This is a genomic window from Arthrobacter sp. TMN-50, assembly GCF_054511125.1.
This window is the reverse complement of record NZ_JBTNDG010000007.1, coordinates 55710-113380: the sequence shown is the minus strand read 5'-3', so window position 1 is coordinate 113380 and position 57671 is coordinate 55710. Positions and strand designations below refer to the sequence as shown.

The following is a 57671-nucleotide window of genomic DNA, read 5'->3' as shown; positions in this document are numbered from 1 at the left end:
CTGCTTTTCCGGCGGGAAGTCGTGTGCGGAGTCGAGTTGATCAGTCCGAAGGCCGCATGAGCCTTCCGGCGGAGTTGGGCGGGGTCGTCGTCGGGAAGGAGTTTGGCCATGACATCGACCCACACTTCCACATATTGGCGCTGCAGGAATCGCACGGTGTGCTCATCTTCGGGGGTCAGGCTGTTGAGGTCCCGATCCTGCACTCTGATCACATTGGCGTTACGTAATGCGAAGTCCACCTGGAACTCGATCAGTCCGCGGAGCGCCGACGCAGGGTCCGGAGCGTTCGCGACCACCGCGTTGCTGCCGTGGAGCAGGTCTTCGCTGACCCCGGCCAGAAGAGCACCAAGGACTGCCGGCTTATTGCTGAAGTGACGGTACACGGCTGGACCGCTGACGCCGGCGGCGGCGCCAAGGTCTTCTATGGAAACGCCGTTGTAGCCGCGATCGGCAAACAACTGGGCCGCGGCATCCAGCAGTGCGGCGCGGCGAGAGGCCTTCGCCATGCTGCGGCCGGTGATCCGGCTCGGAGCAGAAGCTTCCATTGATGCCCCCATCTTGTGCGGTTCGGTGAACCGGTCATCCCATTTTGGTGGACAAGTCGGTTATTAGCTACTAACCTAATCTCAGTTAGTACATACTAACTGAAAATGCTTCCATACAAACGGTCCGCTCGCCGACGAGCAACCGGTCAGGGAAAGACCCATGCAGACGCTGACATCCCAGGTAGACCCCACCAGCCCCGGCTTTCGGCAGAACGACACTGAACAGCGGCAACTGGTCGCCGAATTGCGCGAAAGGTTGGCTGAGGCTTCCCTCGGCGGCCCGCCGCGGTCGCGTGAGCGGCATGTCGCTCGCGGAAAGCTCCTGCCTCGCGAGCGCATCGACCAACTGCTCGACGACGGCAGCCCCTTCCTGGAAGTAACACCGCTTGCCGCCAACGGGTTGTACGACGACGAATGCCCCGGGGCGGGGGTGATCGCCGGCGTCGGACTGATTCACGGACGCCACGTCCTGGTGATTTCCAACGACGCAACTGTTAAGGGCGGCACCTACTACCCCCTCACGGTGAAGAAGCATTTGCGGGCCCAGGAGATCGCGCTGGAAAACAACCTGCCGTGCGTCTATCTGGTGGACTCCGGTGGAGCGTTCCTACCCAAACAGGACGAGGTGTTTCCGGACAAGGAGCACTTCGGCCGGATTTTCTTCAACCAGGCCACCATGTCGTCCCGGAAAATCCCCCAGATCGCGGCGGTCATGGGGTCCTGCACAGCAGGCGGAGCCTATGTTCCGGCGATGAGCGACGAGACGGTGATTGTCCGTAACCAGGGGACCATCTTTCTCGGCGGCCCGCCACTGGTGAAAGCAGCGATCGGCGAGATCGTCACCGCCGAGGAGTTGGGCGGGGGAGACGTCCACTCGAAAATCTCCGGGGTCACCGATCACCTTGCGGAGAACGACACGCACGCGCTGGAAATCGTCCGGGACATCATCTCCACCTTGCCGCGGACCTCACCGGCCTGGGAGATCAAAGCCTCCACCGAGCCAGCGGTCGACCCCGACGAGGTTTATGGGGCGGTACCCACCGACGTCAACGCCTCCTACGATGCCCGCGAGGTCATCGCCCGAATCGTAGACGGCAGCGAGTTCCACGAATTCAAAAAGGAATATGGCGTAACCCTGGTTACCGGCTTCGCCACCCTGCACGGCCATCAGGTGGGCATCGTCGCCAACAACGGCGTGTTGTTCAGCGAGTCGGCGCTCAAAGGCGCCCACTTCATTGAACTTTGCGACCAGCGTGGGATTCCCCTGATTTTCCTGCAGAACCTGTCGGGCTTCATGGTGGGCCGCGACTACGAGGCGGGCGGAATCGCCAAAAACGGTGCCAAGATGGTCACCGCCGTCGCCACCTGCCGCGTCCCCAAACTGACCGTCGTCGTCGGCGGATCCTTCGGCGCCGGCAACTACTCGATGTGTGGGCGTGCCTATTCGCCGCGGTTCCTGTGGATGTGGCCCTCGAGCCGGATCTCAGTGATGGGGGGTAACCAGGCCTCGGCGGTGCTGGGGACCGTGAAACGGGACCAGCTTGAGGGTCGCGGTGAGGACTGGAGCGCCGAGGACGAAGAGGCCTTCAAGGCGCCGATCCGTGATCAGTACGAGGCGCAGGGCAGCCCCTACTACTCGACGGCCCGACTCTGGGATGACGGCATTATTGACCCCGCGGATACCCGCACGGTGCTCGGCCTCGCCTTGGATATTTGTGCCAATGCGCCGGTCCGGGACACCTCCTTCGGCCTTTTCCGGATGTGAGCGAAATGTTACCCATCGAACCCAATACTGATCCTGCCCTGTTTGATACCGTGCTGGTCGCCAACCGTGGCGAGATCGCGTGTCGGGTGATCCGTTCCCTCCGGGCACTGGGCATCCGGTCGGTCGCGGTCTATAGCGACGCCGACGCCGAGGCCCTCCACGTTCGCGAGGCCGACGTCGCGGTGCGGATCGGGCCGGCGTCACCAGCGCTGAGCTACCTGTCCATCGACGCTATCCTCGATGCCTGTCGGCGCACCGACGCCCAGGCGGTCCACCCCGGGTACGGATTCCTGAGCGAGAACCAGGCCTTTGCACAGGCGCTGAGCGACGCCGGGATTGCTTTCATCGGCCCCCCGGTGCACGCCTTGAATGTGATGGGCGACAAGATCCGGTCCAAAAACCATGTCATGGACCATGGGGTGCCGGTGGTGCCCGGCATCGCCCGGCCCGGGCTGACCGATGAGCAACTGCTGGAGGCTGCGGTCGACGTCGGGTTCCCGCTCCTGATCAAGCCCTCGGCTGGTGGTGGCGGCAAGGGAATGCACGTGGTCGACCGGCAGGAGGACCTGGCCGGGACACTGCCGACCGCTCGCCGCGTTGCGGCGTCGGCCTTCGGCGACGACACCCTGTTCCTGGAACGCCTGATCGTCACGCCGCGGCACATCGAAGTCCAGATCCTCGCCGACAACCACGGCAACGTCATCCATCTGGGGGAGCGGGAGTGCTCCCTACAGCGCCGGCATCAGAAGGTCATTGAGGAGGCCCCCTCGCCCCTGCTCGATGAGGCGACCAGGGCCCGCATCGGTGAAGCGGCCTGCAGTGCGGCCCGCAGCGTCGACTACAGCGGAGCGGGAACCGTGGAGTTCCTCGTCTCAGCCGACGCACCCGATGAGTTCTTCTTCATGGAGATGAATACCCGGCTCCAGGTGGAGCACCCCGTCACCGAACTGGTCACGGGCATTGACCTGGTGCAGTGGCAGGTCCGCATCGCCGCGGGTGAGATGCTCACCCTGTCCCAGCACGACGTCGTGCTCACCGGACACGCGGTCGAGGCACGGGTTTATGCCGAGGACCCCGAGGATGAGTTCTTGCCGTCCACGGGCACCGTGATCCAGCTCGTGGAACCCGTCGGGGAGGGAATCCGGGTGGACAGCTCGCTGCTCAGCGGACTGGAAATTTCGGCCAGCTATGATCCGATGCTTTCCAAGGTGATCGCGTGGGGGCCGCACCGCTCCGAGGCCCTCGCCCGGTTGGACCGGGCGCTCGCCGACACCGTGGTGCTGGGTATCAACACCAATATCGAGTACCTCAAGCTGCTGATCAACGACGACGACGTCCGCGCCGGCCGTCTCGACACCACCATGATCGAACGCAAGCTGCCGGCACTGGAGTTCCGCCGTATCTCCGACGAGGAAATCTCAATCCTTGCGGCCATTGGGGCGGGCAACTCCGTGTCCGAGCCTGCCAGTTTCCGTCCGGCCGGATCGCCCTGGGCCCGCCGGGACGGGTGGCGGATTGGAACCCACCGTCCCCGCACATTACGTGTCGCCGTCGCTCCTGGCGACGTCCGGGAGGTGCTCGTGCAGCCGACGGCTTCGGGCTACGTCGTCCGTCTCGGCGGCGGCCCAGCACGGTCCGTGACCCACAATCCGGCCCAGGGCACTGTGACGGTGGACGGCATCCGCCGTCGGGCAGCCATCGAACAGCACGGCGCTACCATCTGGTATGCCGACGCGGGGTGGTCGACGTCGGTCCGGGTGCTCGACAGGACCGAGCGGCTCGAAACCCAGCTTTCGCAGATCGCCCGGTCCGAAGGAACCGCAGACCCTGAGGTGCGCTCCACGATGCCGGGAACCGTCACCTCGGTGTCAGTTTCAGACGGCGACGCGGTGGTCGCAGGCCAGACGCTACTCAGCGTCGAGGCCATGAAGATGGAGCACCAGTTGACGGCCTCAGTCGCTGGCACCGTGGCCATCCACCTCCAAGCCGGTGATCTGGTCAAAGCCAACCAGGTCGTTGCACGAATTCACGCGACAGAAATCCCGCCGACGCCGCAGCCCACACCCAATGAAGGAAGAAACGCAAGTCATGAACTTTGAACTCAGTGAGGAATACCAGGACCTCGTCGACACCGTTCGCAATTTCGCCGACGAGGTGGTGGCGCCAGTATCGGCTAAGCATGACGAGGAGCACAGCTTCCCGTACGCCGTCGTGGATCAGATGGCCGACATGGGCCTGTTCGGGTTGCCCTTCCCCGAGGAATACGGCGGAATGGGTGGAGACTATTTTGCCCTCTGCCTCGCCCTGGAACAGCTGGCCCGGGTCGATCAGTCAGTGGCAATCACCCTTGAGGCCGGTGTGTCGCTCGGGGCGATGCCGGTCTACCGGTTCGGCACTGAGGAGCAGAAGCAGGAGTGGCTTCCGCTACTGGCCAGCGGCAAGGCACTCGGCGGCTTCGGCCTGACCGAGTCGGAGGCCGGATCGGATGCGTCAGGGACCAAAACTACGGCGAAACTTGTCAACGGTGAATGGGTCATCAACGGCACCAAGGAGTTCATCACCAACTCCGGCACCGACATCACCCGTCTGGTCACCGTCACCGCGGTCACCGACACCATCACGCGCGACGACGGGTCGGTGAAGAAGGAGATTTCGACCATCCTGGTCCCGTCCAACACACCGGGCTTCAAGGCTGAGAAGGCCTACAACAAGGTGGGGTGGAACGCCTCGGACACCCACCCGCTCACGCTGACCGATGTCCGCGTTCCCGAAGCCAATCTGCTGGGTGCCCGCGGCCGTGGCTACGCCAACTTCCTCCAGATCCTGGACGAAGGCCGCATCGCCATCGCTGCGCTGGCTACCGGTGCCGCTCAGGGCTGCGTCGAAGAGTCGATCAAGTACGCCAAGGAACGTCAGGCGTTCGGTACCAACATCGGGTCGTTCCAATCGATCCAGTTCAAAATTGCGCGGATGCAGGCCCGCGCGCATACCGCGCGGCTCGCGTACTACGACGCCGCGTCCCGCATGCTCGCTGGTACGCCGTTCAAGACGCAGGCTTCCATCGCTAAGCTGGTGGCGGGTGAAGCTGCCATGGATAACGCCCGTGACGCCACCCAGATTTTCGGCGGTTACGGCTTTATCAACGAGTTCACTGTCTCACGCCACTATCGGGATTCGAAGATTCTTGAGGTGGGCGAGGGAACCACCGAGGTTCAGCTGATGCTGATCGCCCGGGAGCTCGGCCTCTAGCAGCCCGTCAAACGCCAGTACTGAAGGAGTTACAGTGATCGACAAAGTTGTTGCGACGGCCGCCGAGGCGGTGTCCGATATCCCCGATGGTGCGTCCCTGGCCGTCGGTGGGTTTGGGCTGTGCGGAATTCCAGTGGCCCTGATCGACGCGCTGCACCAGCAGGGCACCACCGACCTTGAAACCATCAGCAACAACTGCGGTGTCGACAACTGGGGGCTGGGTGTTCTGCTGCTCGATGGTCGCATCCGCCGGACCATCAGCTCCTATGTGGGTGAGAACAAGGAATTTGCGCGTCAGTACCTGTCGGGTGAACTGGAGGTGGAGTTGACGCCGCAGGGCACCCTCGCCGAACGGCTGCGCGCCGGCGGTGCCGGTATCCCAGCGTTCTACACTCCGGCCGGGGTGGGCACGCAGGTGAGCGAGGGGGGATTGCCGCAGAAGTATGACGACGCCGGCAACGTCACCATCGCTTCGGCACCAAAGGAGGTACGCATGTTCGGCGGGCAGGACTATGTATTGGAAGAGTCGGTCAACCCCGACTACGCGCTGGTCCATGCCTGGAAGGGTGACCGGCACGGGAATCTTGTTTTCCATGCCACCGCGATGAACTTCAACCCGCTCTGCGCACAGGCGGGAAAGATCACGATCGCAGAAGTCGAAGAACTGGTGGAGCCGGGGCAGCTCGATCCCGGGCACGTCCATATACCAGGCATTTTCGTTCAGCGTGTGGTGCTCACACCGAGTCCGGAGAAGCGGATCGAGAAGCGGACCGTGTCACTGGCATCCGAGCAGGCGTCCTCCGACCAGTCGTCAGCCGCCGAACAGCCACTGTTTTCCGAAGCGTCTGATGTTTCCAACCCGGCGAAGGCGGTCTGACCATGGCACTGACACGTAATGAGTTGGCAGCCCGCGTTGCCCGGGAACTGGAAAACGGGCAGTACGTCAACCTGGGTATCGGCATGCCAACTCTGATTCCCAACTACATCCCGGAGGGTGTTGAAGTGGTGCTGCATTCGGAGAACGGGATTCTCGGCGTCGGCCCCTATCCCACCGAAGAGCAGCTGGATCCTGACCTGATCAACGCCGGCAAGGAGACGGTCACGGTAAATTCCGGTGCGGCCTTCTTCGACTCGGCGGCTTCCTTCGGCATGATCCGCGGCGGCCATGTTGATGTGGCGGTTCTAGGCGCAATGGAAGTGGCCGAGAATGGCGACCTCGCCAACTGGATGATTCCCGGCAAGATGGTCAAGGGCATGGGCGGCGCCATGGACCTGGTGTTTGGCGCCAAGCGGGTCATTGTGATGATGGAGCACGTTGACCGCAGCGGCAAAGCGAAGATCGTTGCATCCTGTTCGCTGCCATTGACGGGCAAGGGGTGCGTCAACCGGATCATCACAGATCTGGCGGTGATCGACGTCGTTCCCGACCGCGACGGCGGCACGCTGGTGTTGCGCGAAACGGCGCCCGGGGTGAGTGTCGATGAGGTGATCGCCGCCACCGGCGCCCACCTTGAGGTAGACCTCCATGGCTGAGCCGACGTCGGGATCGGAGTCGTCGGGAACGGACCGGACCGTCATCGAGCAGCGCGGCCTGTACTTCGATGAGCTCGATACCGAGGTGATTTATTCGCACCAGCCGGGGCGCACCCTGACCGAGGCGGATAACGTCCTGTTCACCACCATGACCATGAACACCCAGGCGTTGCACCTCGATGCCGCGTGGAGCGAGTCGCAGCCATTTGGGCAGCGACTGATGAATTCGATGCTGACGTTGGCAACCGTAGTGGGGCAATCAGTCCCGCAACTGACGCAGGGGACCATTGTGGCGCAGCTGGGCATGACCAACGTACGTTTTCCGCACCCGTTGTTTCCTGGCGACACCCTGTATACCGAAACTGTGGTGACGGAGAAGCGGCTGTCCGCGTCGCGTCCTGGCCAGGGAATTGTCACCATGGATCACACCGGCCGCAATCAGGACGGGACCGTGGTTGCTACGCTGACCCGGAGCGTGCTGATGTGGACCAAGGAAGGGCACCAGAACTCATGAGTACGTTCACGATGGGCCCGGCGCTGTTGTTCTGTCCGGCCGATCGGCCGGAGCGGTTTGGCAAGGCGGCCGAGCGTGCGGATGCGGTCATTCTCGATCTTGAGGATGCTGTTGCGCCAGCGGGTAAGGCTGCGGCACGCGATGCCGTAGCGGCCAGCCGGCTCGATCCGTCGCGGACCCTTGTGAGAATCAACCCTGCATCGACCGCCGACTTCGCGCTGGATGTGGAGATGTTGAAACACACGGCATACCGCACGGTCATGCTGGCGAAGGCCGAAGCGGCGGCCGATCTATGGAGCCTGAATCCATTTGCGGTTGTTGCGTTATGTGAAACCGCGACCGGAATCCTCAACGCCCAGGCGATCGCAGCTGAGCCCAATGTTGTGGCTCTGATGTGGGGCGCGGAGGACCTGGTGGCATCGTTGGGTGGCTCGTCGAGCCGTCACGACGACGGGTCGTACCGCCAGGTGGCATCGCATGCGCGATCGCACGTGTTGCTTTCGGCGGCGGCTGCTGGCAAGGCGGCGATGGATTCGGTGTATATCAACATCGCTGATCTCGACGGGTTGGCTGTTGAATCGCGCGACGCCGTGGCGTCCGGTTTCGACTCGAAGGCGTGTATCCATCCGAGCCAGGCGCCGGTAATTCGGGAGGCGTATCGCCCCGCTACTGAAGAGGTCGACTACGCGCGAGCGGTTCTCGCCGAGGCTGCCCAGAGTGGTGGTGTGTTCCAGTTTCGGGGGCGGATGATCGACGGTCCCATCCTTCGCCATGCTGAGCAGACCTTGGCCCGTGCCGGCGAGAGCTGAGCGATCCCAGGGAAAATATCGCATAAGGCGACGCTGTCCTGCACAAGTGCTTTCGCGGTGCGGTCCGGGAGCCTCAGCGCGCACCCCCACCTCAGCCGCCGCAGGAACCGCCATCATCAGCATTCTCAGCTGACTCACCGCCTCCGGATCTACCCGAGGGAATTTGGAGGGCACCCTTAGCCGTTACCCCAGTATGAGAACAGTGATAGCAGGAGCCCACGGAAAAATTGCCCGCGAACTCACCCGCCAGCTAGTTCAGCAGGGTCATGAGGTTATTGGCCTGGTCCGTAACCCCGAGCACAACAAGGACATTGAGAACGACGGCGGCACCCCAGTAGTGGTTGACCTCGAGTCGAGCCCCGCAGCTGAGATTGCCACCGCGCTGACCGGTGCTGACGCCGTCGTTTTCGCAGCAGGTGCCGGACCAGGAAGCAGCGCAGAACGCAAGGATACAGTCGACCGCGGCGCTTCGGTGCTGCTGGCAGACGCGGCGGAAATAGCCGGCGTCGGGCGGTTTGTGCAGGTTTCGTCCATGGGGGCTGACTCGGTCCGCGATGGCCACCGCCCCGACGGACTCGACGACATCTTCTACGCCTATCTCCAGGCCAAGCTCGCCGCCGAAGAAGACCTGGCTGCACGGACCTCCTTCAGCTGGACCATCGTCCGGCCCGGTGGATTGACCGACGATCCTGCAACCGGCCGTGTGCGCCTTACGGCGAAGACCGGTCAGGGATCGGTGCCGCGGAAGGACGTCGCAGCAGTGATCGCGGCACTGCTTGAGTCAAAGCTGGGGGACCGGCAGGTGCTTGAGCTAATCTCCGGTGAGGAAGCCATCGCAGACGCCCTCGCCTCGATCAACCGCTAAGCGGTCCAGCCCGCAATATCCGCGAGATCACAGAAACGGCCTCCGGGCTCAGATACTGCCAATCCAATCGGCGGAGGTGAGCCCGGAGGTCGTTTTTTTTGCGTATCTGAACCTGCCCGTGCGCGATACTTGAATCATGGTATTCACCGTCCCAGACACAGGACGCCGCCGGGTCGTCATCCTCGGATCCACCGGCTCGATCGGCACCCAGGCTATCGACGTCATCCGGGAGGCTCCGGATCGGTTTACTGTCACGGCGCTGGCGGCTGGCGGCGGAAACCTCACGCTACTGGCGGAACAGGCCGTCGCCACCAACGCCCAGGCAGTCGCTTCAGCCACCGGCACCGAAGCGGAAATCAGTGCTGCCATCCGTGCCGCAGCCGCAAGGACAGCATCAGGCAAGAATTACTCGCCGACGCTGTTTACCGGTCCCGAGGCCACAGCCCACCTCGCCGCCTGGCCCGACGCCGACGTCGTCCTCAATGGCATTACCGGATCCATCGGGCTCGCCCCGACCCTCGCAGCACTCAAAGCCGGACATCTGCTCGCCCTTGCCAACAAGGAATCCCTCATTGTCGGCGGCCAACTGGTCCACAACGAAGCAGTCGACGGCCAGATTGTCCCAGTGGATTCCGAACACTCGGCCATCGCCCAGTGCCTGCGCTCCGGCACCGCCAATGAGGTGGACCGGCTGATCCTCACCGCATCGGGCGGCCCCTTCCGCGGCAAAGCGAGGAAGGACCTCCAGAACGTCACCCCCCAGCAGGCCCTCGCTCACCCCACCTGGGACATGGGCAAAATGGTCACGACCAATTCCGCGACCATGGTTAATAAGGCGCTTGAGGTGATCGAGGCGTACCTGCTCTTCGGCATCCCGCTGGAGCGGATCGACGTCGTCGTTCATCCCCAGTCGATCATTCACTCAATGGTGCAGTTCGCTGATGGGTCAACGATCGCCCAGGCGTCGCCGCCTGACATGCGCCTACCGATTGCCCTCGGCCTGGGCTGGCCACACCGGGTTCCGGGCGCGGCAACCCCCTGCGACTGGACGACGGCGACCACCTGGACCTTCGAGCCCCTCGACGAGGAGGCGTTCCCAGCCGTCCGGCTCGCCAAGGCCGCTGCCGAGCGTGGCGGAACGGCCATGGCGGTCTTTAACGCCGCCAATGAAGAAGCGGTCGAAGCTTTTCACAGCGGAGCGATAGGTTTCACTGACATTGTGGATACGGTAGAGGCCGTCACCGCCGAGCACGACAGCAGCGGGCCACTCACTCTCAGCAGCGTGCTCGACGCCGAGAAACGGGCACGCTCGCTCGCCCGGATTCGTTGTGGTGTGCAGGATCAGTTCAGCTAAGCCAAAGGAAACGCGTTGACCATTTTGCTCTTCGTTCTGGGAGTGCTCTTCGTTGCAGTAGGTATTGCTGCGTCTATCGCTCTGCACGAAGTGGGGCACCTTGTCCCCGCCAAGCTCTTCAAGGTCCGCGTCACGCAATACATGATCGGGTTCGGGCCCACGCTTTTCTCCCGCCGCCGCGGCGATACCGAATACGGGTTCAAGGCCATCCCACTGGGCGGCTACGTCTCCATGGTGGGGATGTTCCCGCCAGCCAAGGATAACGGCGCTGGCGCCGGGACGGCAGTGCGCCCATCCAGCACCGGGATGTTCCAGCAACTGACCTCCGATGCGCGGCAGGCCGCCGCCGAGCAGCTCCGTCCCGGCGACGAGAACCGGGTTTTCTACAAGCTGCCGATCTACAAGCGCATCATCATCATGCTCGGCGGGCCAGTGATGAACCTCATCATTGGCGTCGTCATGTTCGCCATCCTCATCATGGGCTTCGGGTCGCCGCAGGCGACCACCACGGTGTCCGAGGTCTACGAGTGCGTGGTCCCAGCCAATCAGCAGGCCTCCACCGGTCAAACCGCCTGCACCGACGAGGATCCCGCCGCTCCAGCCTTCGACGCCGGGCTGCAACCCGGTGACCGGGTGGTGAGCTACGACGGTCAGGAGGTCACCGACTGGACCCAGCTGTCCGCGTGGATCCGGGACACTGCTGGCGACGAAACCGACATCAGTTACGTTCGCGACGGCGAAACAGTCACCACCACGATCACCCCCCTGCTGACTGAACGGCCCGTTCCCGACATCGACGGACGGCCCAAGCTCGACGACGACGGTAGTCCAGTCCTCGAAGCCGTCGGGTTTATCGGCGTCGGGTCCCAGCAGGAACTGGTGCCGGGGTCGGCCAGCGATGTGCTGCCCGCAGTGGGGGAGAACGTCGTCGCAGTGACCGGAGTGGTGATCAACCTCCCGCAACGTGTCGTCGAGGTGGGGCAGGCGGCGTTCTCGGATGCACCACGCGATCCAGAGGGTCCGATCAGTGTGGTCGGCGTCGGCCGGATTGCCGGTGAGGTTTCCGCGATGGACGAAATCCCCATCGAATCCCGGTTGGCGACCCTGGTGGGCCTGGTGGGCGGCGTCAATATCGCCTTGTTTGTCTTCAACCTCATCCCCTTGCTGCCCCTCGACGGCGGCCACATCGCGGGTGCGCTGTGGGAAGGAATCCGCCGGACCTTCGCACGGTTATTCAAGCGCCCTGACCCCGGGCCCTTCGACATGGCCAAGCTCCTCCCGCTCACCTATGTGGTGGCAGTTCTGCTCATGGGCATGGGCGCCCTGCTGATCTATGCGGACATTGTGAAGCCAGTTAGTCTTTTCGGCTAGCGTCCTCCCGGTCCGCCCCGGGCGAACAACTCCAAATGGTTGCAAAACAAGTTGAGCGCTAATTAGGTTGTTATTACGTCTACAACTGTTTAGGGTTGACCTATGTTCGTCATGACGATCGACCAGAAGGGCAGTTCCCAAGCCGACGACGGCGTCCCCGACCTCCTCAATCTGCTGCGGCAGGTACCGACCGTCCTTCCCTTCGATCGATCAGTGGGCGACGAAGTGCAGGGGGTCCTTGACTCGCCGGAGGCGGTCGTCGACGTCGCACTGCTCTGCCTTCGGACGGGCGGCTGGTATGTCGGGATCGGGGTTGGGGGCGTGGACCGGCCCCTGCCATCAAGCGCGCGTGAAGGGAGAGGTTCCGCTTTCGTCGCCGCCCGTTCGGCAGTCGAACGAGCCAAGAAGGCGGGCGACCGGGCGGCCGTCACAGTGGATGGCGGATCGGGGAGCGCCGAAGCGGAGGGTGTGCTAATGCTGATTGGGCTGCACGTCATGAAACGGACTGCAGCCGAATGGAGGGTCCTCGATCTGCTGGAACCAGGCAAGTGGGGGAGCCAGACTGCCGTGGCGCGACAGCTTGGCATCACCTCCCAGGCCGTGAGTAAGGCGGTCGCCCGCTCGGCGTGGGTCGAGGAATGGGCTGCCAGGCCTGCCGCGGCCGTGCTGTTGCAGCGGGCCGACACCGCTTTCCGACGGTAAGCCGCTTCCGTGCGCAAAGCGTCAGACCCAGACTGTAGAGTCCCGGAGTAACGACAGGAAGACGAGGGCCTACATGGAAGCGCTGTGGATACTACTGACGCTGCTGGTGGCGGCCGGTGCCGGCTGGCCAGTGACTACCGGCGTGCTGAAGCTCGCACGCTCGGTCGATGAGCACGAGAAGACAGTGCAGGAGAAGGCGGCAGAGCACGAAAAGAAGCACGGGCCGCCGACTACCGCCGAGCAGGTGAGGGGCGAAGACGCCCCAAGGGTCGTGATCCCCGATCCGCCAGCACGCGAACCCGCTACGCCGGCGCAGCCAGCACCCCGTCCCGGGGTCCTGCGCGGCGGTCTCGTGATCGGCGTCCTCGAACGTCTCGGGGTGGCTGGAGCCATCCTCGCCAACGAACCGGTGGCAATTGCCTACGTGGTGGCGATCAAGGGCCTCGGCAGGTACGCGGAGTTGAAGGAAACCCCAGCGGTAGCCGAACGCTTCATCATCGGAACCCTGACGTCCCTCTTGTGGGCCGCCGCCGTCGCCGGCTTCGCGGCGGCGTACCTCCTGTAATCACGTATAAGGTGGATCCATGAGTGTTTTCGCAGTGGAATATGTGTATGGCCCCGATACCTCCGACCTACGCGATGAGCACCGGCCGGCTCACCGCGAGTGGCTCACCACCCTCGCGAGCGATGGGCGGGTCCTTGCTTCCGGCGCATTCGCAGATGGTGCAGGTGCGCTCCTGATCTTTACCGCCGATGATGAGCAGTCGCTCAACGATCTCCTTCGCCAGGATCCCTTCGCACTCCAGGGTGCCATCGCAGCGGTCAAGGCCACCGAGTGGAAGCCCGGCATCGGCCTGCTGTCGCAGTATGCCTAAAAGCCACCACCTTTGATGTACCGATGACCTACACATGGAGGATCCTTTGACCTCGGTCAGTTTAGGAATGCCAGCCGCCCCACCGCCCGTCCTTGCTCCCCGCCGCAAAACCCGGCAAATCAAGGTGGGCTCTGTGGGCGTGGGATCGGATTCGCCCATCAGCATCCAGTCCATGACCACCACCCCCACCACCGATATCAATGCGACCCTGCAGCAGATTGCTGAACTGACGGCCACCGGCTGCGACATCGTACGCGTCGCATGCCCGTCCGCCGACGACGCCGCAGCCCTGCCGATCATCGCCCGGAAGTCGCAGATCCCAGTCATCGCCGATATCCATTTCCAGCCGAAGTACGTTTTCGCGGCCATCGATGCTGGCTGCGCTGCCGTCCGGGTCAACCCAGGGAACATCCGCAAGTTCGACGACCAGATCAAAGAGATCGCCGCTGCAGCCAAGGCCGCCGGAACTTCGATCCGCATCGGCGTCAACGCCGGCTCCCTCGACCCGCGACTGATGGAAAAATACGGCAAGGCAACCCCGGAAGCGCTGGTCGAGTCGGCTGTCTGGGAAGCCTCCCTCTTCGAGGAACACGACTTCCACGACTTTAAAATCTCCGTCAAACACAATGACCCGGTGATTATGGTCCGCGCCTACGAGCTGCTGGCCGAACGGGGCGACTGGCCCCTACACCTCGGCGTGACGGAGGCAGGTCCTGCCTTTCAGGGCACCATCAAGTCGGCGACAGCGTTCGGTGCGCTGCTCGCCAAGGGGATCGGCGACACCATCCGTGTGTCGCTTTCCGCTCCGCCGGTCGAGGAAATCAAGGTCGGAAACCAGATCCTACAGTCGCTGAACCTGCGGCCGCGCAAACTGGAAATAGTGTCCTGCCCGTCGTGTGGACGTGCGCAGGTAGACGTCTACACCCTCGCCGAGCAGGTGACCGCCGGCCTCGAAGGCATGGAGATCCCGCTCCGAGTGGCGGTGATGGGGTGTGTGGTGAATGGCCCAGGCGAAGCCCGTGAGGCTGACCTTGGGGTGGCCTCCGGCAACGGCAAAGGCCAGATTTTCGTGAAGGGACAAGTCATCAAGACTGTTCCCGAGGACCAGATTGTTGAGACACTCATTGAAGAAGCCATGAGGATAGCTGAAGAAATGGGGGAAGCCGATGGCGAGACTGCTGGCCAGGGTGGCCCCATGGTTACCGTCAGTTAGGTCGCACACTGAGCCACTCGACCCGGCCGGTCCCGCGGATCCCGTCGTGGCCGATGGGTTCATGACGCTCGACAAAGAGCACAACGAAGCCCTCGGACGGCTGGTCGAGCGTGACCCGACCGCCAACGTCTTCATCGCCTCGCACCTCGAGGCGTCCCGCGGCCTGTCGCCGTCCTATGCGGGTGGCGAAGTAATCGGCATTGTTCGTGACGGTGAGCTGGTCTCGGCCTGCTGGGCCGGGGTCAACCTGGTACCCATCGGAGTCTCGGCGGCCGACGGCGCCGCCCTCGGGACCTACCTTGGGCAGTCACAACGAAAATTCTCCTCGATCTTCGGCCCCTCCGACGCGGTGCTGGCCATCTGGTCCACCCTGCGGGATCACAGTCCAGAGCCATTCGATGTACGCCCCGCCCAGCCGCTGCTGGCCATCACCGGACAACCCTGGGTCGAACCCGCAGCCGGGCTCCGATTCACCCGCGAAGACGAACTGGACGTCATTGTGCCAGCATGCGCCGCGATGTTCGAGGAAGAGGTTGGCTACTCACCCTTCACCGGTGGAGGCGAACACTACCGTCGCAGGGTGGCGTCACTGGTCCGGCGGCAGGCGTCCCTGGCAGATTTCGACGACGACGGCCAGGTGATCTTCAAAGCCGAACTTGGCACGGTCTCGAGCACCACGGTTCAGATCCAGGGCGTCTGGATGAACCCGGCCTACCGAGGGCAGGGGCTCAGCGCGAGCTACCTTGCCGCCGTCGTCCTCGCCGCCCAGCGACGCGCCCCGGTAGTGAGTCTCTACGTCAACTCGTTCAACACGAGGGCGCTGGCAGCCTACCGCACGGTGGGATTCAGTGAAGTAGGGACCTTCGCCACGGTCTTGCTATGAGCGGGCGGGACGGCCGCTGGCTGACCGTTCTCTCATGTGCCGTTCTGCTTGCTGGCACCGGATGCAGTGCGGGCGACACTGATGACCTCCCACCCCCCGCTACGCTGTCGGCCGAACCGACCACCGACCCAGCCGACAGCGCCGGTGACCCAACCGACAGCGCCGACGCCGGCGGCGCCCCGGCAGCCAGCCTGGACGCCGAGTTCACGCCCGACGAGCTGGCAGCAGCACTGGCAACAGTGAATGCTGAAGAGTCGCTCGAAGGGGTCATCCTGACAGACTCGGACATCCGGGAGCTCGTCGTGGAGTCCGGCAGCAGGAACCCTGGCGATCTGACCGTCTCGCCCGAGGAATGCAACGTCTTCGCCGACCCGGATCTCACCAAACAGGCCCTGAACGCCGCTCTCGCCACCATGACCTTCGCCGGAGCATCGTCACTGCAACCGGATTCCGTCAGTCTGACCAGCCACGCATCGGATGAAGTGATCGAGGACCAGCTCGATGCCAACCGGGACCAGCTCGCTGACTGCTCCGAGTTCGAGATGGACATCGCTGGGGAGACGGTGATGGTGCGCGTGAGCGAGCTGGAGGTTGCTACGATCGCCGACGAGGCGTTCGCGGTCCAGACCGTGGTCCAGGTGCCGGGGACTATCCAGCAGACCGTTTCGCTGACCGCCGTCGTTGGGACCACCACCATCAACGTGACAGTGGGCAGCTCGGGGGACAGCGCGGTGGATCTGGTCCGGGGGCGGGACCTCGTGGACACGACGGTTACCGCACTACGCGGCCTCTAGCGGTTCACGACGTGGGCCCGGTGTCACCGGTGTCTGCCGGAAACGGTTAGATTGGTATCTGATTAAGCTGCCGAGGCAGTCAGTGCTGAAGAAACGGATTCAAACGCGTGGTCCTTCGACTTTCCACCCTTTTCCTGCGCACCCTGCGCGAGGACCCCTCCGACGCCGAGGTAGCCAGCCACCGGCTCCTCGTCCGGGCCGGCTATATCCGCAGGGCAGCGCCCGGGATCTACACCTGGCTGCCGCTGGGGTTGCGGGTGCTCGGCAAGGTGGAGACCATCATCCGCGAGGAAATGGCAGCCATCGGCGCCCAGGAAGTTCACTTCCCTGCGCTGCTCCCCAAAGAGCCCTACGAGGCAACCAACCGGTGGACTGAGTACGGCGATGGAATCTTCCGGTTGCAGGATCGCAAAGGCGCGGACTACCTGCTCGCACCCACCCACGAGGAAATGTTCACCCTCCTGGTGAAGGACCTGTACAACTCGTACAAGGACCTCCCGCTGAGCCTTTTCCAAATCCAGTCGAAGTACCGCGACGAGGCACGCCCCCGCGCTGGCCTACTGCGTGGCCGTGAATTCATCATGAAGGATTCGTACTCGTTCGACGTTGACGACGCCGGCCTGGAGGACAGCTATCAGCTACACCGCGGCGCCTACCTGCGGATCTTCGAGCGTCTCGGCCTGACAGTGGTCCCCGTTGCCGCCACCGCGGGCGCGATGGGCGGATCCAAGAGCGAGGAGTTCCTGCACCCATCGGAAATCGGCGAAGACACGTTCGTCGCATCGGAGGGTGGCTACACAGCCAACGTCGAGGCGGTCACCACCGTCGTGCCGGCAGAGATCGACTTCACCGGTGCCGCGCCGGCTGACATCAAGGACACCCCTGACACGCCGACCATTGACACGCTGGTCAACCATGCAAACGAAGTTCTCCCGCGGGACGATCGTCAGTGGACCGCCGCTGACACCCTGAAAAACGTGGTGCTCGCCGCGGTCCTGCCCACCGGCGGACGCCGCTTGGTGATCATCGGCCTGCCTGGCGACCGGACGGTCGACCTGAAACGCATTGAAGCCAACCTCGCGCCGCATCTTGAGGTCGGCGGCGAAGTGATGGTGGAGCCAGCCTCGGAGGAGGACCTCAGGAAGCACCCAGGCCTCGTCAAGGGGTATATCGGTCCGGGGCTGAGCCTCGACGCTCCAGTGCTCGGCGCGGACGGGTCAACCGGGATTCCGTATTTGGTGGACCCACGGGTCGTCTCGGGGACGGCCTGGATCACCGGAGCCAACGTCTCCGGCAAACACGTCTTCGGCCTGGTGGCTTCCCGCGACTTCGCCTGGGACGGGGTCATCGAAGCTGTCGAGGTGCGCGACGGCGACGAGGCACCCGACGGGTCCGGTCCGCTGAAGGCGGCCCGCGGCATCGAGATGGGCCATATCTTTCAGCTCGGCAGGAAATACGCTGAGGCGTTGGGACTGAAGGTCCTCGACCAGAACGGCAAACTCGCAACGGTCACCATGGGCTCCTACGGCGTCGGGGTAACCCGCGCCATCGCAGCCCTCGCCGAATCCAACCGGGACGACAAGGGCATTATCTGGCCACGGAATGTGGCCCCCGCCGACATCCACCTGGTCGCCACCGGCAAGGGCGAGGAAATCTTCGCCGCAGCCAACCAGCTTGCCGAGGACCTCACAGCCGCCGGGTTGGACGTCATGTACGACGACCGGCCCAAGGTTTCCCCGGGGGTGAAGTTCGGCGACGCCGAGCTGATCGGCGTGCCGACCATCGTCGTCGTCGGGCGTGGCCTGGCCGACGGCGTGGTAGAGGTCAAGGACCGCCGCAGCGGCGAGGCGGAGAACGTCGCAGTGGCAGAGGTTGTTGAACACCTCCGCCTGCTCGTCACCCAGTAGCGGGACCGGATGTACTCCGGGCTGGAAGAGATCCAGCTCGCGACCCTCCTCCTGGTGTTGGTTGCGGGATTCGCTGCGGGCTGGGTGGATGCCGTAGTGGGTGGCGGCGGGCTGCTTCAGCTGCCCGCCCTGCTCCTGGTACCCGGGATCACCCCGGTACAGGCGCTGGCGACCAACAAGATGGGATCCTTCTTTGGCACCACCACCAGCGCCATCACCTATTACCGGCGGGCGAAACCGGACCTGAAGACCGCGTTACCGATGGCTGGTATCGCCCTGGTGGGCGGGTTTGGCGGTGCCATCATCGCCGCCTCCCTACCGTCGTCGGTGTTCAAGCCCATCATTGTGGTGGCGCTGATCGCTGTCGCCGTGTTCACCGCGTTCCGCCCTACCGTGGGGACGCTGACGAAGCTCCGCCACACCGGCAGGCGGCATTACGGAACGGCTGCGGCAATCGGTATGGTGATCGGGTTCTACGACGGGCTGATCGGGCCGGGCACCGGGTCTTTCCTGATCATCGCCATGGTGACGCTGCTCGGCTACAGCTTCCTGGACGCCAGCGCGAAGTCGAAAATCGTGAACCTGGCAACCAACTTTGGCGCGCTGATGTTCTTCCTCCCGAATGGCTCGCTGCTATGGGGGCTGGGCCTGGTGCTCGGCCTCGCCAACATGGCCGGTGGCTACCTCGGCTCACGAATGGCCATCACGCAGGGCAGCAAGTTCGTCAGGATTGTCTTCCTCGTGGTGGTGTCCGCCCTGGTCGCCAAACTCGGCTACGACGTATGGATCGAGAACCTCCAGCCGATCCTGTAGGTCCGGGGTCGAAACGGAGCTTATGGCCTGAGCAGGTCTGTTGAGGCTGGCAGCTCGGGCAGGGTGCGCCGCAGCAGGGTGCTGGTCACCCACAGGGAGCGCTGGGCATCGTCCTTATTCCCGGATTCAACGGCCGAGAGCGCATTCTGCACCTCCCTGACCACAGCCCAGTCCCGCGCCAGCAGCGGGTCCAGGCCGGCGGCGAACGCCAGATCGGAGCATCTCTCCCGAAGATGGCCCGCCGGGTCCCCAGGAAACAGATCGCCAATCCGGTTCCACAGCATGGGCGCGACGGCGAACTCGGCATCTCCGACCACCGGCTTCGGGTCGATCGCCACATAGCCGGAAGCCGCAGCACCTGCCCCGACTAATCCCGGTCGGGGGAGGATGTTGGAATAGTGAAGGTCGGAATGTACCAGTACGTCCTGCTCCGACCGGCGCCCCACCGCACCCCGCACCTGGCAGACCTCCAGCGCACACTCAAGCAGCCACCGCTCGAACGGCCGTCCCAGCCGGTCCCAATCAGCAGGCAGCGTGTCAGTCCACATCTCGGCCTGGGCGGCGACCGAAGGGATGTCCTGCCACAGGTCGCCGTCGCCCGGGCGGAGCGACAGGGACCGAACCAGCGCGCCCCACACGGAGGCCGTCTCCTCCAGTGGTATCCCGGCAAGCGACTGATCACCGTCCAAACGCTCCAGCAGCAGAACATAGTCGTCGCGGGCCGCCGCAAGCAGGCGCACGGCACCCCGGCCGGCCCAAAGTGCCAGCGCATCGGGTTCGGGGAGTGCCTCGTCGTGGGGGACCGATAGTTTCAGAACGGCCGGACTGCCATCGCCACGCCGCACAGGGAAGACCACCGCTGCGCTGCCGAACCAGGGTCGAACCGTGCCGGGAAGGTCAAGGCTCAGATCCCACTCGGCCACCCGGAGCTGGACCAGGTCCTGCCACCTGGTAAGCCAGCCGCGTCCGCCCGGAAGACGCAGCGCATTGCTGACCAACGCGGCGGGAAGCTCGACTCCGAATACGTCCACGAGGCTAAGTCTAGGCTTCACCGGCCCGCCCAACCGGCCCCGCCGAGCGGTGAGTTCTAGTGAACCACTAGAACTCGCCAGGTCGCCAGAGCTCACTCCTCGGCGGTTGGTGGAAGCATCACACGAGGTTACTTGCGCCCAGCCAGGACCCGATCACAAAGGTCGCCACAAGAGCCAACGCACCACCGGCCACGACGCGGACTGAGGCCCGGGTCTTGGACCCGCCACCAATCGACGCCCCCACCGCCCCAGTCACCGACAAGGCAACCAGCACTGCACCGAATGTGGTGGGGACCCGCCACTCAGGCGGCGGCAGTAGAATCGCCAACAGGGGCAGGACCGCCCCCAGAAAGAAGGCAGCGGCGGAAGCGAACGCGGCATTCCAGGCGCTGACGACGTCGGTCTCTTTGATTCCCAGCTCGGCGTCCAGATGCGCGGCAAGGGCGTCGTGGCTGGTGAGCTCCACCGCCACGGTGCGGGCCGTGGCAGGGGTGAGCCCGCGGTCCTCATAGATGGCCGCGAGTTCGGCCAGTTCCTCATCTGGTTGTTCCCTGAGCTCGCGGCGTTCCTTCTCAATGAGGAACTTCTGACTGTCACTCTGGCTGCTCACCGAGACGTACTCGCCAAGCGCCATCGAAATGGCCCCGCCAACCAGTGCCGCCAGGCCGGCGGTCAGGATGGGGCCCGTAGCATTCGTCACTCCTGCGACGCCGACCACTATCGCTGCCACCGACACGATTCCGTCATTGGCACCGAGGACGCCCGCGCGCAGCCAGTTCAGGCGGTGCGCCAGATCGCTGCGGTGTGGCTCGTCGCTATGCAGCACTGCGTTAGCTCCTGTGTCTGGACTAGGAACACCGCTTGGATCGGGAACGCTGTCTGACATGGTGGCTACCCTTCAGGATTTCGCTCGGTAATGCCGGGAAACGTCTCAACGATGTCGGTGGTCGTATGCCGGTGATCGGTGACCGCAGTGAACCGTTGGACCGCCCAACGCCGTGCCGCACCGTCCGTCAACCCCACCAGATCGGCGTACATGCCGACCAGGCTTGCGTCGAGGGCGGCGAGTGCCGCGGCCGGGTCCTCAACGAATCCAGGGTCGAGTGCGAACGCGGGGATGTGCGGAGGGAATGGGACACAGGCATCAGCATCGAGCAGGACCTCACCCTCCATTGCCGCGGCTGCGTGCTGGTCCGCCAGCGTGTCGAGGGGCGCCGGGTCGGGTGTGCGGGCCGCGGTGACCTCGTACGCGTAGGCCGACCGATATTCGGCGGCCACCGCCTCAGCCAGCCAGCCAGTTTCAGTACTATTCGCCGGAGTGGCGCCAGTGCAGTCGGGCGGCGATTCCACCGCGGCGGCCGGTAACGCCGGTACCGGCGGAACCTCAAGGTCCTGCAGCCCGGCCAGCGTCACTGCCTGATGCCGTTGACTGGCACCCACTGAGGCGAGGAGCCGCGCCAGACCCGGCTCGGCGGTGAGTGCGGCGTTGAGGTTCTGTTGGGCTGAGCCGAACAGGTCAGCCACAAACCCGGATGGCGTGGGTGTCGGCTCCGGGGGGACCGAAGGCCCGGTGGAAGCGCCCGCGGATGGCTCGGGGAGGTGTTGGGACTCCGTGGGGACGCCTTCGGCGGGCAGATCGGTGGCCACCGGCGCGGACAGCAGTGGGTGTCTGAGGGCGCCGGCCTGGTCCTGCAGCATGTCAGCGGTCACGGTGTAGGTGCCGCCTAAACCGGACCCGGGGTCGGCCGACTGGGCGGTGGCAGCAAGCATCGTTGCCGCCGTCGCAAGATCCGCTGCCCTGGCCTCCGCAGCCAGCTGCGCTTCCTCGGTCAACGACAGGGGCGGCGGGCCCTCGGATGGTGAGCCGTCGAGATTCAATCCGAGGGCAACCACGAGAGTGAAGGCAAGGAGGAGGGCAAGCGTCCTGATGGTTCGTCGTGCGACGGAGCGCGCGGCGTCGGGCAAGCCGGAACCCCGAGGGGCAACAGAGTCCTTCACAACTCCTGATGATGTCATGATCCCCGCCCGTTCGGCAGCCGATACACCGCACACGTCGGAAAGTCGGTACCCTAGAGCTACAACATCATCGAGTGGGAGGCAGCAATGGCGGTTCGGCCGGGCACAGACAGTCCGCCTGCGGCGGGCACGCTGCAGCAACAGGCACGCGAAGCCGCCGACCAGGGCGAATCGGCCAGGCTCACAGCGATGCTGCTGCCCACCGTTGAGGAGCACGGGCTCTTTCTGGAGGCCGTTGAGATCAAATCCGCAGGATCCGAGCGGATAGTCAACGTGGTAGTCGACCTTCCAGAGGATCAGACCGGCGCTGTCAACCTGGACCTCATTTCCGAGGTGGCTCACGACGTCTCACTCGCGATGGACGCCGACCCGCACGACCACGGGCGCCCCTACAGCCTCGAAGTATCCTCACCGGGGGTATCGCGCCCCCTCACCCAGCCCCGCCACTGGCGGCGCAACGTTGGTCGACTGGTAACGATCCGCCCATCAAAGGGCGACGACGTGACCGGCCGGCTCCTGGAAGTCACCGATGATGGCGTCCGGTTGACCCCCCACCTACCCGTAAAAAAGGGGATGAAGCCGAAAACGGGTGACCCCCTGACTCTGATGTTCACTGACATCCGTAAAGGGACAGTGCAGGTCGAGTTTGCGCATCCTGACGACACCGGGGACGAAGGCATCCAGGATGATGCCCGCCCCACCACGACACACCCAGCTTCGGAGGCCTAAATGGATATTGATATGAGTGCGCTAAGGCTGCTTGAACGCGAACGGGAAATTCCGCTGGAGCTCCTGATCCCCACCATCGAGCAGGCGTTGCTGGTGGCCTATCATAAGACCGCGGGATCGCAGGACACTGCGCGGGCCGAACTGGATCGCAAGAGCGGTCACGTCACCATCTGGGCCACCGAGACCGACGACGACGGCGCGCCGGTTGGCGAGTTCGACGACACCCCCACCGGTTTCGGCAGGATTGCGGCGAGCACCGCCCGCCAGATCATCCTGCAGCGGTTGCGTGATGCCGAGGACGACAACATCCTTGGGGAGTTCCGCGGGAAAGAGGGTGAACTGGTTGCCGGCATGATCCAGCAAGGCACTAACCCCCACATGATCCAGGTCAACCTGGGATCGGTCGAGGCACTGCTGCCACCGCCCGAGCAGGTTCCGGGCGAAAAATACCTGCACGGAACCCGGCTGCGGGCGTTCGTCGTCGACGTCCACCGCGGCATGAAGGGCCCCTCGATCACGCTGTCGCGATCCCATCCGGGACTCGTGAGGAAGCTGTTCGAACTGGAGGTGCCGGAGATCGCCGACCATACGGTCGAGATTGTCGCCCTTGCCCGTGAGGCAGGACACCGCACCAAGATTGCCGTCAGGGCCCAGATACCGGGTGTCAACGCCAAGGGTGCGTGTATCGGTGAAATGGGTTCCCGTGTGCGGGCGGTCATGAACGAGCTCAACGACGAAAAAATCGACATTGTCGACTACAGCGACGATCCGGCTACCTTCATTGCCAGTTCACTGTCGCCGTCACGGGTGTCATCGGTCACGATCACCGACGAGAGCACCCGTTCAGCCCGCGTCGTGGTCCCCGACTATCAGCTCTCGCTGGCCATCGGTAAGGAGGGCCAGAACGCCCGCCTGGCTGCAAAGCTGACCGGCTGGCGGATCGACATCGTGTCCGACGCCGTCAAGGCCTGAACACCCGCGAGTACCGGGGATGCAGTCTTGCCTGCGGATAAGCGCTAGAATGGAAGAGGCTTAGGTCATTGCCATCCCAACAAACCGCCATGAGAACGTGCGTGGGTTGCCGGAACCGTGATGACCAGGCTGTTTTGCTGCGGTTGGTGAAAGACAATGTGGACGGTTCCAACGCCGTCGTGATTGACGATCGCCGCCGGCTCTCCGGTAGAGGTGCGTGGTTGCACCCCCAGCCGGCGTGCATGGAACAGGCACTTAAACGCGGTGCGTTCAACCGCGCCTTCCGGTGCCAGGTTGACACTCGCGACGTTGAGGATCGGCTCCACGCACTCAAGGAAGCTTCGCTACGAAGCCGCCCCAAACAAACCGTCCTCCCTGAAAGCGGGTCAGAAAACTGATGGATTCCCGATGAGTACCCAGCGATGAGTGCCCAACGATGAAAAATCTGTTGAGCTTTGCAAATGGCTTTTCAGTTGCCCCGGCAGCTGTGGTCTGCAGTAGGAATTAGACGGTTCGTGCCTGACTCGGTGCGGACCGAGACAGGAGAAATGTGGCTAAGGTCCGCGTACACGAGCTCGCCAAAGAGCTCGGAATTACTTCGAAAGATGCAGTAGCCAAACTGCAGGAGTTGGGCGAATTCGTCCGCTCCGCCTCATCAACAATTGAGGCACCCGTCGTGAAGAAACTTCGCGGCGCATTCCCGGATGTGCCAGTTGCAACCAAGCCAGCCGCTGAACCAGCGCCGGCGAAGGCTGCACCAGCACCGGCAGTTACCCCGGCGTCCACCCCGGCCGCTGCCACTCCAGCTTCGCCGAAGGCCGCCACGCCGGCCGCACCCGCGCCGAAGGCACCGGAAAAGGAACGCCAGGAAACCCCAACCACGGCCCCCGAGCCAGCAGCTGCGGAACCGCAGGCTCCCGCAGCGCAACCAGCGGTGCAGGAAGAATCGTCGGCAGCCAAGCCCGGCGCCCGACCAGCGCCAAAGCCAGCCGAGGCCCAGGCACCCGCAGCACGTCCCGGCGCAGCCCGCCCCGGCGCTCCGCGGCCAGGCAACAACCCCTTCGCACCATCGCAGGGGATGCCCCGTTCAGGGCGCGGGGACGGCGATCGCTCAGGCGGACCCCGTCCAGGTAACAATCCTTTCGCACCATCGCAGGGAATGCCTCGCCCGGGACGTCGCGACGACGAGCGTGGGCAGCGTCCAGCAGCTGGAGCAGGCGGTCCCCGCCCAGCAGCCGGTGCGGGCGGCCCACGTCCCGCAGCCGGAGCAGCCCGTCCAGGCGGTCCTCGTCCAGCAGCAGGTGCAGCAGGATCACGTCCCACACCGGGCATGATGCCTAACCGCACCGAGCGTCCAGCGGCCCCAGGCCGCGGTGGCGCAGCCCGGCCAGGTGGCGGACCGGGCCGCGGCGGCCCAGGTGGCGCTCCAGGCGCAGCCGGCGCGGGCGGCGGAGCACCAGCAGGCGGCGGCTTCGGTAAGGGCGGTCGTGGACGCGGCGGCACTGCCGGTGCTTTCGGCAAGGGTGGAGCAGGACGCGGCAAGCAGCGCAAGTCCAAGCGCGCCAAGCGTCAGGAACTGGAGCAGATGTCAGCTCCGTCCCTGGGCGGCGTCAGCGTACCCCGCGGCGACGGTAACACCGTCGTCCGGCTGCGTCGCGGCTCCTCACTCGCCGAGTTCGCCGAGAAGATAGATGCGAACCCGGCGGCACTGGTCACTGTCCTGTTCCACCTCGGTGAAATGGCGACAGCAACCCAGTCACTCGACGAAGGCACCTTCGAGGTGCTCGGCACCGAACTGGGCTACAAAATCCAGGTGGTCTCGCCCGAGGACGAGGAACGCGAGCTGCTCGAGAACTTCGACATCGACCTCGATGCCGAGCTCGAAGCCGAAGGCGACACCGAGCTTGAGGCGCGTCCTCCGGTGGTCACCGTCATGGGTCACGTTGACCATGGTAAAACCCGCCTGCTGGATGCGATCCGCAAGTCCAACGTCGTCGAAGGCGAAGCGGGCGGCATTACCCAGCACATCGGTGCCTACCAGATCGACCACGATCACGAGGGCACCGAACGGGCCATCACCTTCATCGATACTCCCGGTCACGAGGCGTTCACCGCCATGCGTGCCCGTGGTGCGAAGGTCACCGACATCGCGGTCCTGGTTGTCGCAGCCGACGACGGCGTCATGCCTCAGACGGTTGAGGCGCTGAACCACGCGCAGGCCGCCAACGTGCCGATCGTCGTCGCAGTGAACAAAATCGACAAGGAAGGTGCCAACCCTGACAAGGTCAAGGGTCAGCTCACCGAGTACGGTCTGGTTCCCGAGGAATACGGTGGCGACACCATGTTCGTCCATGTGTCGGCGCTCAAGGGTGAAGGCATCGACGAACTGCTCGAAGCTGTGCTGTTGACGGCCGACGCTGCGCTTGACATGCGGGCCAACCCGAACAAGGACGCCCGCGGTATCGCGATTGAAGCGAACCTCGATAAGGGTCGCGGTGCGGTAGCCACGGTTCTGGTTCAGTCGGGAACGCTGCGGGTCGGGGACACGATTGTTGCCGGTGTAGCCCACGGACGCGTTCGTGCCATGTTCAATGAGGACGGCGACAACGTGATGGTCGCGGGACCGTCCCGCCCCGTGCAGGTCCTCGGACTCTCCACGGTGCCTCGCGCCGGCGACACCTTCCTGGTGACGCCGGACGAGCGGACCGGCCGACAGATCGCCGAGAAGCGTGAAGCAGCCGACCGTAACGCCGCCCTGGCGAAGCGCCGCAAGCGCATCAGCCTCGAGGACTTCGATCAGGCAGTTGCAGCAGGCAAGGTCGACACCCTCAACCTCATCCTCAAGGGTGACGTCTCCGGTGCTGTTGAAGCACTTGAAGATTCACTGCTCAAGATCGATGTGGGCGACGGCGTCGCGCTGCGGGTTATTCACCGCGGCGTGGGTGCCATCACCCAGAACGACGTCAACCTGGCCACCGTGGACTCGGCGATCATCATCGGGTTCAACGTTCGGCCAGCCGAGCGGGTGGCGGACCTTGCCGACCGCGAAGGGGTGGATCTGCGCTTCTACTCGGTCATCTACGCAGCAATCGATGACATTGAGGCAGCGCTCAAGGGCATGCTCAAGCCAGAGTACGAAGAAGCACAGCTGGGCACCGCAGAGATCCGGGAAGTCTTCCGGTCCTCGAAGTTCGGCAACATCGCCGGTTCGATCGTTCGCTCCGGTGTTATCCGCAGGAACTCCAAGGCACGCCTGGTCCGCGACGGGACGGTTGTCGGCGACAACCTCACCGTCGAGTCCCTGCGTCGCTTCAAGGACGACGCCACCGAGGTCCGTACGGACTTCGAATGTGGTATCGGTCTTGGGTCCTTCAATGACGTCAAGGAAGGCGACATCGTCGAAACCTACGAGATGCGCGAAAAGCCGCGCGTCTAAGGTGTGAGCTTGGGCGCCCCGGAATCCGGGGCGCCTTTGCCCACTTCGCGGGCGCGGGCGCCGTCGTTATCCGGCGGCCCCGCCCCTTCGCTGGGCGGCAACGACCTTCGGTCGCCAGCCGCCCAGCTCCGGTAGGCCCGATGCCACTCCCTGGCCGCCGGACAACGACGACGGCCAGGTACCTGGCTTGGTTGCCGCGCCGCATGCTCGAGCTTGCGACGACGGCAGTCCTCGCCAGCGTCCTTGAAGTCCCCGATTCTTATCGATAAATGTTTAGGCAAGAGGAGTTAGCTATGGCAGATCCGGCACGGGCCTCACGGCTCGCACAACGGATTAAGGTTATTGTCGCCGAGGCATTGCGTCGTCGGGTCAAGGATCCACGGCTTGAGGCAGTGACCATCACCGATGCGCGGGTGACGAACGACCTCCAGCACGCCACCCTGTATTACACGGTGTTCGGCGACGCAGACGAACAGGTCGCCACCCGGACCGCGCTCGAATCGGCGCGAGGTGTGCTGCGGTCCGAGGTTGGCCGGAACATCACCGCCCGGCTCACGCCTACCCTGGAATTCGTCCCCGATGAGATCCCGGTCAACGCGAACCACCTCGAAGAGCTGCTGCGCACTGCGCGTGAACGTGACGCCGAGGTTGCGGCAATCGCTCAAGGGGCAAAGTTCGCCGGCGACGCGGATCCGTACCGGAAGTCGGAAGAGAACGACGACGAGAACGACGTCGACGCGTCGAAGTAACGAGCAATCCCTGACGCAAGGAGGGCAGGTCCGCGGCTGCGGGCCCGGTTCTGGCTAGCAGTAACGGCGCGGTAACGGGGTGGCAGGTCTACTTGGTCAAGGAAGCTAACTGGGCTACCTAGATCGAAAGGATCAGCGCTATGTCCGCTCAAGATGAAGCAAAAAGTGCCGTGGTCGTTATCCAGGTGGGTGACAGCGCGCCGGAAGTTCACGAAGGTGTGTCGCCAGGAGAGGCCGTCGAGATTGTCGGACGCGCTGATGAGGGCATCGCGCAGCGGCTCCGAGCTGCAGAGGAACGGGTAAGTGCTATCCGCTCGGAAGTGGTCGGTGACGCCGACTTGACCGTTGAATACTTCCTGATGCAGCGGGCGCAGAGCCGTGTAGGGGAGCTTCTCAGCCATGATCTTGAGCATCTGGACCCGAAAGAGCACCAGGGTCGGGTGGACCAATACCACCGATATGCCGAGGTCGGATCAGCTCTCCTCTACCGCGACCGAAACTTCAGCGGTGGGTCAAAATTCTTCACCGTCACGTGGCCAAACTTCAAATGGTGGCCCTACAAGTTCAACGACTCAGCGTCCTCAGCGAAGGCATGGGGCGGAAACATCCTGTTCCAACACACCTGGTACGGCGGACGTCGTCTCTACCTTGTCGGGCTGCCGTATGTGGAGTTTCCCGATTTTGGGCGCTTTGATTTCAACGATACGGCCAGCTCATTTGTATCCCTTCCATAATTCAGTCACGCAGCTGCAGTGTCTTCCCGCGGCTAATCCGTGGCTTGCGCGCGGGACGGAAGGCGGGAGAGGCCCTCGATGAGTTCGGCTGAATCGCCGCAGAGCGAGATACGGATCCAGCCCTCACCGATCGAGCCGAACGCCGTGCCGGGCGCCACCGCAACGCCACGCTCCCGGAGCAGACGATGCACCCAGCTCCGCACGTCCCGGTCGGTGGCGTGGGACAGGTCTGCCCACAGATAGAAGGCTCCCTGCGCGTCAAGGAAATCAATGCCGAGTGACGTCAACACCGCCGACGCCGCGTCCCGGTTGCTTCGGTAATGGGCCAGGGCGGTAGCGACATAGTCCTGTGGGCCGGTCAGTGCCGCCAGCGCCGAGTACTGCGACGACGCCGCAACACAGGACACGATTGACTCCATGACATTATCGAGCCGTTGCTCCATCCCGGGCGGGGTGATCAGGGCGCCAACCCGGATTCCCGTCAAACCGTAGGTCTTTGACAGGGTGAGCGAGGTGAAGACTCGGGCGGCGTTTTCGCCGGGACCATCGGCCGCTCCGGTCCCATCGAAGCGTGCCGGGCTGACATGGTTCACGTCGTAGGTGAACGACTCGTAACACTCATCCGAAATAACCCACAGGTCGTGGGCTCGGGCGAACTCCATCAAGGACCGCGTCAAGGCCTCACTGAACACCGCGCCGAGAGGGTTCGACGGCGAATTGAGCATCAGCACCCGGGTGCGGGGACTGAGCAATTCCTCAAGGTCCTCCACCCGCGGTTGGAACCCATGCCCGGCATGGAGCGGGTACTCCACGGGGACCGCGTGCAGCAGTTTCGCGGTCATACCGAAGGTCGGGTAGCCGGGATTGGGAATCAGCACCTCGTCCCCCACATCGAGCAGCAGGCTCATCGCCAGATGCAGCCCCTGCTGGGCCCCAGCCGTCACGTACACCCGCCCGGGGTCCACCTCGACCGACTGCTGGTCGCCAAACCGTGCGGCGAAGGCTTCACGCAACGGTGCAATACCGGCGTTGGGTGTGTAGTTCGTCTCGTCCCGATCCAGGGCAGCCATGCCAGCTTCCAGCACATGGCGCGCCACCGGAAAGCCAGGCTCGCCGATGCTCAGCACAATCGCACCGGGTGTCGCCCAGGCGGCCTGGGTGATTTCCCGGATCTGGTTGGCGGGCAGTCCATCGGCATGGGTCGAAATCTTGGGCATAAGGCAAGCGTATCCCCGCCCGACAACGATGCCGACAGCCGGCGTGGCGACGGGAGACCCACGGATTACGGATCTGGCGCGACCGCAGCGCGCCTATACTGAGAGGCGTGAATTCCGGGCAGGTCCACTCAGGACTGATTATCGTGGACAAGCCTCAGGGCTGGACCAGTCATGACGTGGTCAGCAAAATGCGCGGACTGGCAGGAACCCGGAAGGTGGGTCATGCCGGCACCCTCGACCCGATGGCAACAGGAGTACTGGTGGTCGGCATCAACCGGGCCACCCGGCTCCTCACCTATGTGGTGGGGACCTCCAAAACCTACACGGCCACCATCCGGCTGGGGCAGTCCACCATTACCGACGACGCCGAGGGCGATGTCGTCGCCACCGCCACCGCCGCAGGGGTGACGCCCAAAGCCATTCGCGACGGCGCCGCCGCCCTGACCGGCGACATCGAGCAGGTTCCCAGCAGCGTCAGCGCCATCAAGGTGAACGGTCAGCGCGCCTACACCCGGGTCCGCTCCGGCGAGGACGTGGTCCTTGCGGCGCGTCCTGTCACCGTCCACCGCTTCGACATCCACGACATCCGGCCCGTGGCCGACGGAACCCTGCAGGATATCGCTGTCACCGTCGAGTGCAGTTCGGGGACCTACATCCGGGCGCTGGCCCGCGACCTGGGCGCTTCGCTGGGGGTCGGTGGGCACCTGACCGCCCTCCGCCGCACCCGGGTGGGCCCCTACTCGCTGGAGCAGGCAGCCACCCTCGACGAACTCGCAACCGATCTCAGACTGCTCCCGATCAACGAAGCCGCGCGCGTCCTCTTCACCCCCCGTGAACTCTCGGCGGGAGAAGCACTTGATTTGTCCCACGGACGGTTCGTCCCGGCCGGGGACGACGACGGCCCTGTCGCAGCCTTTGCCCCTGACGGCACCCTGGTTGCCCTCCTCAAAAACTCTTCAGACCGGGCCCGGCCCCTCTTGGTTTTCGCCCCCGGAAACGGTTCCGCCCAGTGATCGTCGACGGCTTCTTCATTGCGGGAGTTGTTGTCTGCCTGGTTTCTGCCGCGATCTGCATCGGAGCGGCCGTGATCCGCCAGCCACCCAACGACATCACCATCCTCGCGGTCGCCGCCGTCGAACTGTTCCTCGTCATCTACGGCGTGGCTGCCATCATCAGGCAGGCCGGGGGAGAGACGCTCAATGGTGAAGTGTGGGAGTTTTGGGGCTACCTTTTGACCGCGCTGTGTATTCCGCTGGCAGGATTCTGGTGGGCCATCCTTGAGCGCAGCCGGTGGAGCAACCTGGTGCTCGGCGCCGCCGGGATCACCGTCTTCGTTATGCTGTACCGGATGGAACAAATCTGGGACCGGGTACCCCTGTGAGCACGCCCCCTGCTGAATGGACACCCGAGGTGCCGACCCGGCACCGCAACGGTGGCCCAGGTCGGCTGCTCATCGCCGTCTATGGTGTCTTCGCCCTCGCGGCAACCGCGCGGGCGGCCTTCCAGATTGGCACCAAATTCGGTGAGGCGCCCCTTGCCTATCTCCTCACCGGCCTTGCGGCCGTCGTGTACGTGCTTGCTACGGTGTCCCTCGCGAGGCCGGGCAAACGCTGGTACTGGGTTTCGGTAGGAGCGGTGGGGCTGGAACTGGTCGGGGTGCTGACGGTTGGACTGTTCAGCCTCCTGGACCCTGAGGCGTTCCCCAGTGACACGGTGTGGTCCCTGTTTGGCAGAGGATACGGTTTTGTGCCCCTGCTGCTGCCGGTGCTTGGACTCTGGTGGTTGTACCTCAACCGGCCGGGCATAGCGAGGCGGGCCACCGAGCGGTCCAGCCCTCCTGCGTGAGAGTATGACACCAGGAACATCAGCAGCAGCCTTAGGATTACCGGCAGCAGCACCGTTCATCAGCCACCTCAAAAGGAGCATCATGTCCAGCCCAGAAAATCACCCCGCCGGCAAACCGCAGGACAGTACCCGTCCGGCTTCAGGCAGCACACCAGGAAGCCCTCCCGTCGGGCAGTCACGGCCAGCCGGAGCCCAGTCCGCCGCACCTACCGGCACGCAGGCCGAAACGGGCGCGCCGTCGTCAGCCAAAACCGCCCCGAAGGCCGGAAAGAAGCCAAGCAAGCCCAAGACCGGGAAATCGGAGTGGGGTGTCTTCCGCACGGTCGTTGTCCTCGTGGGGCTAGTCATTGCTGGCTTCGGAGCGTACTACCTAATCACCGGTACGGGCGGTCTTCCAGAGGCCGACCAGGCAAGCACAAACCCCACTCTGGAAAACCAGTTCCGCTTCTTTGCCGCCATGATGGTGGGCGTGGGTGCGGCGTTTATCACCATTGCCGTGAAGTTCGAGTGGGCCAACATGTTGTGGCTGGTCTGCCTGATGGTATTCATTGGCGGCATCGGCCGGGTCCTGTCCTGGGCTTTCTCTGGAACCCCGCACTACCTGATGATTATCCTGATGGTGATCGAGCTCGCCTTCCCTGCGGCGCTGCTCGTGTGGCACCGGTACATTGCCAAGACCACCGAGATCCGTAACGAATACGCGGCCCGCGGCTAATACCGGCCGTCGGCACCGAACCGACCGGCCCGCCCGGCGGCGGTTCACAACGAAAGAGGAGATGCGTGTACTACTGGACTGACCTGACCAGTGTTCCGAATGGTTTTGGTCCATCGGTGGTTACCATCGGCAATTTCGACGGCGTCCACTGCGGACACCAGCGCGTGCTGCAGCAACTGGTGGCCGCGGCCGAAACGCACCATGCAGCCGCGGTGGTCATCTCGTTTGAACCGCACCCGGCGAAGGTGCACCGGCCCAAGCAGGCCCCCGAGCTCATCATGGGACTCGAAGACCGCGTTGAAACGCTGGCCACCACTGGTATCCAGGCGTTGCTGATGATGCACTACACGCTGGAGCTTGCAGCAAACACGCCGGAAGAATTCGTCAAGAAGGTCTTCGTCGACACGCTGAAGGTGCGCGCGGTGGTGATCGGACATGACGTGCGGTTCGGTCGCGACAACAGCGGCGACCTCGGCACCATGCGCGACCTCGGGCAGAAGCTCGGGTTCGAGGTCATGGTCATCGACGATTTCGGCGCCAGCCCCACCGACCCCACCGAGGCCGACGGCGACCGCCGGTGTTCCTCCACCTGGGTGCGGGAGGTGTTGGAAGACGGCGACGTCGCCACCGCCGCGCGGATCCTCGGACGCCCGCACCGGATGCGCGGCGAGGTGGTCCACGGCGCTGCCCGCGGACGCGAACTGGGCTATCCGACAGCCAACCTGTCCCCAGCGTCCGGCGGGTATATACCCGCAGACGGGATCTATGCGGGCTGGCTCGTCGACGACGCAGGGACCCGGTGGCCCGCAGCCATCTCGGTGGGATCAAATCCCACCTTCGAAGGGGTGAGCCGCCAGGTGGAGGCCCACGTCATCGACCGGCCACCGGAAGAGGTCTCAGACTTCGACCTGTATGGGCAAACTGTCATTGTGGAGTTCACCGGGCGGCTCCGCGGAATGGTGGCCTATACCGGCCCGGATGCGCTGATCGCGCAGATGAGGCTCGACGTCGAACAGACCCGCAAGGTCCTTTCGACAGAACATCGCCTCAGCAGGTAACCTAGGAGGTGGATCCGGCTGCAGTCCGTGGTGGCTGGATCTTTCTGTGTCTTTGGTTCGGCAGGCGACTGCCGGCAAGACCAGGGAACTTGTTCACGGTACAACTCTAGGAGTTATTGTGGCCCTTGACGCCGCTATCAAGCAGGAAATCATGAAGGAATATGCAACCGGGGAAGCCGACACCGGCTCACCTGAGGTGCAGATTGCGATGCTGTCCCGCCGTATTCTCGACCTGACCGAACACCTCAAGATGCACAAGCACGACCACCACACGCGTCGTGGTCTGCTCTTGATGGTTGGACGCCGTCGTCGTCTGCTGGACTACCTGCGTAAGACTGACATCACGCGCTACCGTACGCTCATCGAGCGCCTCGGCCTGCGCCGCTAGTAACACACGTGGGGCGGGTCCTTCCTGAGGGAGGGAGCCGCCTTCCACATGTGGCCACCGGCCACACAAACAACTAAAAACACATGGAGCCAGGCAGGCACCGCGCATTCGCGGTCCTCGGTAGTGGTCTCCGGGAGCAGACGGCCGTGCAGCGCAGAACAATGCGGAGCACGCGTGAGTCCCCGTGGATCTCGATCGAAGACCGGGTGCAAGCATCACCGCATTGAACGGTGATCAGGTTCCGGCAGGGCACCAGCCCAAACAGAAACGGAGGTGACTCTCTATGGAGGGTCCCGAAATTCAATTCGCCGAAGCCGTTATTGACAACGGCCGGTTCGGCAAGCGCACCGTACGGTTCGAGACTGGCCGCCTTGCACAGCAGGCAGCCGGCGCCGCAATGGTGTACATCGACGAAGACACGGCGCTCCTGTCAGCAACGACCGCTGGCAAGCATCCCCGCGAAGGCTTCGACTTCTTCCCCCTGACCGTCGACGTTGAAGAGCGCATGTACGCCGCAGGGCGTATCCCAGGCTCCTTCTTCCGCCGCGAAGGCCGTCCTTCCACCGAGGCGATCCTCGCCTGCCGGCTGATGGACCGCCCGCTGCGCCCGGCCTTCGTGAAGGGCCTCCGCAACGAGGTGCAGATCGTGGTCACCGTTCTGGCGATCAACCCCGACGTGCGATACGACGTCGTTGCGATCAACGCCGCCTCGATGTCCACGCAGCTCTCCGGCCTCCCCTTCTCCGGTCCCATCGGTGGTGTCCGCGTGGCACTCGTCTCCGATGGCAGCGGCCAGGATCAGTGGATCGCCTTCCCCAAGCACTCCGAACTGGAGAACTCGGTCTTCGACATGGTCGTTGCCGGCCGTGTGGTCAGCGGTCCCGAGGGCGACGACGTCGCCATCATGATGGTGGAAGCTGAAGCCACCGACAACTCGTGGAAGCTCATCAAGGAAGACGGTGCCACCGCACCGACCGAAGAGATCGTCGCCGACGGCCTGGAAGCGGCAAAGCCTTACATCCGCGCCCTCTGTGACGCCCAGGCTGACCTTGCCGGCCGCGCCGCCAAGCCAACCGTCGACTTCCCGGTCTTCCTCGACTACCAGGACGACGTCTTCGCAGCGGTCGAGTCGGCAGCAGCCGCCAAGCTGACCGAGGTCTTCCAGATCGCCGACAAGAAGGAGCGCGACACCGCCTCCGACGCCCTCAAGGACAGCGTCACTGCTGACCTCGCCGGGCAGTTCGAAGGACGCGAAAAGGAACTCTCAGCCGCGTTCCGGTCCGTCACCAAGAGCGTTGTCCGCCAGCGCATCCTCAAGGACCAGATCCGTATCGACGGCCGCGGCCTGAGCGATATCCGACAGCTCACCGCCGAGGTCGAGGTCCTGCCTCGCGTTCACGGTTCTGCGATCTTCGAGCGCGGCGAAACCCAGATCATGGGAATCACCACGCTGAACATGCTCAAGATGGAGCAGCAGATTGACTCGTTGTCGCCGGTAACGCGCAAGCGCTACATGCACAACTACAACTTCCCCCCTTACTCCACCGGTGAAACCGGTCGCGTCGGTTCGCCGAAGCGCCGCGAAATCGGTCACGGTGCCCTCGCCGAGCGCGCCCTCATGCCGGTCCTGCCGACCCGTGAGGAATTCCCTTACGCGATCCGCCAGGTCTCCGAGGCGCTGAGCTCCAACGGCTCGACGTCGATGGGCTCGGTCTGTGCTTCAACCCTGTCGCTGCTCAACGCCGGTGTGCCCCTGAAGGCACCCGTCGCTGGTATCGCCATGGGCCTGGTGTCCGACGTCGTCGACGGTCAGACCCGCTACGCGGCACTGACCGATATCCTCGGCGCTGAAGATGCTTTCGGCGACATGGACTTCAAGGTTGCCGGTACCGCCGAGTTCGTCACAGCCATCCAGTTGGACACCAAGCTCGACGGAATCCCTGCCTCGGTGCTCGCCGCAGCACTGAAGCAGGCCCGTGAAGCACGCCTGCACATCCTGGGGGTCCTTGAGGCAGCCATCGACGTGCCGGACGAGCTTTCCGAGTTCGCGCCACGCATCATCTCGGTAAAGATCCCGGTTGACAAGATCGGCGAGGTCATTGGCCCCAAGGGCAAGATGATCAACCAGATCCAGGAAGACACCGGCGCTGACATCTCCATCGAAGATGACGGCACGGTCCTGATCGGCGCCACCAACGGTGGTGCGGCCGAGGCTGCACGCGCCGCAGTGAACGCCATCGCCAACCCTCAGGTTCCTGAGATTGGCGAGCGGTACCTGGGTACGGTCGTCAAGACCACCACCTTCGGTGCCTTCGTCTCCCTGACCCCAGGCAAGGATGGACTGCTGCACATCTCCGAGCTGCGCAAGCTGGCGAACGGCAAGCGCGTCGACAACGTCGACGACATTGTCTCGGTGGGCCAGAAGGTCCAGGTTGAAATCACCAAGATCGACGACCGCGGAAAGCTTTCGCTCTCCCCAGTGGTTGCTGATGACGCCGCCGCTGACGCCTCAGGCGACTCGGCCGTATCGGTCGGTTCAACAGAGGGTGACGACAACTAACGAATGGTTGTATCAGCTAACAACGCCTCCGGTCCTGTTCCCGACACTTCGTCGGGAGCAGGGCCGTTGGCCGTTTCACACGAGAACCGCACTGGGCCGACGTCGATCGTCCTGCCGCTGCTACCCACCCCTGCGCCTTCCGCGGACGGCACCGGCTCCGGTCAGGACCCGACGCTCGTTGCGGGGACGTTGGGCGGCGCCGTCGTGCGTCGGTCGGTACTCCCTGGCGGGGTGCGCGTCCTTACCGAGGCGATGCCCGGCCAGCGGTCGGCGACCATCGGTTTCTGGGTGGGCGTCGGATCCCGGGACGAGGCCGAAGGCCAGCACGGCTCCACTCACTTCCTTGAGCACCTGCTCTTCAAGGGCACCACGCGGCGCACTGCGTTGGAAATCGCCGAGGCGTTTGACGAGGTCGGTGGTGAATCCAACGCCGCGACGGCGAAAGAGCACACCTGCTACTTCGCCCGGGTGCTCGACGCCGACCTTCCGATGGCCATCGACGTCATCGCGGACATGGTCACATCGGCAGTGCTCGACGCCGACGAGCTGGAACAGGAACGCGACGTCATCCTCGAGGAAATCGCGATGGACAGCGATGACCCCGCCGACGTCGCCCACGAAGAGTTTGTCGAGGCGGTGCTCGGGTCCCACCCGCTCGGTCGACCCATTGGCGGTACGCCCGACGCCATCAAGGCAGTACCCCGCGACTCGGTGCTGGCTCATTACCGCCAGTACTACCGTCCTTCGGAGCTGGTCGTCACCGCGGCCGGAGGACTGGACCACGAAGTGGTGTGCGGGCTCGTGCTCGACGCGCTGCGGACCGCCGGCTGGACGCTTGGGGACGACGCACTTCCTGTCGCCCGGCGATCGGATACGCCGGTGACGATCGAGAGCTCCGGAGGAATCCGGGTTATCCGGCGTGCCGTGGAGCAGGCAAACATTCTGGTCGGCTGCCCGTCAATCACCGCCACCGACGACCGCCGGTTCGTAATGAGCGTGCTGAACGCCGTGCTCGGCGGGGGCATGTCGTCGCGGCTCTTCCAGGAGATCCGGGAGAAGCGCGGGCTGGTCTATTCGACCTACTCGTTCTCCGCCTCCTACGCCGATGCTGGCTACTTCGCTATGTATGCCGGGTGCTCACCGGCTAAAACCGGCCAGGTGATTGACCTGCTCGGTGCCGAGCTGGACCGGCTCGCCGCTGACGGTATCTCGTCCGACGAGCTGCGCCGCGCCGTCGGGCAGCTCTCCGGTGGAATGGTGCTGGCACTGGAGGATAGCGGGTCGCGGATGTCCAGGCTCGGCCGTGCCGAACTGGTCTCGGGGGAGTTCCTCGGCCTTGATGAGGTGCTGGCCCGGGTCAACGCGGTCACCGAGGAGCAGGTGCGGGAACTGGCAGCCGAACTGGCTGCCGCGCCACGCACGATCACCGTCGTCGGACCGTTCGATACGCCGGCTGACTTCGGCCAGTAGCCAGCCGGAAAACACCTTTCCACCGATCTAAACCACTACGCTTCCCTTACGTCGGTTCATCGAGCGGCTCCAGCCGCTCCGAGAGGTGCTAGATTTCCGGCATGAAGACCAGTCGACGCGGACGAATATGGATCACCGTTGCAGGAGCTGCAGCCCTTATCGTGCTGGTCGCTGGCCTGATTCTTTTCAAGCCGTGGCTGCTGTTCGTCGACGTCAGAGTGGATGACCAAATCCCTGTTGTTGCCGCGTCCCCAGCCCCACCTACCTCCGCCGCCGGAACCGATCCGTCCCGGGCTCCCGCCCCCGATCAGCAGACCCCGGAAGCGGTGCAACTCGCCTCAGGCTCTCTGATCAGCCACGAACACGCGACAACTGGAACAGTAAGGATCATTGAACAAGCCGACGGGACACGGGTCCTTACTTTGGAGAACCTGGATACCTCCAACGGACCGGACGTGCACGTCTGGCTGAGCGCCGCGGCTGTGGTCGAGGGAACGGATGGGTGGTACACAGCAGGCACCGCAGCCTTCTACGACCTCGGTCTGATCAAGGGAAACCAAGGTAATCAGGTGTACACCATCCCGGACGACGTTGATCTGTCGACTTACCGTTCCGTGGACCTATGGTGCGTACAGTTCGGAGTTTCATTCGGGGCCGCGCAGCTCATCCCCTGATCCCGTCCCGGGAACTGCCGTCAAAAGCGTGGGCAGGGGTGATCAAGAATTCAATCAGATCTTCGCGTAGTTCGGTTTGGGTCTACTGGAAACGCAGCGGGTGAGAGTGCAGGTGGGGGAGCCTCTAGCTGCCCTTCGGATATTCGTACCAACACTTCCCGGTCTTCCGCCCGTAGTGCCCGGCCTCGTAGAACTCGGTCAGGGCCGGCGGCCCAGGGCTGAGCAGGCTGGCAGCCGGAATGGTCTCTCTTGAGATGTCGCGCGGGGACGGTAGCCTCAATAGGTTCATCGGAGTGCAGTCCGGGCTGTCCAAGGGCACAATCAACATGCTCGGCAACGAGGAACAGAAGCAGCGGTGGCTGCCTGGCATGGCTACGCTGGACAAGATCGGTGCGTTTGGTCTGACTGAGCCGGACCATGGATCCGACTCGGTGGCACTGGAAACCACAGCCCGCCAAGAAGGCGGGCACTACGTCCTGAACGGTCGCAAACGATGGATCGGTAACGCCGACATTGCCGACGTGGTCATCATCTGACGGTTACACCACCGAACTCATCACCGGGAAGATCGGCAAGCGGGCCATCTGGCAGCCCGATGTGATGATCGACATTGTCAGCATTCCAGCCGAGAACAAGCTCGCCGAGGCTCACTCCTTCAGGGACGAGACCCGGGTACTGACGGCGACCCGCAGCGGAGCATCCTGGGAATCTGTGGGCCACGGCATCGCTGCCTACGAAGCCGCAGTGTCCCATGCCACGCAGCGGGTGCAGTTCGGCAAGCCGATCGCTGGCTTCCAGCTGGTGCAGAACAAGCTAGCCCACATGCTCTCCGAACTGACGGTGGATCTGCCTGCAGGCCCGCGACATTCTGGGTGGGAATGGGTTGCTGCTGGAAAACCATGTGGCCCGCCACCTGACCGACATGGAGGTGGTGCACACCTATGAGGGGACCGACTCCATCCAGTCGCTGCTGGCCGGGCTGCCGGACACTGTTCCAGGCATGACCGACCGTCAACCGGCTGTTGATCATCTGTGAGGCGAACAGAATGGCGCTCAGCCCTGACGCGCACACCCGGGCACCGTGGGTGATGGAAAAACCAGTGAAGGCCTTCGCCCGGCCCGGCGAAATTGCTGGCACCTCCCTGGGCTGGCGATTCAGCAACCCACGCTTCAGCGAACAGCAAAAGCTGTCGATACCGGAGACCGCTGAGGAAGTGGCGTCGCTGGATGGCATCACCCGGGAAGATGCTGACCCGTTCGCGATGACGTCCCATGGGAATGCCCTGGCGGCCATTGCCGCGGGGCGGTTCAACCAGGAGATTCTCCCCGTTGAAACGAAGACCGGCGTTGTGGACCAGGACGAGGGTCCCCGGCCGGGTACGTCGCTGGAAACTTTGGCCTCACTTCGTTCGGTCGTGAGACCCGGCGGGATAGTCACAGCAGGAAATTCGAGTTCGCTCAACGACGGCGCGTCCGCGGTCGTCGTCAGTGAAAGAGCGGTGAAGCGGTTCGGTCTGGTTCCCCGGGCACGGGTGGTGGACGGAGCAGCGGCCGGAGTGCCGCCGGAAATCATGGGCATCGGTCCAGTTTCCGCGACGGAGAAGGTTCTAACCCGCGCCGGCTGGGTCTCGACCCGGGGTTGGTGAACAACGACGGCGGCGCCATCGTCCTCGGGCATGCGCTGGGTTCCTCGGGTGCCCGGATCGCTATCACCTTACTGGGGCGGATGGAGCGTGAGCGGGCGGACCGGGGGTAGGCGACCATGTGCGTGGGAGTTGGCCAAGGGACCGCGATGCTCCTGGAGCGCGTCTAGCTCGTGCTCCGGGGGTGAAGGCACCGGTAAGGCTAGCCGCCGGCAAAGGGCGGCAGGATGTCCAGGACATCGTCGACGCCGAGCACGCGGCTGCGATCCCGTGCCGCCACCTCGTTGAGGAGGAAGCTGCTCCGGGCAATGACCTCGGGCATCGCCGGCGCGCCAACCCGAACCGGGAATGGGTAACGGGAGGTGATGTGCTCAAGCACCACGTCGATTGTTGAGGCGTCGAGGTCCAGGCGCTCTTCCGCGACACCGGCTGCGGCTTGCGCGGCGCCGAAATATCGAACTAGCATCTAGCCGCCAATCGCGCTCATGCTGCGGTCCGGCTGCACAAAGTCGGCGGACCCGAGACCCACATGACCCATCCCGTGTGCCTTTGGCTTGGCCCACATGGCGTCCTGCCAGCGGGCGGCGATGGCGTCGTCGTCGGCGTCCGACCGCAAAAGGTCCCGCAGATCGGTCTCTTCACGCGAAAACAGGCAGCTCATGATCTTGCCCTCGGCGGTGACGCGGGTGCGCCGGCAGTCGGCGCAGAACGGCTCGGTCACCGAGGCGATAATTCCCACGGTCCCGACAACGATGTCGGGTGCCGCGATCCGGCGCACTTCCCAGCGTTCGGCGGGGGCGCCGTCGCGGTTCCGCGGATCGGGCGTCAACACAAACTTGCGCTCCAACAGGGTGCGCATTTCGAGAGCCGTGATCATCCCGTCGCGGGTCCACCCATGATCGGCGTCCAGGGGCATCTGCTCAATGAACCGCAGTTCGAACCCCTTGGAGACCGCCCATTCGAGAAGATCGGGCGCCTCCTCCTCATTGATGCCACGCATCAGGACGGCGTTGATCTTGACCAGGCCCAGCCCTACCTCGGCTGCCGCCTCGATGCCGCGCAGGACCCGGTCGAGAAACGGACGGCGGGTCAGTTGGGCGAACGTGTCCGGGTGGAGGGAATCCATTGACACGTTGATCCGGCTCAGGCCAGCGTCCTTGAGGGCACGGGCCTTCTTGTCCAGGCCGAGGCCGTTGGTCGTCATCGAGATCGGCAGGTCAGCGTGGTTGGCGCGAATGTCACCGATGATCTGCAACAGGTCAGCGCGGACCAGCGGTTCCCCGCCGGTCAGGCGCAGTTCCCGCACACCGAGCGAATCGACCCCGATCCGCACCAGTCGGACGATTTCCTCCCGCGACAGCACAGCCGATTTTTGCAACCAGTCGAGCCCCTCAGCGGGCATGCAATAGGTGCATCGAAGGTTGCACTTGTCGGTCAGCGACAGCCGCATGTCAGTGGCCTTCCGGCCGAAACTGTCCATGAGCCCTGGCCCGGCATCGGTGGGACGCTGGACCCCGATATGCGGCATTCCCAGTTCAATTCCCATCCCTTGAGATTACGCCCTTTCAGCCGGTGCCACTATTTCGGGGTGGACACGGGGGTCTGCTGAGTTCCCCCAAATCCTTACAAAATGCGAACAAATCGCCCGTCAGCCGGTAATCGGGACGGTGATGCACCCCACGAAATCTAGGATGGGAGAGTGTCCAACCCCTCGAAAACGCCACGCAGCTCCAGCCCCGGGGGCGTTGTGCCCGGGACGCGGCGGATCCTGCTGGTCGAGGACGAATCGGTACTCCGCCAGGTGGTGAGTGACTACCTTCACAAAGAAGGATTTACAGTGGACACCGCGACAGATGGGGTCACGGCGCTGCACCTCGCCCAGACCAGCAGGCCGGACCTCATGATCCTTGACCGAATGCTGCCCGGCCTGGACGGGATGGAGGTCTGTCGGCGGATTCGTTCCGCCCCGGCCTACCCTTCCGGCCGTACCCTTCCGATCATCATGCTCACCGCACTCGGAACCGAGGACGACCGCATCCGTGGCCTGGAGGCCGGCGCGGATGACTATGTCACCAAACCCTTCTCGCCCCGTGAACTAGTCCTCCGTGTGCATTCAGTCCTTCGCCGCGGAGTCCCCGACCCTCCTGCTGAGGAGGCCGTCGTCATCGCAGGGTTTCGCCTGGACCCCCTGGCCCGGACGGTTGAACACCGTGGAGCTGAGCTGAGCCTGACCGTACGGGAGTTCGAACTCCTGGCCTGGTTCCTGCGCCATCCCCAGCAGGTATTCACCCGTGACGAGCTGATCCGCTCCGTCTGGGGTTGGGAATTCGGCGACCTGTCAACAGTCACCGTCCATGTCAGGCGTGTCCGGGAGAAGATCGAGGAAGATCCCACCCGTCCCCATGTGCTGCAAACCGTCTGGGGGGTCGGGTACCGCTTCAACACGGCCGGGGCAGCCACCGAACCCGGCCCAGAAGATCGCGGGGGAGACAGCGATGACCGCTGACCAGCTTCTCTCCATCGTCTCCCTTGCCCTCCTGTGGGCGGTGGTGATCGGTGCTGCGACGTTCGCGCTGCTGCGTCTGCTGCGCCGTTCGTCCCTGGTGGTCCAGTTCTGCCTGGTGCTGTTCGCAACCATCGGGGTCCTCGTGGCGGGCATGATCAGCGCCGTCAACGCCATGGTGATCACCGCCATGGACCTGCAGATCATGTGGTACATCATCGGTGTTGCATCACTGGTGGCGCTCGGCCTCTCGTTGCTGCTGGGTACGCGGGTGGCACGGAACGCGGTGCAATTGGCGGCGGCGGCGCGCAGCATCGGGGCGGGAGAGATCATCCAGTTCGGCCCGGAATCCATGAGCTCGGAGCTGGCAACCCTGGCACAGGAGCTGGAAAAGACCAGTGCCCGGCTGGATGAATCACGGCGCCGGGAAACAGCAATCGAGGATTCACGCCGGGAGATGGTCACCTGGATCTCCCACGATCTCCGGACCCCACTGGCAAGCATGAGGGCAATGGCAGAAGCCCTCGAGGACGGCCTTGCCGCTGACGTTTCCGGCTACCACGCCCAGATCATCTCCCAGACTGACCAGATGGCGGTGATGATCAACGGGCTGCTTGAGCTGTCGAAAATTCAGGAGGGTAGCCTGCACTTGTCGTCTGAGCCGCTCCACCTGTATGACGTGGTCAGTGATGCCATCGCGGACCTGATGCCGCTGGCGGCCCAGAGGGGCGTTGCCGTTGACGGCGCCGGAGGGGACAACCCGGTTGTGCTCGGTGACGGGCCGGTCATGTCCAGGGCAGTTCGCAACCTGATCCTCAACGCCATCCTCTACACCGGCGAAAAAACCAGCGTCCGGATCAGCCTGGCCCGGATGGGTGGCAGCGCGGTGCTCAAGGTGGCTGACGAGTGCGGCGGGATCGCCGCCGACGACCTGGAACGGGTTTTTGTCGCCGGGTGGCAGAAGAGCCCCCGACGAGAAACCAGCGGCTATCCGGGAACCGGGGTGGGACTCAGCGTGGCCGCCGGAGTGATCAGCGCACACGGCGGAACCCTGGCCGTGGAGAATACTCCCGCCGGCTGCTGCTTTACGGCTGTGCTGCCGCTGGCCGGGCGCTGCGACGACGGCGACAGCCCCACCAACCCACTGGATGGCACGGGCACCCTCGGTGGCACAGGCACCGCAGAGGAAGCACGCTGACATGACACGGACGAATGGCTGGGCAGCCCTCGCAGGCATGATCGCCGTTTCCATCGCTGTGATCGCGGCTGAGCTGGCTGCAGCACTGGTGAGCCCCTCCCTGTCCCCAGTGACGGCCATCGGTTCCACGGTCATCGATGTGCTGCCGCCGGGGGTGAAGGACTGGGCGATCGAGACGTTCGGCACAGCCGACAAACTGGTCTTCCTCATCACCATGTTCATGGTCATTGCGGTGGCCGCCGCGGGCGCCGGGATGCTTGAGTACCGCTGGCGCCGTGCCGGGGCCGCAGTGGTACTCGCCTTCGGGCTGGCGGGGATCGCCGCGGTGGCCACCCGGCCGCAGGCCTCGACGGCGTCGTTCACGGCCCCGGTGGTCGCGCTAGTGCTTGGCGTCATACTGATCAGCGTCCTCACGGACCGGCTGCTTGAGTGGCAGCCCCGCAGTGCAGCCGGCGTCGGTGTTCCAGCCCCGGTGGCGCGTCGCCGGTTCCTCGTCGGTGTGGGGGTGGGCGGCATCGTTGCCGCCGTGACCGGAGCCGCGGCCGCCGCGGTCCGGAACAGCCAGTCGTTGGTGACGCAGGCCCGGGAACTGATCGTTCTGCCAACACCGAGGCCGACGGCGAGCGCCACCCCGGGCCGCGCAGCAGTGATTCCCGCCGGGGCGGATCTGCGCGTCGATGGAGTCCCGCCTCTGGTCACCCCCAACGACGACTATTACCGGATCGACACGGCGCTCGTGGTGCCCGTGGTCGACCCGAACACCTGGCGGCTGCGGGTCACCGGGATGGTGGAACGGGAGGTTGAACTCTCCTTTGATGAGCTGCTCGCCATGCCCCTGGTGGAAAGCTACATCACCCTCGCCTGCGTATCGAACGTGGTGGGCGGGAACCTCATCGGCAACGCCAAGTGGCTCGGCTGGCCGGTCCGCGAACTGCTGGCCATGGCGGGGGTCCAGGATGGCGCTGACATGGTGCTCTCCCGCAGCATTGACGGGTTCACCGCGAGCACCCCACTGGCAGCGATGACCGATGACCGGGACTCGTTGGTCGCCGTCGGGATGAATGGCCAGACCCTCCCGATGGAGCACGGCTTCCCTGTGCGCCTGGTGGTTCCCGGCCTGTACGGGTTCGTGTCGGCGACCAAGTGGGTGACCGAGTTGAAGGTGACCCGATACGCCGACGACGTCGCCTACTGGTCCACGCGCGGCTGGTCCGAGCGCGGCCCGGTCAAGACGTCGTCGAGGGTCGACGTACCGCAGGGCAACTCGACGGTGCCGGCGGGAGCAGTCACAATCGCCGGGTATGCCTGGGCCCAGCACCGGGGAATCGAGAAGGTCGAGGTGCGGGCCGACGAAGGGCAGTGGCAGACCGCCCGCCTCGGGACCGAAATTTCCAGGGATACCTGGCGCCAATTCTCCGCCGAGGTGAAACTCGAACCGGGGTCCCACACCGTGCAGGTGCGCGCTACCGATGCCACTGGCAGGGTCCAGGCGGACCAGCCCTCACCGGTGGCGCCCGATGGGGCAACGGGCCTCCACACCGTGTCGTTCACCGTTTCCTGACCTCCCCTTCTCTGACCATGCCGGGGGCTAGGGTGGAGAACCAGAGGCAACCGTGACGGCAGGTAGGGACCCCATGATCAGAAGCGTCGAGGAACATCAGCAGGCAGTGCTGGGGCTACTCCGGTACAGCAGCAGCTACCCTGCCGGTAGCCGGGACGACGACGGCGAGGGCCACCTCGTTCTTTCCCTCGCTGATGCCCGGGGCCGGGTGTTGGCCACCGACCTGCTGGCGCCGGTGAGCCTCCCCCCCTTCGACAATTCCCAGATGGACGGGTACGCCATCCATGAGGCTGACCTGGGGTCGGCAGGTGATCCGGCTCTCGTGCGCAGCCTGCTCGTCGGCGCACCCATTCCAGCGGGGATCGAACCGCCGGAGCTGGTGCAGGGCACCGCAGCGCCAATCATGACCGGCGCCATGATCCCGCGCCACACGGGAGCCGTTGTCCCCATCGAACGGGTAAACCCGGCACAGTTCTACTCGGCAGAGGACTATCACTCGGGGGTGGAACTGACCGTAGACCTTCCCGAAACCGTCGAATCCGGAGCGTTCATCCGTCGGACCGGCAGCGACATTGCCGCCGGGACCGCTGCGCTCGCCGCCGGTACGTTGCTGGGGCCCGCCCATCTGGGGCTCCTCGCCGCGTGCGGCGTAGCCTCGGTCCCGGTGCGCCGACCGTTCACTGTGCTGCTGTTGACCACCGGCGACGAAGTTCAGGAGCCCGGCAGCACCCCTCAACCCGGCAAGATCTTCGACGCCAACACCACCCTCCTGGAAACTGCGCTCCTCGACGCGGGCGTCGCCGTCGTCCGCCACCGCCTCATGAATGACAACCCGGAGCTCCTGCGGGAGGCTTTTTCTGCCGTCGCCAGCAGCGGCATCCACCTCATCCTCACCACCGGCGGTATCAGCCAGGGCGCCTACGAAGTGGTGAAACAGGCGCTGGCCAACAGCAGCGTCGAGTTCCTCTCGGTGGCCATGCAACCGGGCGGGCCGCAGGCGCTCGGGACGATCGGCGGGGTACCGTTCCTCGGGTTCCCCGGCAACCCGGTCAGCGCACTCGTGTCCTTCGAAATGTTCCTCCGGCCAGCACTCACCGCCGTCGCAGGCGTCCCGCACCCACGGGTGTCGCTCACCGCGGCCCTTGAAGACGACGTCACCTCGCCGGAGGCGAAACACCAGGTCCGGCGTGGCTGGTACACCACCCGGGCGGCAGCCGGAGAGCCGGTCGGAACGGTTAGGCTGGTAGGCGGCCCCGGGTCACACTTGATCCACGCGTTGGCGGAATCGAATGTGCTGGTTCATTTTCCCGCCGGCACCGGAAGCCTTGCAGCGGGGGACCTTGTGTCCGTCTGGCTGGTGGATGGGGTGCAGGGCAGCCCTGCTTTCGGGATCCCGGCCAGCAGTAGTCCGATCCAGCAGCAGTACTGACAGTAAGGACAGCATGACCGAGAAAACCGGCCCGGCGTCGCTGAGCCATGTCCGCGAGGACGGCAGCGCCCACATGGTCGATGTGTCAGCCAAGACTGAAACGTCGCGCGAGGCCACCGCGCAGGCCGTCCTGCGCACCACCGCCGAGGTGGTGGGATTGATCACCGCCGGCGGCCTACCGAAGGGAGACGCTTTGGCGGTCGCCCGAGTGGCCGGGATCATGGCCGCCAAGCAGACCGCCACCCTGATCCCGTTGTGCCACCCGCTGCCGCTGAGCAAAATTACGGTCGACTTCGCGGCCGCCGACGACACGGTCACCATCACCTGCCTGGTCAAGACGACGGCGGTCACCGGCGTCGAAATGGAAGCACTGACCGGAGCGTCGCTGGCGGCGCTGGCTCTCTACGACATGATCAAGGCAGTGGACAAGCGCGCCGTTATCACCGACACCCGGGTACTGGCGAAGTCCGGCGGCAAAAGCGGGGACTGGACGGCATGACCGGGCAGCGCACCGCAGCAGTGATCATCGCGTCCACGCGCGCCGCTGCCGGGGTCTACCAGGACGAGTGTGGCCCGGCCATCCTCAGCTGGCTGCAGGAAAACGGTTTCTCGACGGAGCCGGCACGCGTGGTGCCCGACGGCGACCAGGTAGGCCTGGCGATCGGCGAGGCCCTCACCGGTTCACCATCGGTGCTGATCACCAGTGGCGGCACCGGGCTCAGCCCCGACGACGTCACCCCCGAACAAACCGCGCCGTACCTACAGCGGTATCTGCCCGGCATCATGGAATCCGTCCGCCGCGTCGGTACCGAAAAGGTGCTGACTGCGGCGCTGAGCCGTGGGCATGCCGGTACCGCGGGCACCACTTTCGTTATCAATCTGCCCGGCTCGCCGGGCGGGGTCAAGGACGGCCTGGCCGTGCTCAAACCATTGTTGGGGCACATCTGCTCCCAGCTGGAAGGAAAAAGTGAACACTAGCCGTGTGGTGCAGGTGTCCCTCGCGGACCACAACATCAGCCTCGACGAGGCCCTCGCCCAGGTCGACGCTGCGGACTGCGGCGCTGTGGTCGGGTTCGGCGGCGTGGTCAGGAATCACGACGGCGGCCGCGACGTCACCTCCCTGAGTTACACGGCGCATCCCAGCGCCGAGCGGATCATTGCCCAGATCGCCGACGAGATCGCCGCCCGGTACGACGGCGTCCGGATCTGGGTGGCGCACCGTATCGGCCCGCTGGCGATCGGAGACCCCGCCCTGGTGGCAGCAGTCGCCTCCGCCCACCGCGGTGAGGCCTTCGCCGCGTGCTCCGAACTGGTGGACACGGTCAAGGAGAGGGTCCCCATCTGGAAGGAACAGTTCTTCACCGATGGCACGGTCGAGTGGGTCGGGGCTGGCAGCGCAGGCTCCGCGGGGGGCACCGCAGAATCCACAGCCACCGGGGCGGACTCCTGACCCAAATGGGCAGGTGGAGGCCCGGTTCAGTACGCTGAGGTAATGACTGAACAACTTGCCGTGGCCGTGCTGGGTGCCGCCGGGCGGATGGGGTCGGAGGCCGTGAAAGCCATCGACGCCGCGCCGGACCTCGAGCTCGTCGCCGCCTTGGGGCGGCACGATTCCCTGGACGCCCTCGTCGCCGCGGGGGCGCAGTGCATCGTTGACCTGTCGGTTCCCGATGCCACCTTCGCGAACGTGGCGTTCGCCGTCGAGCGCGGCATCCACGCCGTTGTGGGCACCACCGGTTGGGACGACCCCAGCCTGGACCGGCTCCGCACCCTCCTGACCGACCATCCGGCGACCGGAGTGTTGATCGCCCCCAACTTTGCGCTCGGCTCGGTGCTCGCCACTGCTTTTGCCGCCCGCGCCGCCAGGTACTTCGAGTCGGTGGAGATCGTCGAACTGCACCACCCCGACAAAGTGGACGCCCCTTCGGGTACCGCGGTCCGGACGGCGGCCCTGATCGCACAAACACGCCGCGAAGCTGGCCTCCCCGCCAGCCCCGATGCGACCACCAGTGAGCGCGGCGGGGCCCGCGGAGCCGACGTCGACGGCGTACGGGTGCACTCGGTGCGGCTGCGCGGTCTGGTGGCGCACCAGGAGGTGCTCCTTGGTGGTGCGGGCGAGCAACTCACTATTCGTCATGATTCGTATCATCGCGAGTCGTTTATGCCCGGCGTGCTGCTGGGCATCCGCGGCGTCGCAGCCCACCCCGGCCTGACGGTCGGGCTTGACGGCTACCTCGATCTGGAAGCGTGAAACCCCGCATGGCTGAAACTGTTGGATTCCTTGGCACCGTGAAGCGCCACCGCGCCAAGGTGGGGGTGGCACTGGTGAGCCTGCTGCTCGTCTTCTGGCTCGTCGTCGCACTACAACGCAGCATCATCCTCCTGGCCGACCCGGACCTGGTGGCCAAAGCCCTGGGGCTCGCCTACCTCCTGTTGCCGCTGATCGGCGGGTGGGCCATGATCCGCGAGCTCCTGTTCGGGATGCAGACGTCGACGATGGCCAACGAACTAGACGCCGAGGGCGGGCTTCCCGTCGATGACCTGCCCCGGACTCCCGCGGGCCGAATAGTCAGGTCGGCGGCCGACGCCCGGTTCCCCGAATACCAGGCGGCGGTGGAGGCAGCACCAGAGGACTGGCGGGGCTGGTTCAGACTCTCCTGCGCCTACGATGCAGCCGGGGACAGGACCCGCGCCCGGCGCTCCATGCGGACGGCCGGGAAGCTGTACAAAACTGCCCACTAACTTTCGGTGCCGAGTGAATTTGGTTGGCACCCTGGCAGATGGTCCGTATAGTCGCCACATGGGGACTGAAAAATACGATACGAACCGGGTCATCATCACTGAAGTGGGCGTTTCCGGTGAGCGTCATGCTTCAAACGACGACGACGACGACGACGACGAGGGCGGCGCGGGGCAGCGTGGCACCGACGACCGGACCCGCGGGCCACGCGGTACGGGCAACCGGTCTGTCAACCCATTCTTCGTCGGAGCGTGGCTGCTGGCCGGGTCGATGGTGGCTGCCGGCGTGATGTCGGTGGTGTTCTCCCTGAAAGGTTTGAATCCCTACGTAATGTTCTTACCGGCACCAGATGGTGTCGGCGAATCAACCAGCTACCAGATCCTGATGAGTCTGCTCATCAGTCCGGTCGGCGCAGGTCCGCTGTTCCTCGTTGCCGGCTGCATGCTGGCCGGGCTCCTCCTGGCAGTCCACGGCAGGAACTACACCCGCCGACGCTCCAGCCTGGTTTAGCTGCTCACACCGGTCCGAGCCGCCCGGGATGCACCCGAGGTCAACAGTTCCAACGGCCCGCGGGCATTGACCTTCAGTAAGAGCACCCCCAGGACAACGAACACCACCACCTGGCCCCAATAGACCAGTGATGGCTCCGGCACTGGATCCTGAGCGTCGACAATGCTCATGGTCCAGATATGAATGGTGTACAGGGTCAGGGTCACCGCGCCAGCCGCCGACAGGGGAAGTAGGGCGGCGTTGAACCGCCGGGTCGCGAGCAGGCACAGCCCGATCACCAGGGCAGCCGTACCGCTGGTATGGAGCAAATCCAGCGGGGACCCCGAATGGGGAGCGCTGACCGCCAACCACCACCACGAGCCCGACTGGTCGACACCGGTCAGGCTGACGTTCATCATCGCCTCGAGCGGGTATCGGCGGCCGTCGGGGGTCTGCAGTAGCGCAGCCAGGCCACCGGCCGGGCCCAGCAGATAGCCGCTGACAGCCTTCGCTGCGATGGCCGCCGCTGCACCCGTCACCACCAGGCCCAGTTGCACCCGAAGGTCCTTCAGGGGCAGCCGACCGACGACCATTCCAATCAGGAGGTAGCTCAGCCATTGCAATGCCGGATAATAACCGGTCACAGTAATGTCGGCCAACAGGGTCGCTGGCTCCAGCAGTGTCTCAAACAGGGGATTGCCACCAACCGAGGGCGGATTCACCGTTGCAGTGATCCACGGGCGCAGCAGGTAGGCGGCGACGGGGGACAGCAGCACCCAGCCGGCAGCCCACCACGCGAGGCGCCCCAGGGGCATCGCCACGAACGGCAGCGCGAGCAGGAACAGCACCCCATAGTGAAACAGGATGATCGCGATGTTGGTCTCCAGCCCGCCCAGGATCAGCCCGATCAGCAGGATCACCGCCGCGCGGGCTGCGATACCCCGCCGGTCCATCGCCAACGCCGGGTGGTTGTGGATCCGGTTTCCACCGGTCAGCAGGGCCAGCCCGAGGCCAGCGACGACGGCGAACAGGGCCGACGCCCGCCCGGAGAAGACCAGCGCCACCCAGGTGGCGGCCACGGTCCCCGGAACGTAGAGCGGGAAAATATGGGTGCTCATCATCCCGAAAAGAGCTACGCCGCGTGCGGCGTCGACCCCGCTTACTCGACGGGAAACGGTGGGGGATGCCATGACCTGATCGTCTCACAGGGCGTCGCATCCACGCCGCGGCGCTGCGCTGCGGACGCCAAATGACGCCGAACCGGGTAACGTTTTACCCATGCCTCACACCGACACCCGCACCCTTCCCTTCGGCACCCTGGCCATCGCGATGGTGACCCCGTTCCACGCCGATGGCAGCATTGACTTCGACGCCACGGCCCAGCTCGCCAGTCAACTGGTCGACGACGGCTGCGACGGGCTGGTCATCTCCGGCACCACCGGGGAAACCTCAACACTGGAGGACCAGGAGAAGGAAGACCTTTTCAGGGTAGTTGTCGAAACGGTGGGCGGGCGTGCCAAAGTGATCGCCGGCACCGGCACCAACCACACGTCCCACTCGGTCGAGATGGCCCGGCGCGCCGAACGTGCCGGCGTCGACGGACAGCTGGTGGTCACCCCCTACTACAACAAGCCCACCCAGGCCGGGGTGCTGGCCCACTTCGAAGCGGTCGCGGCAGCCACCGACCTGCCCATCATGATCTACGACATTCCCGGCCGGTCCGGGATCCCGATCCGCACCGAGACTATGATCCGGTTGGCTGACAACCCGAAAATCGTTGCCCTCAAGGATGCGAAAGCAGACTTCGCCGAGATCACCCGGGTCCTCGCCAACACCACCCTCGACGTGTACTCCGGCGACGACGGCCTCACCCTGCCGTGGATGATCGCCGGAGGCGTGGGCGTGGTCAGCGTCAGCGCCCACGTCGCGACCGCCCAGTTCAGGGCCCTGGTCGACGCCGCCGGTGCGGGTGACGTCGCCACCGCCCGCCGGATCCACTTCGAGCTGGACCCAGTGGTCCGCGCGGTCATGACCCACATTCCCGGAGCCGTGTCGGCGAAGCAGATCCTCAGGATGCAGGGCCTGATCCCCAACGCTGCAGTCAGGCTTCCCCTCGTGGGGCCTTCCGCCACCGAGATGGAACCCATTCTCGCCGACCTGGCCGAAGCGGGGATGAATTTCGACCGCCCGCGCTCCACCCGGACCGCTGACGGAACCCCGGCATGACGGTGTCGGCCGCCACAGCACTCATCACCCCACCGGACCTGGCGCCGGGTGTGCTCCGCATCGTCCCGCTGGGCGGGCTGGGGGAGATTGGCCGGAACATGGCGGTCTTTGAGCTGGACGGCAAACTGCTCATCGTCGACTGTGGCGTGTTGTTCCCCGAAGAAACCCAGCCCGGCGTTGACCTGATCCTCCCCGACTTCTCCTACCTCGAGGACCGGCTCGACGACGTCGTCGGCCTGGTCCTGACGCACGGTCACGAGGACCACATCGGTGCTGTCCCGTACCTGCTGCGGCACAAGAAAGACATCCCGCTGATCGGCTCCCAGCTCACCCTGGCCCTGATCGAAGCGAAACTGCAGGAACACCGGATTACCCCCTACACCCTCACCGTCACCGAGGGGCAGATCGAACAGTTCGGCCCGTTCGAGTGCGAATTCGTAGCGGTCAACCACTCGATCCCTGACGCTCTGGCCGTGTTTATCAGAACGACCGCTGGCAACGTCCTGCACACCGGCGACTTCAAGATGGACCAGCTCCCGTTGGACGGGCGGATCACCGACCTCCGCGCGTTTGCCCGGTTGGGCGAGGAGGGGGTCGACCTGTTCATGGTCGACTCCACCAACGCCGACGTGCCCGGCTTCACCACCGCTGAACGGGAAATCGGTCCCGTGCTGAACCGCCTGTTCGGGCAGGTCACCAAACGGATCATCGTCGCCTCGTTCTCATCCCACATCCACCGGGTCCAGCAGGTCCTCGACGCCGCCGAAGCCCACGGTCGCTTCGTCTGCTTCGCCGGGCGATCCATGGTGCGGAACATGACCATCGCCGCGAAACTCGGGTACCTCAAGGTCCCCGAGGGAATCCTCGTCGACATCAAAAACGTCGATAGCCTGCCTGACGACAAGGTGGTCCTGATGTCCACCGGGTCCCAGGGCGAGCCGATGGCTGCCCTGTCCCGGATGGCCAACGGCGACCATAGGATCACAGTCGGGAAGGGGGACACGGTGATCCTCGCGTCTTCCCTGATCCCCGGCAACGAGAACGCGGTATTCAGGGTCATCAACGGGCTGCTCAAGCTCGGCGCCGACGTCATCCACAAAGGCAACGAGAAAGTCCATGTCTCAGGGCACGCGGCAGCCGGCGAACTGCTCTACTGCTACAACATCCTCAAGCCGCGCAACGTGATGCCGGTGCATGGGGAAACCCGGCACCTGATTGCCAACGCCCGCCTGGCCGAGCAGACCGGCGTCCCCACCGAGAACGTGCTGCTCACTGACGACGGGTCGGTGATCGACCTGGCGAACGGGGTCGCCCGGGTGGTTGGTGCAGTGGAATGCGGGTTCGTTTACGTGGACGGATCGAGTATCGGGGAGATCACGGACGCCGATCTCAAGGACCGCCGCATCCTCGGCGAGGAGGGGTTCATTTCCATTGTCACTGTGGTCAACCGGAGCACCGGCAAGATTGTGTCGGGTCCCGACATCCACGCCCGTGGTTTTGCCGAGGACGACTCCGTGTTCGACGAGATCAAGCCCAAGCTGAACGCAGCACTCGAGGAAGCCGTGATGAGCAACAAGGATCACACGGTCTACCAGCTCCAGCAGGTGGTCCGCCGGGTGATCGGCACCTGGGTCAATCGCCGCTATCGCCGCCGGCCCATGATCATTCCGGTGGTCCTGGAAGCCTAGACGACCGGGCAGGCAGCACGCCTGCCCGCCGGGACCCGGGACCCACTGGGCATAGGCGTCGATGCCCACCGAACGCGCTCACCTTGCGGGCAGCTGTGCAGAACCGGCCGCGTATGTCCCGGAAATCCGGGGCGATGTCCGGTACCGTTGGCTCTATGGCGACTCGTACTTCCCCGGGCCCCAGGGGTTCACAGCAGTCGCGCGGTAAAGACACCTCGACTGCTGCGCGTTCAACTTCGGGCCGCAGCGGTGCTATCAAAAGCGGTGGCAGGCAACCGACCAAACAACAGCCTGCGCTGCCCAACGACACCCTTCCCCTGCCCCTGCGTGCCTTGAGGGGACTGTGGATGGGCGGTGCCCAGATGGTCGCGTCAGGGGTCCGTAAGTTTGGGCACGACGTCCGCCCGGAAAAGGACCTGCGCCGGGATGGCACCGGCCTGTTCCTCATGATCCTCAGCGTCGCTGTTGCGGCAGTCGAGTGGTGGGCCCTGACCGGCCCCGGAGCCGACGTGGTGCACGCAGTCGCAGCGGGAACTTTCGGCTGGATGGCGCTGCTGGTGCCGTTCATGCTGCTGATCGGCGCTGTCCGCCTCTTCAGATACCCCGAGAATCACCGTGCCAACAACCGGGTAGCCATTGGCATGACCATCGCATTGTTCGCCGGTTCCGGTATTGCCCATCTCTCCGGCGGGGCCCCAGCCCTCGCGGACGGATTCGAACGCCTGTGGCAGGCCGGGGGAGTGGTGGGCTTCCTCGTCGCCGGACCCCTCACCGGAATCCTGACCGAATGGCCAGTAATTATTCTGCTGTCGGCCCTGATCTTCCTCAGCGTGCTTATCGTCACCGCCACCCCCTTCCGGCATATCCCCTCCCGGCTCCGGGCCCTGTATGAGCACCTCATGGGGCAGGACCTCATTGACGACGACCGGCAGAAGAAAAACGAGGCGGGGGACGGCGAGGCTGCCGGTGGGAAGCACGACCAGAGCTACCTTGACGAACGCAACTCCGCTCCTGCCAAAAAACCCAAACGAAAAATGCGTCTCTTCGGACGCGACCGTGCGGCTGACCGCGAACAGGCTGACCTGGACGGCTATGTGGGTGACGAAGCGTTTGAGCGGGCGGTGGTGGACGCCGACGACGCCGGGGACCAGCGGCCGGCAGCGCATCAGGCAGCGGCTTCGGCCGAGCCGCGGGTGCCACCAGGGGTTCGCCGGCCCACCCAACAAGAACGGGCCACCGAGAAGATCAAGCAGGATCACGGCATCCCGGCAGATCTTCATGACCCTGGACACGACCCGAACGCGCACAGCCCCGAACCGGCCACCGAAGCCATGGCAGTGCTCCCCACGGCTGCGCCCCGCGTTCCTTCAACCCCGGTGCAGCCGCAGGTACCGCCGACCCCCATGCCGCAGCGGACCGAGCAGCTGCAACTGGCCGGCGACGTCACCTACACGCTGCCGCCGTCGGACTACCTGCCTGCGGGAACTCCGCCCAAGGAACGCTCCGAAGCCAACGACTCGGTGGTCGCCGCGCTGACCCACACCCTCGACCAGTTCCACGTCGACGCCAAGGTGACCGGCTTCTCCCGCGGCCCCACCGTGACCCGGTACGAGATCGAACTGGCACCGGGCACCAAGGTGGAACGGGTGACCGCCCTGTCCAAGAACATTTCCTACGCGGTCGCGAGCTCCGACGTCCGGATCCTGTCCCCGATCCCGGGCAAATCGGCGATCGGCATCGAGATCCCCAACACCGACCGGGAAACGGTCTCGCTGGGTGACGTGCTGCGCTCCGGCAACGCCCGTAAAACCGACCACCCGATGGTGATGGGAGTCGGTAAGGACGTGGAGGGCGGGTTCGTCGTTGCCAACCTGGCCAAGATGCCCCACCTGCTCGTAGCCGGCGCCACCGGTGCCGGCAAGTCGTCGTTCGTGAACTCGATGATCACGTCGATCCTGATGCGCTCGACCCCCGACGAGGTGCGTATGGTGATGGTTGACCCCAAGCGGGTGGAACTCACCGCCTACGAGGGTGTTCCCCACCTGATCACCCCCATCATCACCAGCCCCAAGAAGGCTGCCGAGGCGCTTCAATGGGTGGTTCGCGAAATGGACACCCGTTACGATGACCTCGCGAACTACGGCTACAAGCACATCGACGACTTCAACAAGGCCGTCCGGAATGGGAAAGTCATCCCGCCCGAGGGGTCGAAGCGCGTGGTCCGCCCCTACCCCTACCTGCTGGTCATCGTCGACGAACTCGCCGACCTGATGATGGTGGCACCACGCGACGTCGAAGACTCGATTGTGCGGATCACCCAGTTGGCGCGTGCCGCCGGCATCCACCTGGTGCTTGCCACCCAGCGGCCGTCGGTCGACGTCGTCACGGGCCTGATCAAGGCCAACGTGCCGTCACGGATGGCGTTTGCGACGTCGTCGGTCACCGACTCCCGCGTGGTCCTGGACCAGCCCGGCGCGGAGAAGCTGATCGGGCAGGGCGACGCGCTCTTCCTCCCCATGGGTGCCTCCAAACCGATGCGGGTGCAGGGCGCCTGGGTCACCGAGTCTGAGATCCACCGGGTGGTGGAGCACGTCAAGGGCCAGCTGAAGGCCAACTACCGCGAGGACGTGGCGGTCGAGGCGCCGAAGAAGCAGATTGACGACGACATTGGCGACGATCTCGACGTCCTGCTGCAGGCAACCGAACTGGTGGTCACCACCCAGTTCGGTTCCACCTCCATGCTGCAGCGTAAGCTGCGGGTCGGGTTCGCCAAGGCGGGCCGGCTGATGGACCTCCTGGAATCTCGTGGGGTGGTGGGGCCCTCGGAAGGCTCCAAGGCCCGCGATGTGCTGGTCAAGCCGGATGACCTGGCAGCCGTGCTTGGCGCCATGCGCGGCGACGGCCCGGTCTCGGTCCCCGACGAACCGGTCGCCAGCGCCGCCCCTCCCATCGATCTGGTGGCTGATGATCTTGAGGCGCGTCGACAGGCGGGCCAATATCATGACGGATCCGACGGATCCGACGGCGGCGATGACGGTTCCACTGACGCCTGGTCCCTTACGGGAAGGTAACCTTGAGCCGTGAGTATTCCGCCGGCCAAAAAGGTCCCTACGCTGAACATCGCCAACGTCCTGACGGTGGTGCGGATCCTGCTGGTCCCGTTCTTCATCTGGTTCCTGCTGCTCGACGACTCGGCCGACGACGGCAGCGGGGGACTGTTCCGCTGGCTGGCCGTAGCGGTCTTCGCCGTCGCAATCTACACCGATAAGCTCGACGGCGACCTGGCCCGCAGTCGGGGGCTGATCACCGACTTTGGGAAGATCGCGGATCCGATCGCCGACAAGCTGCTGATCGGTTCAGCCCTGATCCTGCTCTCGGTGCTGGGCGAACTCTGGTGGTGGGTGACCA

Annotated in this window: 56 protein-coding genes and 2 pseudogenes (2 of these 58 cut by a window edge); 50 read left to right on the top strand and 8 right to left on the bottom strand. The window is 64.7% G+C overall.

Going from position 1 to position 57671, the window contains the following annotated elements; genetic code table 11:
* Positions 1-545, bottom strand: partial view of an SACE_7040 family transcriptional regulator gene (locus ACX80A_RS10420; RefSeq protein ID WP_459259631.1) — the 5' portion only. It extends 64 nt beyond the left edge of the window; 545 of the gene's 609 nt are visible here — the first part of the coding sequence; its start codon is at positions 543-545; its stop codon lies beyond the left edge, outside the window.
* A 160-nt stretch (positions 546-705) separates the two neighbouring features.
* Between ACX80A_RS10420 and ACX80A_RS10415 the strand changes: the two genes are divergently transcribed.
* The 18 genes from ACX80A_RS10415 (at position 706) to ACX80A_RS10330 (ending at position 19192) form a co-directional block, all read left to right on the top strand.
* A complete protein-coding gene (locus ACX80A_RS10415) occupies positions 706-2310 on the top strand; it encodes a carboxyl transferase domain-containing protein (protein WP_459259630.1) in 1605 nt (534 codons plus the stop codon).
* A gap of 5 nt (positions 2311-2315) precedes the next feature.
* Positions 2316-4409, top strand: coding sequence for an acetyl/propionyl/methylcrotonyl-CoA carboxylase subunit alpha (locus ACX80A_RS10410; protein ID WP_459259629.1), 2094 nt, complete (start codon positions 2316-2318; stop codon positions 4407-4409).
* Positions 4399-5559: an acyl-CoA dehydrogenase family protein gene (locus tag ACX80A_RS10405; RefSeq protein ID WP_459259628.1), complete on the top strand. Its 1161-nt coding sequence runs from the start codon at positions 4399-4401 to the stop codon at positions 5557-5559. The genes ACX80A_RS10410 and ACX80A_RS10405 overlap by 11 nt, the downstream gene beginning before the upstream one ends.
* A gap of 34 nt (positions 5560-5593) precedes the next feature.
* Positions 5594-6436 carry a CoA transferase subunit A gene (locus ACX80A_RS10400; protein ID WP_459259627.1) on the top strand — a complete coding sequence of 281 codons (843 nt, stop codon included), beginning with the start codon at positions 5594-5596 and terminating at the stop codon, positions 6434-6436.
* A gap of 2 nt (positions 6437-6438) precedes the next feature.
* The gene (locus ACX80A_RS10395) at positions 6439-7092 is read left to right on the top strand and encodes a CoA transferase subunit B (protein WP_459259626.1); all 654 of its coding nucleotides are present in this window, start codon (positions 6439-6441) and stop codon (positions 7090-7092) included.
* Positions 7085-7606 carry a MaoC family dehydratase gene (locus ACX80A_RS10390; protein WP_459259625.1) on the top strand — a complete coding sequence of 174 codons (522 nt, stop codon included), beginning with the start codon at positions 7085-7087 and terminating at the stop codon, positions 7604-7606. The genes ACX80A_RS10395 and ACX80A_RS10390 overlap by 8 nt, the downstream gene beginning before the upstream one ends.
* Positions 7603-8415 (top strand): HpcH/HpaI aldolase/citrate lyase family protein, encoded by an 813-nt coding sequence (locus ACX80A_RS10385; RefSeq protein WP_459259624.1) that lies wholly within the window; start codon positions 7603-7605, stop codon positions 8413-8415. Before ACX80A_RS10390 ends, ACX80A_RS10385 begins: the two co-directional genes overlap by 4 nt.
* A gap of 193 nt (positions 8416-8608) precedes the next feature.
* Positions 8609-9280: an SDR family oxidoreductase gene (locus tag ACX80A_RS10380; RefSeq protein WP_459259623.1), complete on the top strand. Its 672-nt coding sequence runs from the start codon at positions 8609-8611 to the stop codon at positions 9278-9280.
* A 136-nt stretch (positions 9281-9416) separates the two neighbouring features.
* The gene (gene dxr, locus ACX80A_RS10375; RefSeq protein WP_459259622.1) at positions 9417-10634 is read left to right on the top strand and encodes a 1-deoxy-D-xylulose-5-phosphate reductoisomerase; all 1218 of its coding nucleotides are present in this window, start codon (positions 9417-9419) and stop codon (positions 10632-10634) included.
* 15 nt (positions 10635-10649) lie between these two features.
* A complete protein-coding gene (locus ACX80A_RS10370; protein ID WP_459259621.1) occupies positions 10650-12005 on the top strand; it encodes a M50 family metallopeptidase in 1356 nt (451 codons plus the stop codon).
* 102 nt (positions 12006-12107) lie between these two features.
* The gene (locus tag ACX80A_RS10365) at positions 12108-12707 is read left to right on the top strand and encodes a MarR family transcriptional regulator (protein WP_459259620.1); all 600 of its coding nucleotides are present in this window, start codon (positions 12108-12110) and stop codon (positions 12705-12707) included.
* A 73-nt stretch (positions 12708-12780) separates the two neighbouring features.
* Complete coding sequence (locus tag ACX80A_RS10360) at positions 12781-13272, top strand: hypothetical protein (protein WP_459259619.1); 492 nt, start codon at positions 12781-12783, stop codon at positions 13270-13272.
* Positions 13273-13291: 19 nt separating this feature from the next.
* Positions 13292-13582, top strand: coding sequence for a YciI family protein (locus tag ACX80A_RS10355; RefSeq protein ID WP_459259618.1), 291 nt, complete (start codon positions 13292-13294; stop codon positions 13580-13582).
* A gap of 46 nt (positions 13583-13628) precedes the next feature.
* Positions 13629-14795, top strand: a complete 1167-nt coding sequence (gene ispG, locus ACX80A_RS10350) for a flavodoxin-dependent (E)-4-hydroxy-3-methylbut-2-enyl-diphosphate synthase (protein WP_171587380.1) — start codon at positions 13629-13631, stop codon at positions 14793-14795.
* Positions 14796-14856: 61 nt separating this feature from the next.
* Positions 14857-15678: a GNAT family N-acetyltransferase gene (locus ACX80A_RS10345; RefSeq protein ID WP_459259617.1), complete on the top strand. Its 822-nt coding sequence runs from the start codon at positions 14857-14859 to the stop codon at positions 15676-15678.
* The gene (locus tag ACX80A_RS10340) at positions 15675-16472 is read left to right on the top strand and encodes a hypothetical protein (RefSeq protein WP_459259616.1); all 798 of its coding nucleotides are present in this window, start codon (positions 15675-15677) and stop codon (positions 16470-16472) included. Before ACX80A_RS10345 ends, ACX80A_RS10340 begins: the two co-directional genes overlap by 4 nt.
* 107 nt (positions 16473-16579) lie before the next feature.
* The gene (locus ACX80A_RS10335; RefSeq protein WP_459259615.1) at positions 16580-18379 is read left to right on the top strand and encodes a proline--tRNA ligase; all 1800 of its coding nucleotides are present in this window, start codon (positions 16580-16582) and stop codon (positions 18377-18379) included.
* A gap of 9 nt (positions 18380-18388) precedes the next feature.
* Positions 18389-19192: a sulfite exporter TauE/SafE family protein gene (locus tag ACX80A_RS10330; protein WP_459259614.1), complete on the top strand. Its 804-nt coding sequence runs from the start codon at positions 18389-18391 to the stop codon at positions 19190-19192.
* A gap of 20 nt (positions 19193-19212) precedes the next feature.
* On the opposite strand, the gene ACX80A_RS10325 is transcribed toward ACX80A_RS10330, so the two are convergent.
* The 3 genes from ACX80A_RS10325 to ACX80A_RS10315 form a co-directional block, all read right to left on the bottom strand.
* Positions 19213-20223, bottom strand: coding sequence for an aminoglycoside phosphotransferase family protein (locus ACX80A_RS10325; protein ID WP_459259613.1), 1011 nt, complete (start codon positions 20221-20223; stop codon positions 19213-19215).
* A gap of 118 nt (positions 20224-20341) precedes the next feature.
* Complete coding sequence (locus tag ACX80A_RS10320; protein ID WP_459259612.1) at positions 20342-21109, bottom strand: VIT1/CCC1 transporter family protein; 768 nt, start codon at positions 21107-21109, stop codon at positions 20342-20344.
* Positions 21110-21114: 5 nt separating this feature from the next.
* Positions 21115-22239: a DUF4439 domain-containing protein gene (locus ACX80A_RS10315; protein ID WP_459259611.1), complete on the bottom strand. Its 1125-nt coding sequence runs from the start codon at positions 22237-22239 to the stop codon at positions 21115-21117.
* A gap of 87 nt (positions 22240-22326) precedes the next feature.
* Between ACX80A_RS10315 and ACX80A_RS10310 the strand changes: the two genes are divergently transcribed.
* The 6 genes from ACX80A_RS10310 to ACX80A_RS10285 all read left to right on the top strand — a co-directional run bounded on the left by ACX80A_RS10310 (position 22327) and on the right by ACX80A_RS10285 (position 28859).
* Positions 22327-22968 carry a ribosome maturation factor RimP gene (locus ACX80A_RS10310; protein WP_459259610.1) on the top strand — a complete coding sequence of 214 codons (642 nt, stop codon included), beginning with the start codon at positions 22327-22329 and terminating at the stop codon, positions 22966-22968.
* Positions 22969-23940 (top strand): transcription termination factor NusA, encoded by a 972-nt coding sequence (gene nusA, locus ACX80A_RS10305; RefSeq protein ID WP_459259609.1) that lies wholly within the window; start codon positions 22969-22971, stop codon positions 23938-23940.
* An 89-nt stretch (positions 23941-24029) separates the two neighbouring features.
* Entirely contained in the window at positions 24030-24338 is a 309-nt protein-coding gene (locus ACX80A_RS10300) for a YlxR family protein (protein WP_459259608.1), read from the top strand.
* 152 nt (positions 24339-24490) lie between these two features.
* Complete coding sequence (infB, locus tag ACX80A_RS10295) at positions 24491-27376, top strand: translation initiation factor IF-2 (RefSeq protein WP_459259607.1); 2886 nt, start codon at positions 24491-24493, stop codon at positions 27374-27376.
* A gap of 293 nt (positions 27377-27669) precedes the next feature.
* Entirely contained in the window at positions 27670-28125 is a 456-nt protein-coding gene (gene rbfA / locus ACX80A_RS10290; protein ID WP_459259606.1) for a 30S ribosome-binding factor RbfA, read from the top strand.
* A gap of 140 nt (positions 28126-28265) precedes the next feature.
* On the top strand, positions 28266-28859 hold the full coding sequence (locus tag ACX80A_RS10285; protein WP_459259605.1) for a hypothetical protein: 594 nt from the start codon (positions 28266-28268) through the stop codon (positions 28857-28859).
* Positions 28860-28891: 32 nt separating this feature from the next.
* On the opposite strand, the gene ACX80A_RS10280 is transcribed toward ACX80A_RS10285, so the two are convergent.
* The gene (locus tag ACX80A_RS10280) at positions 28892-30076 is read right to left on the bottom strand and encodes a pyridoxal phosphate-dependent aminotransferase (RefSeq protein WP_459259604.1); all 1185 of its coding nucleotides are present in this window, start codon (positions 30074-30076) and stop codon (positions 28892-28894) included.
* 107 nt (positions 30077-30183) lie between these two features.
* Between ACX80A_RS10280 and truB the strand changes: the two genes are divergently transcribed.
* From truB to ACX80A_RS10220, 12 genes and pseudogenes are all read left to right on the top strand, one after another.
* Positions 30184-31089 carry a tRNA pseudouridine(55) synthase TruB gene (gene truB, locus ACX80A_RS10275; RefSeq protein ID WP_459259603.1) on the top strand — a complete coding sequence of 302 codons (906 nt, stop codon included), beginning with the start codon at positions 30184-30186 and terminating at the stop codon, positions 31087-31089.
* Positions 31086-31457: a hypothetical protein gene (locus ACX80A_RS10270; RefSeq protein WP_459259602.1), complete on the top strand. Its 372-nt coding sequence runs from the start codon at positions 31086-31088 to the stop codon at positions 31455-31457. Before truB ends, ACX80A_RS10270 begins: the two co-directional genes overlap by 4 nt.
* Positions 31454-31921, top strand: a complete 468-nt coding sequence (locus ACX80A_RS10265) for a hypothetical protein (protein WP_459259601.1) — start codon at positions 31454-31456, stop codon at positions 31919-31921. Before ACX80A_RS10270 ends, ACX80A_RS10265 begins: the two co-directional genes overlap by 4 nt.
* Positions 31922-32003: 82 nt before the next feature.
* On the top strand, positions 32004-32636 hold the full coding sequence (locus ACX80A_RS10260; protein WP_459259600.1) for a DUF4345 domain-containing protein: 633 nt from the start codon (positions 32004-32006) through the stop codon (positions 32634-32636).
* Positions 32637-32701: 65 nt separating this feature from the next.
* Positions 32702-33694, top strand: coding sequence for a bifunctional riboflavin kinase/FAD synthetase (locus ACX80A_RS10255; protein ID WP_459259599.1), 993 nt, complete (start codon positions 32702-32704; stop codon positions 33692-33694).
* A 118-nt stretch (positions 33695-33812) separates the two neighbouring features.
* The gene (gene rpsO / locus ACX80A_RS10250; protein ID WP_459259598.1) at positions 33813-34082 is read left to right on the top strand and encodes a 30S ribosomal protein S15; all 270 of its coding nucleotides are present in this window, start codon (positions 33813-33815) and stop codon (positions 34080-34082) included.
* Between the two features lie 283 nt (positions 34083-34365).
* Positions 34366-36642: a polyribonucleotide nucleotidyltransferase gene (locus tag ACX80A_RS10245; RefSeq protein WP_459259597.1), complete on the top strand. Its 2277-nt coding sequence runs from the start codon at positions 34366-34368 to the stop codon at positions 36640-36642.
* Between the two features lie 3 nt (positions 36643-36645).
* Complete coding sequence (locus tag ACX80A_RS10240) at positions 36646-38112, top strand: M16 family metallopeptidase (protein ID WP_459259596.1); 1467 nt, start codon at positions 36646-36648, stop codon at positions 38110-38112.
* A 101-nt stretch (positions 38113-38213) separates the two neighbouring features.
* Positions 38214-38786: a DM13 domain-containing protein gene (locus ACX80A_RS10235; RefSeq protein ID WP_459259595.1), complete on the top strand. Its 573-nt coding sequence runs from the start codon at positions 38214-38216 to the stop codon at positions 38784-38786.
* Positions 38787-39025: 239 nt separating this feature from the next.
* Positions 39026-39322, top strand: coding sequence for an acyl-CoA dehydrogenase family protein (locus tag ACX80A_RS10230; RefSeq protein ID WP_459259594.1), 297 nt, complete (start codon positions 39026-39028; stop codon positions 39320-39322).
* Positions 39323-39386: 64 nt separating this feature from the next.
* Positions 39387-39566 (top strand): annotated as a pseudogene (locus ACX80A_RS10225) (acyl-CoA dehydrogenase family protein); the annotation flags it as partial.
* 187 nt (positions 39567-39753) lie between these two features.
* Positions 39754-40542, top strand: a pseudogene (locus tag ACX80A_RS10220) (thiolase family protein); the annotation flags it as partial.
* A gap of 89 nt (positions 40543-40631) precedes the next feature.
* On the opposite strand, the gene ACX80A_RS10215 reads toward ACX80A_RS10220, so the two are convergent.
* Positions 40632-40895: a MoaD/ThiS family protein gene (locus ACX80A_RS10215; protein ID WP_459259593.1), complete on the bottom strand. Its 264-nt coding sequence runs from the start codon at positions 40893-40895 to the stop codon at positions 40632-40634.
* A complete protein-coding gene (gene moaA / locus ACX80A_RS10210; protein WP_459259592.1) occupies positions 40896-41975 on the bottom strand; it encodes a GTP 3',8-cyclase MoaA in 1080 nt (359 codons plus the stop codon).
* A gap of 153 nt (positions 41976-42128) precedes the next feature.
* Between moaA and ACX80A_RS10205 the strand changes: the two genes are divergently transcribed.
* The 10 genes from ACX80A_RS10205 to ACX80A_RS10160 all read left to right on the top strand — a co-directional run bounded on the left by ACX80A_RS10205 (position 42129) and on the right by ACX80A_RS10160 (position 50370).
* Complete coding sequence (locus ACX80A_RS10205; protein ID WP_459259591.1) at positions 42129-42935, top strand: response regulator transcription factor; 807 nt, start codon at positions 42129-42131, stop codon at positions 42933-42935.
* Positions 42925-44130 (top strand): sensor histidine kinase, encoded by a 1206-nt coding sequence (locus ACX80A_RS10200; RefSeq protein ID WP_459259590.1) that lies wholly within the window; start codon positions 42925-42927, stop codon positions 44128-44130. The genes ACX80A_RS10205 and ACX80A_RS10200 overlap by 11 nt, the downstream gene beginning before the upstream one ends.
* 1 nt (position 44131) lies before the next feature.
* Positions 44132-45691 carry a molybdopterin-dependent oxidoreductase gene (locus tag ACX80A_RS10195; protein ID WP_459259589.1) on the top strand — a complete coding sequence of 520 codons (1560 nt, stop codon included), beginning with the start codon at positions 44132-44134 and terminating at the stop codon, positions 45689-45691.
* A gap of 73 nt (positions 45692-45764) precedes the next feature.
* On the top strand, positions 45765-47120 hold the full coding sequence (locus tag ACX80A_RS10190; protein ID WP_459259588.1) for a molybdopterin molybdotransferase MoeA: 1356 nt from the start codon (positions 45765-45767) through the stop codon (positions 47118-47120).
* Between the two features lie 13 nt (positions 47121-47133).
* Positions 47134-47619: a cyclic pyranopterin monophosphate synthase MoaC gene (gene moaC / locus ACX80A_RS10185; protein ID WP_459259587.1), complete on the top strand. Its 486-nt coding sequence runs from the start codon at positions 47134-47136 to the stop codon at positions 47617-47619.
* Positions 47616-48098 carry a MogA/MoaB family molybdenum cofactor biosynthesis protein gene (locus ACX80A_RS10180; RefSeq protein ID WP_459259586.1) on the top strand — a complete coding sequence of 161 codons (483 nt, stop codon included), beginning with the start codon at positions 47616-47618 and terminating at the stop codon, positions 48096-48098. The genes moaC and ACX80A_RS10180 overlap by 4 nt, the downstream gene beginning before the upstream one ends.
* Entirely contained in the window at positions 48088-48570 is a 483-nt protein-coding gene (locus ACX80A_RS10175) for a molybdenum cofactor biosynthesis protein MoaE (protein ID WP_459259585.1), read from the top strand. Before ACX80A_RS10180 ends, ACX80A_RS10175 begins: the two co-directional genes overlap by 11 nt.
* A 42-nt stretch (positions 48571-48612) precedes the next feature.
* A complete protein-coding gene (gene dapB / locus ACX80A_RS10170) occupies positions 48613-49371 on the top strand; it encodes a 4-hydroxy-tetrahydrodipicolinate reductase (RefSeq protein WP_459259584.1) in 759 nt (252 codons plus the stop codon).
* Between the two features lie 8 nt (positions 49372-49379).
* On the top strand, positions 49380-49862 hold the full coding sequence (locus ACX80A_RS10165; protein ID WP_459259583.1) for a hypothetical protein: 483 nt from the start codon (positions 49380-49382) through the stop codon (positions 49860-49862).
* A gap of 58 nt (positions 49863-49920) precedes the next feature.
* On the top strand, positions 49921-50370 hold the full coding sequence (locus ACX80A_RS10160; RefSeq protein ID WP_459259582.1) for a hypothetical protein: 450 nt from the start codon (positions 49921-49923) through the stop codon (positions 50368-50370).
* Here the strand turns inward: ACX80A_RS10160 and ACX80A_RS10155 are convergent.
* Complete coding sequence (locus tag ACX80A_RS10155) at positions 50367-51539, bottom strand: heparan-alpha-glucosaminide N-acetyltransferase domain-containing protein (protein ID WP_459259581.1); 1173 nt, start codon at positions 51537-51539, stop codon at positions 50367-50369. The two genes, ACX80A_RS10160 and ACX80A_RS10155, sit on opposite strands and share 4 nt — an antisense overlap.
* Positions 51540-51627: 88 nt before the next feature.
* Between ACX80A_RS10155 and dapA the strand changes: the two genes are divergently transcribed.
* The 4 genes from dapA to pgsA all read left to right on the top strand — a co-directional run.
* Positions 51628-52575, top strand: coding sequence for a 4-hydroxy-tetrahydrodipicolinate synthase (dapA, locus tag ACX80A_RS10150; protein WP_459259580.1), 948 nt, complete (start codon positions 51628-51630; stop codon positions 52573-52575).
* A complete protein-coding gene (locus ACX80A_RS10145) occupies positions 52572-54263 on the top strand; it encodes a ribonuclease J (protein ID WP_459259579.1) in 1692 nt (563 codons plus the stop codon). Before dapA ends, ACX80A_RS10145 begins: the two co-directional genes overlap by 4 nt.
* A 155-nt stretch (positions 54264-54418) precedes the next feature.
* Entirely contained in the window at positions 54419-57334 is a 2916-nt protein-coding gene (locus tag ACX80A_RS10140; RefSeq protein WP_459259578.1) for an FtsK/SpoIIIE family DNA translocase, read from the top strand.
* Positions 57335-57343: 9 nt separating this feature from the next.
* Positions 57344-57671: the 5' portion of a CDP-diacylglycerol--glycerol-3-phosphate 3-phosphatidyltransferase gene (gene pgsA / locus ACX80A_RS10135; RefSeq protein ID WP_459259577.1), read on the top strand. 299 nt of this gene lie beyond the right edge of the window; 328 of the gene's 627 nt are visible here — the first part of the coding sequence; its start codon is at positions 57344-57346; its stop codon lies beyond the right edge, outside the window.

Coding starts and splice junctions, on each gene's coding strand:
- ACX80A_RS10415 (WP_459259630.1), top strand. CDS start 706: ATGCAGACGCTGACATCCCAGGTAGACCCCACCAGCCCCGGCTTTCGG.
- ACX80A_RS10410 (WP_459259629.1), top strand. CDS start 2,316: ATGTTACCCATCGAACCCAATACTGATCCTGCCCTGTTTGATACCGTG.
- ACX80A_RS10405 (WP_459259628.1), top strand. CDS start 4,399: ATGAACTTTGAACTCAGTGAGGAATACCAGGACCTCGTCGACACCGTT.
- ACX80A_RS10395 (WP_459259626.1), top strand. CDS start 6,439: ATGGCACTGACACGTAATGAGTTGGCAGCCCGCGTTGCCCGGGAACTG.
- ACX80A_RS10390 (WP_459259625.1), top strand. CDS start 7,085: ATGGCTGAGCCGACGTCGGGATCGGAGTCGTCGGGAACGGACCGGACC.
- ACX80A_RS10385 (WP_459259624.1), top strand. CDS start 7,603: ATGAGTACGTTCACGATGGGCCCGGCGCTGTTGTTCTGTCCGGCCGAT.
- ACX80A_RS10380 (WP_459259623.1), top strand. CDS start 8,609: ATGAGAACAGTGATAGCAGGAGCCCACGGAAAAATTGCCCGCGAACTC.
- dxr (WP_459259622.1), top strand. CDS start 9,417: ATGGTATTCACCGTCCCAGACACAGGACGCCGCCGGGTCGTCATCCTC.
- ACX80A_RS10365 (WP_459259620.1), top strand. CDS start 12,108: ATGTTCGTCATGACGATCGACCAGAAGGGCAGTTCCCAAGCCGACGAC.
- ACX80A_RS10360 (WP_459259619.1), top strand. CDS start 12,781: ATGGAAGCGCTGTGGATACTACTGACGCTGCTGGTGGCGGCCGGTGCC.
- ACX80A_RS10355 (WP_459259618.1), top strand. CDS start 13,292: ATGAGTGTTTTCGCAGTGGAATATGTGTATGGCCCCGATACCTCCGAC.
- ACX80A_RS10345 (WP_459259617.1), top strand. CDS start 14,857: ATGACGCTCGACAAAGAGCACAACGAAGCCCTCGGACGGCTGGTCGAG.
- ACX80A_RS10340 (WP_459259616.1), top strand. CDS start 15,675: ATGAGCGGGCGGGACGGCCGCTGGCTGACCGTTCTCTCATGTGCCGTT.
- ACX80A_RS10330 (WP_459259614.1), top strand. CDS start 18,389: ATGTACTCCGGGCTGGAAGAGATCCAGCTCGCGACCCTCCTCCTGGTG.
- ACX80A_RS10320 (WP_459259612.1), bottom strand. CDS start 21,109: ATGTCAGACAGCGTTCCCGATCCAAGCGGTGTTCCTAGTCCAGACACA.
- ACX80A_RS10315 (WP_459259611.1), bottom strand. CDS start 22,239: ATGACATCATCAGGAGTTGTGAAGGACTCTGTTGCCCCTCGGGGTTCC.
- ACX80A_RS10310 (WP_459259610.1), top strand. CDS start 22,327: ATGGCGGTTCGGCCGGGCACAGACAGTCCGCCTGCGGCGGGCACGCTG.
- nusA (WP_459259609.1), top strand. CDS start 22,969: ATGGATATTGATATGAGTGCGCTAAGGCTGCTTGAACGCGAACGGGAA.
- ACX80A_RS10300 (WP_459259608.1), top strand. CDS start 24,030: ATGAGAACGTGCGTGGGTTGCCGGAACCGTGATGACCAGGCTGTTTTG.
- rbfA (WP_459259606.1), top strand. CDS start 27,670: ATGGCAGATCCGGCACGGGCCTCACGGCTCGCACAACGGATTAAGGTT.
- ACX80A_RS10285 (WP_459259605.1), top strand. CDS start 28,266: ATGTCCGCTCAAGATGAAGCAAAAAGTGCCGTGGTCGTTATCCAGGTG.
- ACX80A_RS10280 (WP_459259604.1), bottom strand. CDS start 30,076: ATGCCCAAGATTTCGACCCATGCCGATGGACTGCCCGCCAACCAGATC.
- ACX80A_RS10260 (WP_459259600.1), top strand. CDS start 32,004: ATGTCCAGCCCAGAAAATCACCCCGCCGGCAAACCGCAGGACAGTACC.
- ACX80A_RS10245 (WP_459259597.1), top strand. CDS start 34,366: ATGGAGGGTCCCGAAATTCAATTCGCCGAAGCCGTTATTGACAACGGC.
- ACX80A_RS10240 (WP_459259596.1), top strand. CDS start 36,646: ATGGTTGTATCAGCTAACAACGCCTCCGGTCCTGTTCCCGACACTTCG.
- ACX80A_RS10235 (WP_459259595.1), top strand. CDS start 38,214: ATGAAGACCAGTCGACGCGGACGAATATGGATCACCGTTGCAGGAGCT.
- ACX80A_RS10230 (WP_459259594.1), top strand. CDS start 39,026: ATGGTCTCTCTTGAGATGTCGCGCGGGGACGGTAGCCTCAATAGGTTC.
- ACX80A_RS10215 (WP_459259593.1), bottom strand. CDS start 40,895: ATGCTAGTTCGATATTTCGGCGCCGCGCAAGCCGCAGCCGGTGTCGCG.
- moaA (WP_459259592.1), bottom strand. CDS start 41,975: ATGGGAATTGAACTGGGAATGCCGCATATCGGGGTCCAGCGTCCCACC.
- ACX80A_RS10200 (WP_459259590.1), top strand. CDS start 42,925: ATGACCGCTGACCAGCTTCTCTCCATCGTCTCCCTTGCCCTCCTGTGG.
- ACX80A_RS10195 (WP_459259589.1), top strand. CDS start 44,132: ATGACACGGACGAATGGCTGGGCAGCCCTCGCAGGCATGATCGCCGTT.
- ACX80A_RS10190 (WP_459259588.1), top strand. CDS start 45,765: ATGATCAGAAGCGTCGAGGAACATCAGCAGGCAGTGCTGGGGCTACTC.
- moaC (WP_459259587.1), top strand. CDS start 47,134: ATGACCGAGAAAACCGGCCCGGCGTCGCTGAGCCATGTCCGCGAGGAC.
- ACX80A_RS10180 (WP_459259586.1), top strand. CDS start 47,616: ATGACCGGGCAGCGCACCGCAGCAGTGATCATCGCGTCCACGCGCGCC.
- dapB (WP_459259584.1), top strand. CDS start 48,613: ATGACTGAACAACTTGCCGTGGCCGTGCTGGGTGCCGCCGGGCGGATG.
- ACX80A_RS10165 (WP_459259583.1), top strand. CDS start 49,380: ATGGCTGAAACTGTTGGATTCCTTGGCACCGTGAAGCGCCACCGCGCC.
- ACX80A_RS10160 (WP_459259582.1), top strand. CDS start 49,921: ATGGGGACTGAAAAATACGATACGAACCGGGTCATCATCACTGAAGTG.
- ACX80A_RS10155 (WP_459259581.1), bottom strand. CDS start 51,539: ATGGCATCCCCCACCGTTTCCCGTCGAGTAAGCGGGGTCGACGCCGCA.
- dapA (WP_459259580.1), top strand. CDS start 51,628: ATGCCTCACACCGACACCCGCACCCTTCCCTTCGGCACCCTGGCCATC.
- ACX80A_RS10145 (WP_459259579.1), top strand. CDS start 52,572: ATGACGGTGTCGGCCGCCACAGCACTCATCACCCCACCGGACCTGGCG.
- ACX80A_RS10140 (WP_459259578.1), top strand. CDS start 54,419: ATGGCGACTCGTACTTCCCCGGGCCCCAGGGGTTCACAGCAGTCGCGC.